The sequence below is a fragment of the Ruegeria lacuscaerulensis genome, assembly GCF_013033355.1.
GTDB classification, from domain to species: domain Bacteria; phylum Pseudomonadota; class Alphaproteobacteria; order Rhodobacterales; family Rhodobacteraceae; genus Ruegeria; species Ruegeria lacuscaerulensis_A.
Genome location: NZ_WQDY01000002.1, coordinates 336,114 through 392,485 on the forward strand (window position 1 = coordinate 336,114; position 56,372 = coordinate 392,485).

A 56,372-nucleotide genomic window follows, 5' to 3' on the forward strand; every position below is an offset into this window, starting at 1 on the left:
GCTCTGAACCATAGGTTGCTTTAGCCCCCACAGGTTTCTATAAGCGGCTCGATTGTCAGACAGGAGCCCGCCCATGCGTTTCGCCCATCGTCACCTTCTTGGCATCGAGCATCTGTCGCAGTCCGATATCACCGCCATTCTGGATCTGGCCGAAAAGTATGTCGACCTGAACCGCCAATCGACCAAGCATTCCGACGTGCTGTCGGGGCTGACGCAGATCAACATGTTCTTTGAGAACTCGACCCGCACACAGGCCAGCTTTGAGCTGGCAGGCAAACGGCTTGGCGCGGATGTGATGAACATGGCGATGCAGGCCAGCTCGATCAAAAAGGGAGAAACCCTGATCGACACGGCGATGACGCTGAATGCGATGCACCCCGATCTGCTGGTGGTGCGGCACCCGCATTCCGGCGCGGTGGACCTGCTGGCGCAAAAGGTGAATTGCGCCGTGCTGAATGCGGGCGACGGCAAGCACGAACACCCCACGCAGGCGCTGCTGGACGCGTTGACCATCCGCCGCGCCAAGGGTCGTTTGCACCGTCTGAACATCGCGATTTGCGGGGACGTAGCGCATTCGCGTGTGGCACGGTCGAACCTGATCCTGCTGGGTAAGATGGAAAACCGTATCCGCCTGATCGGCCCGCCGACGTTGGTGCCCTCGACCTTTGCCGAGTTCGGGGCCGAGATCTACGACGACATGAACGAGGGCCTTCAAGACGTCGACGTCGTCATGATGCTGCGCCTTCAGAAAGAGCGGATGGATGGCGGGTTCATCCCCTCGGAGCGCGAATATTACCACCGCTACGGGTTGGATGCGGCGAAACTGGCGCTGGCCAAGCCCGACGCGATCGTCATGCATCCCGGCCCGATGAACCGCGGCGTGGAAATCGACGGCACGCTGGCCGATGACATCAACCGATCCGTCATTCAGGAACAGGTGGAGATGGGCGTCGCCGTCCGCATGGCCGCGATGGAACTACTAGCCCGCAACCTGCGCGAGGCCGCATGAGCGACCTGACCGTTGCCCCCCATGAACGCGGTGTGATCCGCCTGTTCACGCTGGACATGCGCCCCGAAGAGGCCAAGTTCCAGCGCGAACCCGGTGCCGCCGATCAGGTTCTTGGGGTCGATGGTCTGGATATCGGGCAGATCGATATCTTTCCGGTCTCGGACCTCGAAGACCTCGGGCTCTATGGATATTTGCATGAAGGCGGCGGTGTGTCCGAGGATCAGCTAAACCGCACAATGCTGGATGCTATCGAAGGCTGGGTTATGGCCGTCCGCAGCGCAGCTTTTCGCGGCCAAGCCGCGACACTGAACCCCGACCCACGGGTACGCCTGTTGGGCCTTTTCACCGAGGAAGCAACAAACTGGACCGGCGGCGTGATCGAGACCGAAAGCGCCAAGCCCTTCTCGGCCCCCCAGAACCCCGTAGAAAACAACGCACCGCGCCGCATCGGGTCCGCGATCCTAGCGGTGATCGCATTGCTTATTGTCGGAGGTGCCCTATGGCTGATCTTGTAGTCTTCACGCCACATCGAAATGCCTATATCCAGACCAACCTGACCCTTGCAGCTATTGCGATGGCCGGGGCGATGATCGTGTTGTGGCTGATCGGCAATCCCTATGTCTGGACCGGCGCACCTGCAGGGTTAGCCGCCATCGGGTTTCGCGCGTGGTATCTGGCCTCGGAAGAGCTGACAAACACATGGGAGATGTCGGACACCACCCTCACCGGCCCCGGCCCGCGCACCGTGGCGCTGAACCAGATCGAAGCCGTCAACACGATGGGCAGCTTCGTGCAGGTCGTCACCAAAAGCGGCGACAAGCACCTGATCAAGTACCAAGCCGACCCCGCCGCCACCAAAGCAGCCATCGAAAGGGCCATGGGATGAGCGACGACTGGTGGCGCAAGAAAATACCCGACACTGAACAGGTGCTGTGGCATGGGCGGCCTTACCAGGGGTACTTTCCTCCGCGCCTGAGATGGGCATATGGCATTCTAATTGCCTGCCTTGCGCTCGGTTGGATTGCCAGCCCTTGGCTCGCGGAGACTTTGCGCGACTATTGGAAGCTTATCGGATGCACGCTGCTGCTGGCGTTTTTCATGTGGTGGGAACGGTTAATCCGCATGCGGCGCGTCTATGTTGTGACCAATCGCAACGCCTGGTGGATCAGCGAGATATTTAAAGCAAAATCCTTGTCCATTAATCCCGACCTGAAATTCTATCGCAACGGACACAACATCGTGTTTTCGCAACTGCGTTTCCTGGTATTCGAATACCTCCCCGCCCCTGACACCGCCATGGAAGCCCTGACCAAAGCCCGAGAGGCCCAGACATGACCGCCCAGATTTTCACCAATGCCCGACTGATCGACCCCGAGGCGGGAACGGACGCCCTCGGTTGGCTTCTGATTGCAGACGGTAAGATAAAAGACCACGGCAAAGGCGCAGCCCCTACAACGGACGCGCAGATGATCGATTGCGGCGGGCAGTGCCTCGCCCCCGGCATCGTGGATATCGGCGTCAAGGTCTGCGAGCCAGGCGAACGGCATAAAGAAAGCTATAAATCTGCAGGTCTGGCCGCCGCTGCCGGAGGTGTGACCACCATCGTCACCCGACCTGACACCAGCCCAGCGATCGACACGCCGGAAACACTTGAATTCGTTACCCGCCGCGCACAAGCAGATGCGCCGGTGAATGTTCTGCCAATGGCAGCGCTGACCAAAGGGCGCGAGGGTCGCGAGATGACCGAGATCGGCTTTCTGCAAGACGCAGGCGCCGTGGCCTTCACCGATTGCGACCACATGATCGCCAACACCAAGGTATTTTCCCGTGCTCTGACCTATGCGAAATCCTGCGGGGCACTGGTGATTGCGCATCCGCAGGAGCCCGGCCTCAGCGCCGGAGCGGCCGCTACCAGCGGCAAGTTCGCCTCGCTGCGTGGTTTACCTGCCGTTTCGCCCATGGCTGAGCGCATGGGTTTGGACCGTGATATCGCCCTGCTGGAAATGACCCGGGCCAAATACCATGCCGATCAGATCACTACCGCCCGCGCCCTGCCCGCGCTGGAACGCGCCAAACGCAACGGGTTGGACATCACCGCAGGCACATCGATCCACCACCTGACGCTGAACGAGTTGGACGTGGCCGACTATCGCACCTTCTTCAAGGTGAAACCGCCTCTGCGGTCCGAGGATGACCGGCAGGCGGTAATCGAGGCGGTGCGGACCGGACTGATTGATACAATCAGTTCCATGCACACGCCGCAGGACGAAGAAAGTAAACGTCTGCCTTTTGAAGAAGCGGCCTCGGGGGCGGTTGCACTGGAAACGCTGTTGCCTGCCGCATTGCGCCTTTACCATGCCGAACAGCTTGATCTTCCGACCCTGTTCCGGGCGATGGCTTTGAACCCGGCAAAACGGCTGGGGTTGGACAGTGGGCGTCTGGCCCCAGGCGCACCCGCCGATTTGGTCCTGTTCGACCCGGATGTGCCTTTTGTGCTGGATCGTTTCAGCCTGAAATCGAAATCGCAGAACACACCGTTTGACGGCCGGCGCATGCAGGGTAAGGTCACCGCAACCTACGTCGCAGGTCAAGAAATCTACCGGAGACCCTAATGCCCCCGTTCGACAGTTCCATGGCCCAACTTATCCTCTGGGCTGCAGTGGGTTACCTGATGGGGTCTATCCCTTTTGGTATGATTGTCGCCAAAGTCATGGGGCTCGGCAACCTGCGCAATATCGGATCGGGCAATATTGGCGCCACAAACGTGCTGCGCACCGGGAACAAGCGCGCCGCCGCGCTGACGCTGATATTTGACGCCGCAAAAGGCGCAATGGCCGTCCTGCTGGCCCGGATCGTGGCTGGCGAAGACGCTGCACAAATCGCTGCGCTGGCCGCCTTTTTGGGTCACTGCTTTCCAGTGTGGCTTGGCTTCAAGGGCGGCAAAGGTGTTGCAACCTTCCTTGGGCTATGGCTGATGCTGGACTGGAGGGTTGGTGTTGCCTGTTGCCTGACATGGCTGTTTGCCGCAGCAGTCTGGCGAATCTCGTCTTTGGCAGCGCTGAGCGCTGCCGCGATGTCGACGATATGGGTGATGTTTCTGACCAATGGCACGGCGTTTGGATTGGGTGTGGCCCTGACCTTGCTGGTCTACTGGCGCCACGGGGCAAATATCGCCCGCATCCGGGCCGGAACGGAACCCAAAATCGGAAAATCTTGACCGCGCTGGCGCCGTTCCTGACGGCGGTTTTCCGCATCCCGCTTGGAACGTCAACTGGGCGCAGCCACGGGCGTCGCTATGTCGTGAGCCGAACCGCGCTGGCAGGCGGCAAGTCCATAAAGCTGGTAGCACACGAGCTTGGCGGGACCGATTACATCAGCCTGAACCTGTACATGACGGCAAATAGTGGTGCATTGCTGCGCCCGTGTGAGATGCCGGCTGATAAAGTGATTGAATTCGTTGTTGGTTTTGCGCCCGATTCCTAACCTCTACTCTGCATATTTGCACAAAACCTATTCTACTACGCACAATCACAATTGATTGTTTTGAACGTGATCACAGCATTACCCACTTCGGTGTCGTGACGGCCAATTACCGACCGCACGGAACAAAATCGAAAGGGCCACTCAGGCACAATTCAGAGTGTCGTCCGGTGGCTCAATTCACGAAAGGTGAAAACCATGAACAAGATCAAATCCCTCATCGGCGGCGTTGCGCTGTCTGTTGCAGTTGCAAGCACGGCGATGGCCGCAGGCGTTGACCTGAACGCAAGCTCGACCGGTCTGGCGCTGCAGGGTTATGACCCGGTTGCCTATTTCACCGTTGGCGAAGCCACCAAGGGCGACTACCGCATCACCGCGCTGCACAATGACGCTCTGTACCGCTTTGCAAACGAAGAAAACAAAGTCGCGTTCGAAGAAAACCCCGAAGCGTACCTGCCCGCATATGGCGGCTACTGCGCATTCGGCACCGCGATGGGCTTCAAGTTTGACGGCGACCCGAACTACTGGAAAATCGTTGACAACAAGCTGTACCTGAACCTGTCGGCCGACATTCAGGAACGCTGGGAAGGCGACATCCCGGGCTTTAACGAGCGTGCGGACGCCAACTGGAAAGACATTGCCGACAAAACTCCGGCAGAACTGCAAGCGCAATAATCCGCCTACGCACTCCAACACAACGGCGGCAGAGCATTCTGCCGCCGTTTTTCTTTTGTTTTCAATTCACTCGCATACTTTCCCTTAGCGCCTCTGCTTCGGATTGTCCGGAATGCCCGTGCTGCAGATGCCCGCGTCGACCTCGCGCTTTAACCCGTGAATGATCCAGCCTCTCGCTCAAACGTAATCAAGTATGTGAGCGCACGATCATCCATGGGTCGGCACAAAAAACCAATTTGAGGGAAAGGAACACAATATGAATAAACGTCTTTTAGCAGCAACAGGCATTGCATTTCTGGCCGCAGGATCCGCTGCTGCGCAGTCTTCTGGCAACTGGACGGGCTTCTACGGCGGTCTGCAGGTTGGTTATGCCGATATCGACACCAACGTCTCTGGCATCGACGGAGACGGCGCGATCGGCGGCATCATTCTGGGTTATGATTACGATCTGGGGGATTGGGTCGTAGGTGGCGGCTTCGACTATGACTGGACCGATGTTGATCTGGGTGGCGCGGCCACGGTCGAGGATGTCTGGCGCATCAAGGCCCGTGCGGGCTACAAGGTCACGTCAGTGGGTTTGCTTTATGGCATCGGCGGATATGCCGAGGCTGGTACCGACAATCTGAGCAGCGATAATGGTTGGTTTATCGGTGCTGGTTACGAACAAATCGTGGCACCCAACGTCAGCATTGGCGGTGAAATCCTGTATCACGAGTTCAACGATTTCAATTCATCCGGCGTTGATGTTGACGCCACGACCTTTCAGGCCCGTGCGGCCTATCGGTTTTGATTTAACGCCTCCAAAAACGGTCCCGGCACAGGTCGGGACCTTGCCAGACTACAGCTCCAAGACCGTACTTCCTGTCGTCTGACGGGCTTCAAGCGCGCGGTGGGCGTCGGCGACCTGTTCAAGCGGAAAGCGCTGGTCGATGTGGATTTTCACCTCATTCCCCTGCACCTTGTTGAACAGGCGCCGCGCCATGGCCTGACAGACGGCGTGATCAGCGGTGTGAGTAAACAAAGTCGGTCGCGTGATCTTGAGCGAGCCTTTCTTGGCCAGAATGGCTATATCCATCAACGGCACCGGCCCCGAAGCATTGCCAAAGGAAATCATCATACCCAGAGGTTTCAGGCATTCCAGAGACCCGGCGAATGTCTGCGCACCAATCGAATCCATCACCGCATCGACGCCCTTGCCACCCGTGATCTCGGCGACCCGCTCGGCAAAATTCTCGGTCCGGTAATTGATGCAATGTGTCGCCCCGTTGAACTGAGCCAGACTGCATTTTTCATCCGTTCCAGCCGTACCGATCAGCTTGATCCCCTCGGATTTGGCCCATTGGCACGCAATCAGTCCGACACCACCGGCGGCGGCGTGGAACAGAACGGTGTCACCCCGTTTCAGCGGGGTCGTGCGGTGAAACAGATACTCGACAGTCATCCCCTTAAGCATCATGGCCGCAGCCGCATCAAACGAAATATCATCAGGTAAAGGGCAAACCTGTGCGGCCGGCATCACGCGCGCCTCGCAATAGGCACCAGAGGGGTTAGCCGCATAGGCTGCGCGTTGGCCCGGTTGCAGATGGGTGACGCCTTCGCCCACCGCTTCGATCACCCCAGACGCCTCCATTCCCAATGCGTGCGGCAGGTCCATCGGATAGAGGCCCGTCCGCTGATAGACATCAATGAAGTTCAACCCACAGGCTTGATGACGAATGCGAACTTCGCCCGGTCCAGGATCGCCTATCGGACGGTCTTCGATCTTCAGAACCTCGGGGCCGCCGTGTTCGTGAATGACGACGGTACGTGCCGTTTGCTGCATACTCACCTCCTGTAACCTGGGGCCAAGCTAACACGCCTGCGATCCAGAGCAATCGGCACAAGTAGGTCCAAGGCGACCCAAACGCAAAAAATTATGCTATACTGGTGTTTGAGCGTTGCCGGCTGGTCCGGCCAAAGGCAACTCGTACCGGATCATCTCTGCGGCGCTGATAGGCAAACGCGAGGGGATGACGATGGTCAGGACGATAGGAAATCCGATCAGCTGGGCGGCCCAAACGCTGGGAGCCACCAGTGATCATGTTGCAGAGAGCGTCACCGGAATTGGCGGCGCTGGGACACCCAAAATGCCCAAGGTTCAGACGCTAAGTTTCAGCGACCTCTGGGCGTGTCTGCGAGCCGGATCCGAAGATTTCATGGAAACCCGCGCAGATGCGGTCTTCGTGGTATTGATCTACCCTCTGGCGGGCTTGCTGATGTTCCGGTTCGGCCTGAACCGAAATATGATACCTTTACTGGCCCCCTTGATCGCAGGTTTCGCATTGATCGGGCCTGTGGCGGCCGTGGGTCTTTATGAAATCAGCCGAAAACGCGAGCAAGGGGCCGAAGCCCATTGGCTGGATGCACTTGGTGTATTCCGGTCACCCTCGTTCGGGGCCATTTTGACACTGGGCTTCTATCTGGTGGCGCTTTTGCTGATCTGGTTGATGGTCGCGCAAAGCATTTATGTTCAGACATTGGGTCCTGATCTGCCGACCTCGTTCAGCACCTTCTTAACCCAAGTCTTCACAACAAAGGCAGGCTGGGTCATGATCCTGTCTGGTATCTTGGTCGGGTTCTTCTTCGCCCTTGTCGCACTGGCCACAAGCGTTATCAGCTTCCCCCTGCTTCTTGACCGCAAAGTCGGGGTGCCGCTCGCCGTAGTGACATCGGTTCGCGTTCTGCGGCACAACCCATCGGTCATCCTGACCTGGGGTCTGGTTGTGTCCAGTGCGTTGATACTGGGCGCGATCCCAATGTTACTGGGGTTGATTGTTGTCATTCCGGTTCTGGGCCACGCCACATGGCACCTGTATCGCTGCGCCGTGACCTGAACCGGAAGACGGTGCCTAGCCGCCGATCTTAAGAACGATCTTGCCGATATGACCCGAGCTTTCCATCCGCGCGTGGGCCGCTGAGGCCTCGGCCATGTCAAACTCGCTGTCCATCACCGGGGCAATCTTGCCCGAATCCAGTAGCGGCCAGACCGCCTCGCGCAGGTCTTGGGCGATTTTGGCCTTGGCCAGATCGGATTGCGGACGCAAGGTGCTACCGGTCAGGGTCAAGCGTTTCACCATCATCATGGCAAAGTTCAGCTCGACCTTGGGGCCCTGCAGGAAGGCGATTTGAACCAGCCGCCCATCCTCGGCCAGAGCTTTGACGTTGCGCGGGATATAGTCACCGCCCACCATATCGAGGATCAGGTTCGCCCCGCCCTCGGCCCGCATGGTGGATACGAAATCCTCATCCCGGTAATTAATCGCCTTCTCGGCACCCAGTTTCTCGCAAGCGGCGCATTTCTCGGCCGATCCGGCAGTGGCAAAGACCCGTGCGCCGAACGCATTTGCAAGCTGGATCGCCGTTGTTCCGATCCCGCTGGAGCCGCCGTGAACCAAAAATCGCTCGCCCGCTTTCAGACCGCCGCGTGTGAAGACATTGGACCAGACGGTAAAGAAGGTCTCGGGCAGACACGCGGCCTCTTTCAGGCCCATCCCCTCTGGCACCGGCAAGCAATGGGCAGCGGGCGTGGCAACGTATTCGGCATAGCCGCCGCCGGGCAACAAGGCGCAAACCTGGTCACCAACTGAAAGCCCTCGAACGCCGGAACCTAGGGCCACGACCTCACCCGATGCCTCAAGCCCCGGCAGATCGCTGGCACCCGGAGGAGGATCATACGCACCCGCCCGCTGCAGCGCATCCGGACGGTTTACCCCGGCATAGGCCACCTTTAGCACCACCTGACCCGCAGCAGGTTCAGGCACGGATCGGTCCGTTATCTGCAGAACCTCGGGCCCGCCGGGTTTGGTGATTTCTACAGCGCGCATTGTCTGGGTCATGGGCAATTCTCCTTTGCCCAATGCCTAACAGGCGAAAACGGAAAGGCCCAGACGCTTACTTGCGCGGGTTCAGCATTCCCGGCAGATCAGCCCGCATCTTCATCGGAGCTTTAACCTGACCTGCCAACCAATTCGGCACCGCAAGAAAGGGCTTGAACAGTGGGTTGCCATTGACCTGCGCCTTGAGCTTTTCGAACTGCATGACGTTGTCGATGCGGCGGTCCAGAAACTCCCACGTTCTCTGTTGGTCAGGCGAATCATCCCCCAGCCAGAACAGCACTGTCGAGGAATAGACCCCCGACAACGTCGCCCGCTTGGTGTACCAGTTCACATCGTCCGATGTATCGCCAAGCGTGTCCCAGATCAGATCGCAGGTCTGCCACATCGCCTTGGCCCCATCAGCCGCGTGCATCGGCAAAGAAAACAACGTCATCCCACGACGCACAAGTTCCTTGTCCTCTACCGCCTGAAGACGGAACCGGACAGCAGCAGCGATCCGGTCACGGAATTTCAGATCGCTCAGATCTTCGGTTTTCAGACGCTCTGCCATCGCCGCGTCCCCGCGGGCATGAAAAGCCAGGGCCATATCAACCGCACCACGAGGACAGATCGACCGTGCCAACGTTTCATCAATACCGCAGTCACTGATGGCCATGCGAAAGCTGGTTTCCGACCAGCCATCAAACGGCACATGGGCCAGCATAGCGTCCAAAAGCTGGGTTTTGGCGTCTTCGTAGGATATGGTCATGGCGGTTCTCCGGGTTCTGGCACCAGTACTAGACAAGTTAGAGCGGCTTTGCTATACGGCCACCTCCTGCAATTTCCTTGCAACTCTATCTAGAAAGGTGGTGACAACCACATGCAGGTTAGTGTTCGCGACAATAACGTCGATCAGGCGCTTCGTGCCCTGAAGAAAAAGCTGCAGCGCGAAGGCGTGTTCCGTGAAATGAAGCTCAAGCAACATTTCGAGAAACCGTCCGAGAAAAAAGCGCGCGAGAAAGCTGAAGCGATCCGCCGTGCCCGTAAACTGGCACGCAAGAAAGCACAGCGCGAAGGTTTGCTCTAAGCACCTGATGCTCGTCCAGCTTTGGATGACACTATTTGACGACCCCCGAGGCCCCGCCCGGGGGTTTGTCGTTTTCTAAGAGGGATTTCGCCAGTCCCGCCTCTTAGCGATCGCAACAACTCGCCGAGACATTGATTTGCCATTTTCTCGGCGTTATCCAGCGCGGCGAATCTCTGTTTCGGTGCGCCCTCCCGCCGAAATGCGCCGATCTTTCCGACCTCACTGTTCATGTCTTTTGCCGGCTCTCTAAGTGGGTCCGTCCATTCGGACACAACAACTTAAGGAGGCAAAAATGTCTGCAGCAAGTCAAGTAGAACGGGAAATGCTGGCGTTGATCAACCAAGAGCGTACGTCCCGTGGCTTGGACCCATTACAGCTTGAAACGCAGCTCAACGATTCGTCGGAAGATCACAGCAGCTGGATGCTGGATACGGACACGTTCAGCCACACCGGGTCAGGCGGATCAAGCGCCACCCAGCGGATGCAGGCGGCCGGGTTCGATCTTGAAGGCAGTTGGCGAACTGGCGAGAATATAGCCTGGCAATCGGAACGCGGCGCGCCAGGGATCAGCGACGACGTGGCGCAACTGCACCAAGGCCTGATGAACAGCCCCGGTCATCGCGCGAATATTCTGAACCCCGATTTCAAATACATCGGCATCGGTATCGAGACCGGCGATATGCAGGGATCTGACGCCGTGATCGTCACGCAGAACTTTGCCACAACTGATGCGGCAGTCATGCTGGACAGCGGCGGCACTGCTATGACGCCTACCCCACCTGCAGAGCCAGACCCCGCACAGCCCGATACTGATGTGACCGAGACCGAAGACCCGGTCACCGAACAGCCGGACACTGACGTCACAGAAACTGACAATCCTTCTCCGGAGCAGCCGGATACTGACCTTACCGAAACCGACGACTCAGCCTCGGAGCAGCCGGGTACTGACGTCACCGACAACGGCGATCCGGCCCCTGAACAGCCGGACACCGAAGACGCTGATGCAGATTGCTTCGATGTTGCGGCTTTTCTTGCTGAACTAGACGCATTCATTCAGCAGCTAAAAGAAGATTTCGATCAATTCGCGTGGAATGATGACGACATGACCCCGCCTGAGACCCAGGGCGACATGGATTTCGTCATAGTAGATGAATCAGCCCCGGTTGCAGACGAACCAATCTGTCCCGAGATGACGTCTGGCGGAGCCGAAGACTTCTTTTCGCTCACCTTCGTCAACGTCGATTGCATGATGGACGCGGCCTGACGCGCCAACCTGATGCGAAGCAGATCGCTGCTTCGCATCCTTTCGGACCGATCAGTATATTTTTGGCACGTGCAATTCGTCTGGCAGAACACGGCGTTCGTATTCCGGGTTGTACTTGCGATCCGGCAGGTTGACCTTTTCCTGCGGTACATCCGTGTAGGGGATCTTGGTCAACAGGTGTTCGATACAGTTCAGACGCTCGCGCTTTTTGTCATTGCCTTCGACGATATACCATGGCGCTTCCGGAATGTTGGTGCGGAACAGCATGTCTTCTTTGGCCTTAGTGTAGGCCTCCCACCGGATACGAGATTCCAGATCCATCGGCGACAGCTTCCACTGCTTCATCGGATCGTGGATGCGCATGAGGAACCGCAACTGCTGCTCTTCATCGGTGATCGAGAACCAGTATTTCAGCAAAATGATGCCCGAACGTACCAGCATCCGTTCAAATTCGGGAACGTCCTGAAAGAACTGTTCAACCTGATCTTCGGTCGCAAAGCCCATGACCCGTTCGACACCCGCGCGATTGTACCATGACCGGTCGAACAGCACGATTTCGCCCGCTGCAGGCAGGTGCGGAACGTATCGCTGGAAATACCACTGGCTTTGTTCCCGACGGCTTGGCGCGGGCAGAGCAACGACACGCGCAACCCGTGGGTTCAGGCGCTGCGTGATCCGCTTGATCACGCCCCCCTTACCCGCGCTGTCGCGACCTTCGAACAGTATACAAACCTTGGCCCCGGTATGCTGCACCCAATCCTGCACTTTGATCAACTCGGCCTGAAGACGCAGCAGGTTCCGGAAATAGACCTTGCGGTCCAGCATCTCGGGGTGCTGATCCTTGTAGATCTTGCGGATTTCCATCGACAACATGGGCTCGCTGAACTCGATCTCGAAATCTTCGTCCAGCGTGTCTTCCAGCTCGGCCTCAAGCCAGTCTTTCGAGGCGTCGTTATATTCGTCAGCCAAGGTCTGCTCCTTACAAATTCCCGGGTTCGGACCGTATCGGGCGCATGTAACCGCCTGATGTCATCGGATGAATTGATGAAGGTCTTTTCCTAAGCCTAACAGCTTACGGCGACAAGATCACTGTGACGCAAATCCGCAGCCCGTTCGCTGGTGAACTGTCTTGCCAGAACGCGCCCAACCACGGCATCAAGGCGCAAACCGAACTGCAAAGGCGCGACTTTGACCCATTTTTTCGCATTGCTGCCCACGATCTGGCCGTGGCTTTTGCTGATCACCGCCATGGTCAGCACCGTATCAGGCAAACAGGTTTTGGGTATGGGATTATTGGCGGTTTTCGGAGCGGTCTCGCTGACATTGGGGCTGGTTACGCCGATCGCCGCAGGGGTGGTCACTGTCGGTTTTGCAGGCGCGTTGATACTGCGCAACCTGTCCGGGATGTGGGCCGCGCTTGGCCATGTTACACTCGTCATATGGTGCATCGCGCTCGGGGCGCATCTGGTCCCGGGATTTCACAACCCTCTGGTCCTTGATCAGGTTCAATCTGGCCCTTTAAGTCGCGATTTCACGATGTACTTGAACCTGGACAAGCCCATGGTGCTGTTCACCGTGGCTTTGGCGTGGCCCAGCATGATTGGTGGGGCGGTGGCACTGCGCAAAATCCCGTTGGCAGTTGGTTTCGCCTTGCTGCCTGCGCTGTTGGCAGTGGGTTCTGCCGTCAATGCCATCCGCCCCGAGATCAGCCTGCCCCATTGGTGGGTGATCTTCGCGCTGTCCAATCTCTTCCTGACCTGCCTGACGGAAGAGGTGTTTTTTCGCGGCTATTTGCAATCGTTGATCTCTTCCCGTTTTGGCGCGGGTCTGGGGATAGCTGCTGCAAGCCTTCTGTTTGGTTTGGTTCACGTCGGCGGAGGACCGGCATTGGCAGGTTTCGCAACCATTCTGGGCGCGGCTTGCGGGCTGGGTTATTATGCAACCGGGCGTCTGTGGGTTCCTGTCCTCATGCATTTCGGCTTCAACGCCGCGCATTTGGTGCTGTTCACCTATCCCGGACCGGCCTGATCAAACCGGTAAGGCCGTGGTTTTGAACACAGTTCGGAGCGCAAACGAACTTTGCATCTGCGCCACACCAGGTAGTCGCGACAAGTATTGCCGATGGATGCGGGCAAAGTCCTCGGTGTTTTCGGCGACGACTTTCAAGATGTAGTCCGCCGTTCCCGCCATAAGGTGACACTCCAAAACATCCGGAATACGGGCAACGGCCTTTTCGAAGGCATCCAGAACCTCTTCGGCCTGTCCTTGCAGAGTGATCTCGACAAAGACGGTCGTCGGCACGTTCATCTTGCGTGCATCCAACAGGGCAACGTAGTTGCGAATAAAGCCCTCAGATTCCAGCCGTTGCACCCGTCTGTGGCAGGCCGAAGGCGACAAATTGGCCTGTTCGGACAGTTCTGCATTCGACATACGACCGTTACGCTGCAATGCCGCCAGAATCTTTCGATCCGTCGTATCAATGGCCATCTGCGCAATCCTTTTGCAAGTTTAGGCCAAAATACCGAAAATTTTTCGGAATTAAAGCGTTCACACGGGCAGAGTTTCACAGAAATTGCGCGCAAAGTTGCCCATTATTTAAGCAGTTTACAAACGGAGAGACCAAATGAAGATCGGTTGCCCCAAAGAAATCAAACCGCAGGAGTTCCGCGTCGGAATGACCCCGAACGCTGCGCAAGAAGCGGTCGCGCGCGGCCACGAGGTGATCATTGAAACCGGAGCCGGTCAGGGCTCGGGTTTTGACAATGCCGACTACGTCGCAGCCGGAGCGCGCATTGTCGACACCGCAGCCGAAGTTTTCGCCACTGCCGACATGATCGTCAAAGTCAAAGAACCGCAGGCAGGCGAACGCAAGATGCTGCGCGAGGGACAGCTGCTGTTTACCTATCTGCACCTTGCCCCGGACCCAGACCAGACCCATGACCTGCTTGCTTCGGGCTGTACGGCTATCGCGTACGAGACTGTAACGGACGCCAATGGGGGGCTGCCTTTGCTTGCACCCATGTCCGAGGTTGCAGGTCGCCTCGCCCCGCAGGTCGGGTCGTGGACCCTGCAGAAGGCCAATGGCGGGCGCGGTGTTCTGATGGGCGGCGTTCCCGGAGTTGGTCCAGCGAAAGTTGTTGTCATTGGCGGTGGTGTCGTGGGAACACATGCCGCCAAGATCGCCGCGGGGATGGGGGCAGACGTGACGGTTCTTGACCGGTCGCTGCCGCGCCTGCGCTATCTGGATGACGTGTTTGGCGGGACGTTCAAGAACCAATACTCGACAGCTGGCGCAACGGCCGAGCTGATCCAATCCGCCGATATGGTGATCGGCGCGGTGCTGATCCCCGGTGCGGCTGCGCCAAAGCTGGTGACCCGCGCGCAACTTTCTACCATGAAACCCGGAGCAGTCCTTGTCGACGTTGCGATTGATCAGGGTGGGTGTTTTGAGACATCGAAAGCGACGACCCATGCCGAACCGATCTATGATGTGGATGGCATCATGCACTATTGCGTCGCCAACATGCCCGGAGCTGTCGCCCGCACATCGACCATCGCGCTTGGCAACGCCACCATGCCCTTCATGCTGGCGTTGGCCGACAAAGGCTGGAAACAGGCCTGTCAGGACGACCCTCATCTGATGGCCGGACTGAACGTACATGCGGGTCAGCTGACCTACTACGCCGTCGGCAAAGCTCTTGGGATCGACGTGGTGTCCCCCAACGTCGTCATCAAGGCCTAAGATACTCCCGCCCCTGAAAGCGCCCTCTGACGAGTGCATTTACAGCGTTGGGCGCACTGCCGCGCTGATCGCGCGGCGCGGTCGAATCTCTGACCAACGTTGCAACAAACGAAAATGCGCCGCGCGATCAGCGCGGCGCTGGGCCCAACCGGAAAAGGGCATTTCAATGCCCGTATGACGGGCGTGAGCGTTATGCCTGTTTTTGGATCTCGACCGAATGCGGATAGGGAATCGATACACCCTTGGCATCGAACGCTTCTTTAACGGCTTTCGTGATTTCAAACCTCACGTCCCAATAATCTGCAGTGGCGCACCACAGCCGCGCCGTCAGATCAACCGAGCTGTCGCCCAGATTGGTCACGCGCACCCAAGGCTCGGGATCGTTGTGAATACGCTCATCGGCCTTGGCCACATCCAGAATGATCTGCATCGCCTGATCTGCGCTGTCGCCGTAATCAATCCCGAAAACCAGGTCCACGCGTCGCGTGTCATGGGCCGAGTAGTTGGTGATAACCGTTCCCCATGCCTGACCGTTTGGCACGATAATCTGCACATTATCCGGCGTTACCAATTCGGTCGTGAACAGGTTCAGGTCTTGCACTGTCCCTGCAGTACCGCCGATATCCACATACTGACCCAGCTTGTACGGCCGAAACACCACCAGCATCACGCCCGCCGCCAAATCGCTGAGCGTCCCTTGCAACGCCAGACCGATGGCCAGTGATGCCGCACCCAAAATGGCAACAATACTTGTGGCCTCAATCCCGAAAATCCCTAGAACGGCAACCAGAACCATCGCTAGGATAGCCCATTTCACTAGGCTGGCCATAAAGTTGCCTAGGGTCGGGTCAATCTGCGGGGTCGCGTTGATGCGCCGGCGCACCATACCGCCTATCGCACCGGCCACGATCCAGCCCAAAATCAGAACAATCAGTGCCTTGACTGCATTCATGATAAGCGGAGCAAACGCCCCTACCTGAGTTACGACCTCGTCCACGCGCTTCTCCTTCTGCTAGCTATGCAAAACCCGCGACACGCGCGCGGGATGCACAAGATTGTGAGCGAGAATACCCCTCTGGTCTAGGTGCGGAATGAACCGGTTTTCCCCTCTGTTGCGAAATGCACAAGAACTGACCGGGAATGCACAGCTGCTCTACTGGTAACACATTTAGCCAGTGCTTACCTCAACTCGGAACCGCATTCAGGAGCGCACCATGCTTGACACCTCAACTCATCCAATTACCGGCCGCTGGCCTGCCCAGACACCCGACAGGTTGCAGCTTTATTCCTATCCAACGCCAAACGGTGTCAAAGTTTCGATCATGCTGGAAGAGATCGGCCTTCCCTATGAAGCGCATCTGGTCACGCTGGCGGATTCAGATGTCAAAAGCCCCGAGTTCCTGTCGCTGAATCCAAACAACAAAATTCCTGCGATTATTGACCCCAACGGCCCGGATGGCGAGGCTGTATCCCTGTTCGAGAGCGGCGCAATCCTGCTATATCTGGCAGAGAAAAGCGATCAGTTGATGGGCGCGACCGCAGCGGACAAAGCCCGCGTGACGCAATGGCTGATGTTCCAGATGGGTGGTCTTGGCCCGATGTTCGGTCAGCTTGGCTATTTCCACAAATTCGCCGGTAGCGAGATCGAAGACCCTCGCCCCCGCGAACGCTACATCAACGAAGCCAAGCGCTTGCTTAATGTGCTAAACACCCAGCTTGAAGGGCAGGAATGGATCGCGGGCAGTTATTCAATTGCCGATATCGCCATTGTACCGTGGCTGCGAGGCTTGGACTATTACGGTGTGAAAGAGCTGCTTGGATGGTCTGATTTCGCCAACCTTCAGCCATATGTGGACCGCTTTCTGGACCGCCCAGCGGTCCAGCGCGGATTGGTTATCCCTGCGGCTAGCTAAGGCAGATCGGGGGCGAGGCATTGCCCCGCCCCATCGACCGCTATCCGGGCAGTTGCCCGGTCAGAACATAGCGCAGAACCTCGACTACCTGCGCCGGGTGCTCGGCCACGGCCAGAGCTGCGGCGTCGACCTCTTTCAGCGCGTGCTGATGGTCGGGGCCGTGCAGCACGATCAGGGATTTGCCCAGAGCGGCAGCGTACCCTGCGTCGAAGGCCGCATTCCACTGCTTGTATTTCTCGCCAAAGCGGACCACGACCAAATCCGCATCCGCGATCCCCTTACGGGTGCGGATCGCGTTGACCATCGCGCCCTTGTGATCGTGCCAGTATTTGTTCGGCTCAGCCCCCAGAATGGCCACGCCGCAATCGTCACTGGCCGCGTGGTCGGTCACCGGGCTGTTAAAGGTGATTTCCAGCCCCTGCGCGCCTTCGATGATCTGGTCGCGCCAATCGGTGTGAATCTCGCCCGAGAGGTAAACGTTCAGCATGTCTTGTTCCTCCTGAAATGAAAAAGGGGCGCGTCCGGCCCCTTTGTCTTGTTAGCTTGTCGCGCCAATCAGCCGCGCAGAAGGCCGCCCGTGGCCTTGGACACTTTGGCGATGATCTTCTGACCAACCGCCTCGATATCCTCTTCCTTGAGGGTCTTGTCCGTCGGTTGCAGACGCACGGTGATGGCCAGCGATTTCTTGCCCTCACCCAGGCTGCCACCGATGAATTCATCGAACACGCGTACATCGTCGATCAGCGCCTTATCCGCGCCTGCTGCTGCGTTCACCAAGGTCAGAGCTTCGACATCCGCATCAACCACAAAGGCAAAGTCACGTTCCACCGCCTGCAGATCGCGCAGTTCAAGCGCCGCGCGGGTGGCCCCGGATTTGCGCGGCAGAGGCACTTCGTCCGGCCAGATGGTAAAGGCCATCGCCGGACCCTTGATATCCAGCGCTTGCAGGATGCGCGGGTGCAGTTCACCAAACACGCCCAGCACCTTTTTCGGACCGAGACAGATTTTGCCATGACGGCCCGGATGCCACCACGCATTACCATCGCGCAGGACCTGCACCTTCGCGGGCGCTCCGATCGCGGCCAGTACGGCCTCGGCATCGGCTTTGACGTCAAACACATCTACCGCGCGCGCGGCCCCGTGCACATCTTTGGGACCATCGCGGCCCACCAGCAGACCAGTGATCTGGGTTTTCTGGTTGCCGGGCTCGCCGCCGTGGAAAACAGGGCCAACCTCGAACAGGGCAACATCGGCAAAGCCGCGCGCCTGATTGCGGGCGGCCGCCTGTAGCAGGCCGGGCAGCAGATCGGGGCGCATATGGCTCATTTCCGAGGAAATCGGGTTTTCCAGTTGCGTCGCGGCATCGCCGCCCCTGAACAGGGCCGCCGAGGCCTTATCAATGAAGGTATAGGACACACATTCATTGTAGCCCAGCGCCGCACAAGTCCGGCGGGCCATCGACTGACGGCGCTGCGTCGGTGTCATCACCGCCTTGGGGATGCCATCGGTCACTCGCGGCAGCGGTTTGCCCTGCAGCTTGGTCAGCGAGGCAATCCGCGCGACCTCTTCCACCAGATCGGCCTCGCCCATGACATCGGGGCGCCAGCTGGGCACATGGGCCATCTCGCCTTCGAGGCGGAAACCCAGACGGGTCAGGGTCTGGCGCTGTTCGCTTTCGGGTATGTCCATCCCGACCAGCGACTGCACCCGCGCCGCATCCAGCTTGTAGGCGCGCGCGTGGTTCGGGGCCTTACCGGCCTCGACAACCGAGGATACCTCGCCGCCGCAGATATCCAGAATCATCTGCGTCGCCTGCTCCAACCCTTCGCGGGTGAATTGCGGGTCAACGCCGCGTTCAAAGCGGTAACGCGCGTCCGAGTTAATCTTCAGAGCGCGGCCCGTCAGGGCGATCTGCACGTGATCCCAAAAGGCGCTTTCGAGGAAGACATTGACCGTTTCATAGGTACAGCCGGTTTCCTCGCCGCCCATGATACCCGCGATAGATTCCGCGCCCTTGTCGTCCGAGATCACCATCATACCGCGCTGCAGGGTGTATTCCTTCTCATCCAGCGCCACCAGCGTTTCACCGCCCTTGGCGCGGTGAACCCGCAGGTTGCCCTGCACCTTATCCGCATCAAACACGTGCAGCGGGCGGTTCTGGTCAAAGGTCATGTAGTTGGTGATATCCACCAACGCCGAAATGGGACGCAGACCGATGGCCTTCAACTGATCCTGCAGCCATTGCGGGCTGGGGCCGTTCTTGACGCCCCGGATTACACGACCGGTGAAATGCGGCGCGCCGTCCAGGGTGTCGTCGTCAATCGTCACCTTGATCGGGCATTCGAAATCCCCCGGCACTGGCGCGTGGATATGCTCTTTCAGCGTACCCACACCGCGCGCTGCCAGATCACGTGCGATGCCAGCCACACCCAACGCATCGGGGCGGTTCGGCGTGATCGCAATCTCGATCACCGGATCGACCTTGGACGGGTCATTCTCGGCCAACCAGTCGACGAAGCGATCACCGACCTCGCCCGAGGGCAGTTCGATAATGCCATCATGCTCGTCCGACAGCTCCAGCTCACGCTCGGAGGCCATCATGCCAAAGCTTTCGACGCCCCGGATCTTGCCGACGCTGATGGTGATATCCAGACCGGGGATATACATGCCCGGTTTGCAAACCACGACAGTGATGCCTTCGCGCGCGTTGGGCGCGCCGCAAATGATTTGCAGATCGCCCTCGTCGGTTTCCACTGTGCAGACCCGCAGTTTGTCGGCGTCGGGATGCTTTTCCGCGTGTTTCACATGGCCCAGCGTAAAGCCTGCCAGCCGGTCCGCCGGGTTCACAATCTCTTCGACCTCTAGCCCGAGGTCGGTCAGCGCCTCGGCGATCTCATCAACCGACGCGTCCGTGTCGAGGTGGTCTTTCAGCCAGGACAGAGTGAATTTCATTGCTCGGGGCCTTTTTTGGCAAACATCCAGTCAGCACAGGCAATGACAAAGAATGCGCCAAGGTGCAAGCGCTGTGCGTCACGGATAGGTGGGGGTGCGGCCCAAAAGCTCGTCCAATTGCCGCCCGATCCAGCCATGGGGGATAAAATGCCCGCCCGGATGCGTGTCCAGCGTCACCTGCCCGCGTGCGCAATCGGTCCACTCCACTCGGCTGAGGGTCAGGATCGGCACCACGCTCCAATCGCCGCGCGGGGTGGCATCGTGGCACTCATACGCCGCCCGCCACAGCGCCACCGGGTAGGTCGTGTCCCCATTGAAGCCATAAGGGAAATCCATCACCGTATCGCTGAGGCCGTGTACATGGCGCGCCTCACGCGGGGCTTCGGGGCAGTCTTCGGTCTGGCGGATGCTGCCTGCAACAGCGAGCAGCGCGGCAATGTCATTGCCCGACTGGCACACATAGCGCCACGCCATCGCGCCGCCAAAGGAATACCCCGAGACGTAGATACGTTCAGGATCAACCGGATAGCGATTGGCCACATCCTCCAGCACCGCATCGGCAAAGGGAACGTCACGCGTGTCCGATGTCCAGAAGTCCCAGCTTTTGCCCAAGCCGTTGGGGGCCACCAGCAACACGCCGCGCAGTTTTGTGGCCCCGGCGATGCGCTGATGGTTCACCACCACAGTACCCTGCCGCGCCCAGCCGTGGAAATGCAGCAACACGGGCAGAGGCGTTTCGCCGTCCCACCCCTCAGGCTCAAGCACATGATACGAGCGGTCGCCGAGCTCGCAGGCGGTGTCGCCATGGCAATCGGATTTCCACGGACCCAAGGCGAATGCAGGGGTGGCGGTCATCAGCAGGAAAAGCAGTCGGTAAATCATAGGCCGGAGCCTAGCCGCCTGACGCGGACTGTCACGTCACAACCGTGTGGGAAACTGTAACACGCGCAGATTTCAGCCCTCCGGACAGAGCGCAAGTAGCACTATCGCCAGACCGCGGGATAGCGATCTGCCAGCTGTGCTGCCCACTTTATGCTGGCCAAATCCGCGCACTGTTCGAGCGGTGCGAAGGCGGAGACAAATCGCCAGCCCGTCCGGGCGGTTTCGTCCATTGGGCTCGAACCAATGGCGCCATAATGAACGACCGATAGCGCGGTGGCCTATCGGCCTTTGCTCCGCGCTAATTTCTTGAAACGGCCAAGCAGTTTCTTGGTTTTCCAAAGTTGATTGCGTCGACCACTTTTAACTTGGTCCCGTTTCTCCCAGACCCGATGAAATGCCAGCATAAAAAGCCCCTGAAATGGCGACATTGCAAGCAAAATCAGAACACTCATCCATCCCAGCAAAAAGCTGTCCAACACACAGAAAACAAGAAACCAGGAAAACAGAAGACCCGCGCCAACCCACCTGCGGTTACGCCCAGAGAACGCATAACACCGGTCGTAGTATTTCGAGAAATACACGCCGAGCAGATACACTTACCGGCTCAAACCACCATGCAGGTTCGGCATATCCAGCGCCGCGAACCCATAGTGGCGCAGCCAGCGCAGATCACTGTCAAAGAACGCTCGCAAATCCGGAATGCCGTATTTCAGCATCGCCAGACGGTCGATGCCGATCCCGAACGCGAAACCCTGATACACCTCGGGGTCGATGCCACCGGCGGCGATCACCTTCGGGTGGACCATGCCGGAACCCAGAATCTCCATCCAGTCGTCGCCCTCGCCGATCTTCAGCTGGCCGTTATCCCAAGAACAGCGGATATCGACCTCGGCCGAGGGCTCGGTGAAGGGGAAGTGCGAGGCGCGGAAGCGCAGCTCGACGTCGTCGACCTCGAAGAAGGCTTTCACGAACTCTTCCAGAACCCATTTCAGGTTCGCCATCGAGATGTCCTTGTCGATGGCCAGCCCTTCGACCTGATGGAACATCGGCGTGTGGGTCTGGTCATAGTCGGCGCGATACACACCGCCCGGACAGATCACGCGGATCGGCGCGCCCTGTTTCTCCATCGAGCGGATCTGTACCGGAGACGTATGGGTACGCAGCACATGCGGCGGACGGTCGTCACCTTCGGCGCGGTGCATGTAGAACGTGTCCATCTCGGCCCGCGCGGGGTGGTGGCCGGGGATGTTCAGGGCGTCGAAATTATACCAGTCGTCCTCGATCCGGGGCCCTTCAGCCACCGAGAAGCCCAGTTCGGCGAAGATCGCGGTCAGTTCCTCGGTCGCCTGGCTGATCGGGTGGATCGAGCCCTGACGGCGCGAACGGGTCGGCAAGGTAACGTCCAGCCATTCGGTGCGCAGACGTTCATCCAGCGCGGCATCGGCTAGCGCGGATTTTTTGGCGGCCAGCGCCGAGTTAATCTCATCCTTCAGAGCGTTCAGCGCGGGGCCTGTAACCTGGCGTTCCTCGGGGGTCATTTTGCCCAGCTCGCGCATCTTCAGCGCGACCTCGCCTTTTTTGCCCACGGCGGCGACGCGGATCGCCTCAAGCGCGCTCTCGTCGCCCGCTTCGGCGATTTGGCCCAGATATTTTGCCTTAAGATCGTCCATGACGCCCTCTGAATTTGGTCGCCAACCTGCTATCGGCCCCGCCCCGCGAATGCAAGCGGGACGGTGCTGATCAATAGCTGTATTCGGGATAAATCCGGGTCAGATCGCCATTCCAGTCGCCATTGTAGTGATCCAGCAACTCATCGGCGGGGACTTTCCCTGTGTCGATGCTTTCCTTCAGCGCGTTCAGGAAATGCGTCTCGTCCGGCACCAGACCACCTGCGCCGGGGAAGGCGCGGGATTTCAGACCAGCCTCGGAGATCGCCACGACCTCGCGTGCCAAATCGTGCATTTTGATGCCGCCAACCTGTGCCTGAAGACCCTGAACGGCAGCCTGAACGCGCAGTTCTTCGCGGGTGTCCGCGTCCCAGCCTTTGACCAGATCCCACGCCGCATCCAGCGCACCCTGATCGTAGGTCAGACCGACCCAGAAGGCAGGCAGCGCGCACAGGCGTCGCCACGGGCCGCCATCGGCGCCGCGCATCTCCATGTATTTCTTGATGCGAGCCTCGGGGAAAGCGGTGGTCAGGTGGTCGGCCCAATCGCTGAGCGTCGGCGTCTCACCGGGCAGCGCGGGCAGTTTGCCCTGCAGGAAGTCGCGGAAGGACATGCCCAGCGCGTTGATATACTGCCCGTCGCGATAGGCGAAATACATCGGCACATCGAGCGCGTATTGCACGTAACGCTCGAACCCAAAGCCCTCTTCGAACACAAACGGCAACATGCCCGTCCGCGCATCATCTAGATGCCGCCAGATATGGCTGCGCCAGCTTTTCTGGCCGTTGGGCTTGCCCTCGAAGAAAGGCGAATTGGCAAACAGCGCCGTCGCCACCGGCTGCAGGGCCAGCGCGACACGTAGTTTCTGGACCATGTCGGCCTCGGACCCAAAGTCGATATTTACCTGAACAGTACAGGTACGCCGCATCATGGCGCGGCCCATGGTGCCGACCTTTTCCATGTAGTCGTTCATCAGCCGATAGCGGCCCTTGGGCATCAACGGCATCTCGTCATGGGTCCAGATCGGAGCCGCACCCAGACCGATGAAGCCCACGCCGATCTCATCGGCGATATCCTTCACCTCGCGCAGGTGGGTGTTCACCTCATCGCAGGTCTCGTGGATCGTCTCCAGCGGAGCGCCCGATAGTTCCAGCGCACCGCCGGGTTCCAGGCTGACATTCGCGCCGTCCTTTTCCAGACCGATCAGGTTGTCGCCCTCGCGCACCTCGGCCCAGCCATGGCGGTCGCGCAGACCCTCAAGCACCGCAACAATGGAACGCTTGCCCTCGAACGGCAGCGGTTTCAGCGTGTCCTTGCAATAGCCGAACTTTTCATGCTCGGTCCCGATGCGCCAATCGGCTTTGGGCTTGCAGCCCGATTCCAGATATTCCGCTAGCTGTTCGTGGCGTTCGATCGGCCCGCCGCCGGACTGGGGGATGGACATGAACCGCTCTCCGATCCTGATGTGTCTGTCTTTGGGTCAGTCGTGGGGGGAAATGCCGCCAGTGTCAATGCAGCCGCAGATGCGCCGGGCGCATCGGGCGCTTTTCCCAGATCACTACAGGATGCACCGCACCGCCGTTCAGTTCGGCCAGCATTTGCTCGGTTTTCAGCCCCGGCAGGTTCGAGAACACATCAAACAGCGCCTCTGCACCTTCGGCATTCACGGGAATGTGAAGCGTTGGCTGGCCCGGCTGAGACAGCACCCAATGCGCCGGGTTCGAGGTCGGGTCCAGTGCCAGCCGTTCGATCTCGCGTGCGGCGACCATGCCGCCGTCCAGCGGGCCCAGATAGGTGATCTGACCTTCGTCGATGGTGACAACGCCGGGGCCGCCTGCCCCAGTACGGAATCGCGCGCGCTGAAAACCTATGACGGCCAGCGCCACGGCCACGGCAACCAGAACCCAGCCCATCCAGCCCAGCAATCCGCCGGGGCCGCTGATCCAGCTAAGGCCAACGAGCAGGACGGCCACGGCAACCAACACTTCGCGCCAGCGCCACAGGGCCAGTTTGGCTTCGGGTCGGATAAAGCTCATGCCGGGTCCTTTGGGTCTTTGAACAGGATCAGTGAAAACTGCCCTGCCGGTTTGAATCCAATAGCCATATAGGCACGCGCTGCGGAATCAGAAGCCGCAAACAGAACGGCACGGGACACACCACTGGCGTTTGCCTCAAGCAGATGCAACCCAACCGCCAAGCGGGCATACCCCCGCCCACGCAGTTCGGGCGGGGTATAAACCCCTCCGATCTGGACAACGTCAGGCAAGCGTGCGTTGAACCCGGTCATGGCCACGGGCTGCCCGTCGATCAGCAATATTCGATGTGAGTTGCGCTGAGTATAAGCGACAAAGTCCTTACGCGCCTGTTTGCGTGCGCGGGCGGGATCGAAATCCATCGCCTCGATCAAATAGTCGGTCCGCCAGCCTTCGGCAATGTCCCCGTAAAACCCGCTTAAGGGTTCCAGCATAGCGCCCGTCGTGTCCGGCACGACAAGCTGTGTCAGGTCCAGCGTAAAGCCCGGTTCATCACTGTTGAGCGTCGCGGGTCTGCCGGCCCATCCCGCCATCTGCATGATACGCCGCGCCTGAGCCGCCTCGGCGGCGATGCCGAACAAGGGACGCCCCCGGATCAGGTCAATCGCGGCCATAAGCTCGTCATCGGAACAGTCCGGGCACTGGGTCAGGACCATGCCCTCATTAGTGATCGCGAAGACCGCGCGAGGGCCGTCACCCAAAGTCCAGACGTTCAAAGCACGAGGGTCCGTGCCCCTCAAACCAAAATCCCGCAGATTGGCCAGAGGAAACATCGAGGTCTGAATGTGGTCGGACAAAAACCGGGTGATGCGTGGCACGTCCTCTTGTTGGGCCTGTTGCCAGCTCATGACCAATCCCCCAGTGCCTGCTGCCACATGGTCAGCGCCGCCACCGCTGCTGTATCCGCGCGCAGAATACGTGGCCCAAGGCTGACCACATGTGCGTAGGAAAGACCAGACAAGCGGGCCCGTTCGCGATCCGAAAACCCACCCTCGGGCCCGATGAGAATGGCCCAGGGCTGGCCCGTTTCATTGGCTGCCAATCGCAGGACCGACCCAACCTCTGCCTCGTCGCAGAACATCAGTTGTCGGTCTTCCCACGCATCCAGCACGCGATCAAGCCGCTGCAGATCGGAAACCTCGGGCACGTAAGTTCCGCCGCATTGCTCTGCCGCCTCAACGGCATGCGCCTGAAGGCGGTCTTGGCGGATACGCTCGGAATTGGTGAATTCAGTCTGCACGGGCAGGATACGCGCAGCCCCCATCTCGGCTGCTTTTTCGACAATGAAATCGGTGCGCGCCTTTTTGATCGGCGCAAACAGGAACCACAGATCGGGCGGCATTTGCAGTGGTTTGGTCTGGCGGGCGCAGGACAGCACGCCGCCACGCTTGCCCGCCTCGGCCACGTCGGCAAGCCACTCGCCATCTTGGCCGTTAAACAGAGCCACCTGCCCGCCCACGGCCAGCCGCATGACGCCAAACAGGTAGTGGGCCTGATCACGCGTCAAAGGAACCGATTGCCCCGGACCCAAAGGGTGCTCTACATACAGTCTGATCTTTGCACTCATGAGACCTTAATATGCAAGGCAATGCCCCAACACCAGACGGTCAGGTCGCTGATGCCGTAAGCGGCAACTGGGTCGACACCCATGCGCCCGCCTTCACCCGCCCCTATCTGCGCCTAAGCCGCGCAGACCGGCCCATCGGCACATGGCTTTTGCTGATTCCCTGCTGGTGGGGTCTTGCGCTGGCCATCCTCAGCGATGGCACCCCGCGATGGGAAGACCTTTGGATCGCCGTTGGCTGCGCAATCGGCGCTTTTCTGATGCGCGGCGCGGGCTGCACGTGGAACGACATCACTGATCGCGAGTTCGACGCTCAGGTCGAGCGTACTCGGTCGCGTCCGATCCCATCAGGTCAGGTCACGGTACGACAAGCGGTTGTCTGGATGGGGCTGCAATGCCTGTTGGCGTTGGGTATTCTGCTGACCTTCAATCAAGCTGCGATCGCGATGGGCGTCTTGTCGCTGTTGCCGGTGACAATATATCCGTTCGCAAAACGCTTTACATGGTGGCCCCAAGTGTTTTTGGGACTGGCGTTCAACTGGGGCATTCTGCTGGCCTGGGCAGCGCATACCGGAACGGTCGGGGTGCCCGCGATCACGCTCTATCTGGCCGGAATCGCCTGGACGCTGTTCTACGACACGATCTATGCCCATCAGGACGCCGAAGATGACGAGTTGATCGGCATCAAATCCACTGCACGCCTGTTTGGTTCGGATACAGCCAGATGGCTGAAATACTTCCTCGTTGCAACCGTGTCGTTGATGGGGCTGGCGATAATCGACGCGGCAACGACTCAGGCCTCGATCATGGCGCTTTTTGTTGCGCTGGCCGGGCCTTGGGCGATGGGGTGGCACATGGCGTGGCAATTGCGCGGACTGGACACCGAGGACAACGCCAAACTGCTGCAGTTGTTCCGCGCAAATCGCGACACCGGCCTTATTCCGCTGATCTTCCTTTGCGTGGCCTTGCTGGTCTGATTGCACCTCGGGCCGGGCCTCTGTAAGAGTCCGGCTCAATCACCCGAGGAGTCTTCTGTCTGCACATGCGCCTGCCTTATCTCCTAGCTGTTGCCTTTATCTTCCTGGTTTCTGCCGGGCTGTCTCTGCTGGCCGCCAGTTACTCGGTCACCAAGGTCGAAGAGGCATCGGAATTCGCGGTGCGCCGCGCGCTTGATCTGAAAGGCCATGACTGGGCCGAGGTCGAATCTGACGGCTTGCGCGTCATACTGACTGGCACCGCTGCTGACGAAGCCGCGCGTTTCAGCGCCCTGACCGCTGCCGGCACCGAAGTCGACACCTCGCGCGTTATTGACGAGATGGAAGTCGCTCCAACAACCCAACTGGCACCACCCAAGTTTTCAGCCGAAATTCTGCGCAATGACAGCGGTATTTCGGTGATAGGTCTGGTCCCGCTCAGCCAGGACCGCGAGGCATTGATGGAGCGTTTGCATCGGCTGGACGGGGACAATGTATCGGACCTTCTTGAGACCGCCGACTATCCCAAGCCCAAAGGCTGGGATGAGGCACTAACCTACGCGATCGAAGCCCTTGTTCGGCTTCCACGCGCCAAGATTTCGGCCAGTCCGGGGTTGGTGAGGATTACCGCTATCGCCGACAGCCAGCAGGAAAAGGAACGGCTTGAACAGGATTTGACGCGTGCTGCGCCACCCAGCCTTAGGATCGGATTGTCGATCACGGCCCCGCGGCCGGTGATCACGCCGTTTACGCTGCGCTACATTGTCGATGCCGAAGGCGGTCATTTCGACGCGTGTTCGGCGCCTGATCAGGATTCCCGAAACGCTATCATTGCCACGGCTGAAGCGGCAGGGCTGACCGGACCCTACACCTGTACGATCGGGTTGGGCGTTCCATCACCCCGCTGGTCCGAGGCCGCAACGCTCAGCATCAAGGCGTTGGCTCAGATCGGTTTGGGATCTGTGACCATGTCTGACGCCGACATCACGCTGGTCGCCGAGATGGGTACGAACGCCGCCACTTTCGACCGCGTGGTAGGCGAGCTTGAGAATGCGCTGCCCGAGGTCTTCGCCCTTCACGCCGTCCTGCCCGAGCCTGAAACCGACGAACCCACAGGCCCGCCCGAGTTTTCTGCCACGCGCAGCCCCGAAGGGCTGGTCCAAATGCGCGGACGCTTGGGTGATGAAACCCTTAGGGACATGGTCGACAGCTATGCCCGCGCGGCGTTTGGCTCGGAACAGGTTTATACCGCAACTCGCGTTGTGCCTGACCTGCCCACCGACTGGGCCGTGCGCGTCCTGGCCGGGCTTGAGGCGCTGTCATTACTGCACAATGGTGCTTTGACTGTGACGCCGGACGATGTCATGCTGATCGGCGTCAGCCATGAACCCGACACCAGAGCGCGCATCGCTGGCCTTTTGTCCGACAAGCTAGGCGAAGCGCAGGAATACACACTTTCGATCACCTACCAGAAACCTCCGGAACCCGAAGACGCACTGCCAGACCCCGAGCAATGCGAAGACCGCATTGCCGAAGTTCAGACGTCCAGCAAGATCGCCTTCGAACCTGGCTCGGCCACGGTGGCGGCGGATTCGCGTGATACTGTGAACCAGATCGCCGACATTCTGCGCGAATGCGGCCCAATCCGGATGGAGATCCAGGGCCACACCGACAGTCAGGGCCGGGAAGAGATGAATCAGCAACTCAGCCAGGCTCGGGCACAGTCCATCCTAAACGAGCTGCGCGGACGGCGCGTTCCCACCGCAAGCTACACTGCAGTGGGATACGGCGAAACGCAACCTATCGCCGACAATGGCTCCGAGGAAGGTCGCGAGGAAAACCGTCGGATTGAATTTCGCCTGATCCGCCCTGAACCCGTCGCCAATTCCGAGACGGGTCTGGAAGCGCTGGAACAGGACACACAGCCGTCAGAAGACGCACAAACAGACGCCGAAGAAACCGGCGCAGGGGACCAGTAAGTTGAACAGACTAGAATTCATCATCGCCACCGCCGTCATTTTGTTTGCAGCGTTTTGTATGGGGTGGTTCGCCAACTGGCTGGCCCATCGCCTGTCCCGCGTGCGCCAAAGCGACGTAGCCGATCTGGACCGCATGAGCCAGGAGTTGCATGAGGCCGAGGAAACCCGCGATCAGGCCATCACCTATCTGCAGCAGCGCGAGGCCGAACTGACCAACCAGCTGACGCAAACCGAGGCCGAGCTGTCCGCGGCCATGGATGGGCTGCGCGCAGCGAGGCAAGAGGCCGAAGAGCTGCGCGGGCGGATCAACAACGCGGATTAAATCACCAGCGCGTCAGCGCGTCCTCGTCCTCGTCCTTGGCAGCGACCCAGTCAGCACCGGAATTGGTGATCTCTTTCTTCCAGAACGGCGCGCGGGATTTCAGGTAATCCATCAGGTATTCTGCCGCCTCGAACGCGTCCTTGCGATGAGGCGAGGCTGTGGCCACCATCATGATCCGATCCCCCGGAGCCAGCCTTCCGTGGCGATGAATCACCAGCACATCGCCCAGCGACCAGCGCGACTGTGCTTCTTCGGCGATCTTGGTCAGGGCGCGCTCGGTCATGCCGGGATAATGCTCGATCTCCATCACGTCCAAATCGCCCGTAGCTAGATCGCGCACAACGCCGGTGAAGGTTACGATGGCCCCATTTGCGGCCTCATCTCCGGCAGCAAAGGCGTTGGCCTCGGCCCCCATGTCGAAAGGGGCTTCTTGTACGACGATCCGCATCTTAGCCACCTGTCATCGGCGGAAAGAACGCAACTTCGCGCACGCCCGACAAAGGGGCGTCAAAGTCCGACAGTTCCTGATCCAGCGCCACGCGCAGCGCCGACAGGTCGGCGAAAGCGGCGGCGTAGCGATCTTCGCGCGCGGTCAGTTCCGCGACCAGCTCGGATACGGTTGCGGCCTGTGTTTCGACCTTTTCCTTGGGCAGACCGATGCGTTCGCGCACCCATGCGAAATACAGCACATCCATCGCTTAGCTCTCCTTCAGATGGGGCATGGCTTTACGTAGGTAGTCATAGCCGGTGATCAACGTCAGCGTCGCCGCGATCCACAACAGCCACAAACCGATCCGGCCCGACCAGAACATACCTTCCAGATGCCAACGGATGTGGTTTACGTCCTCAAGCTGTCCAATGAGAACCTGATCAATGGTCGCAGGGTCCATGCCAAACGTGGCCATGACAAAGTAGTGTTCAAAAATTCCCTGTGAAAACAAAACCGCAATGGCAAACATCTGCGCTGTGGTCTTCCATTTGGCCAGCTTGGTCACTTTCAAAGTTCCCGCCACATCGCCCAGATATTCCCGCAACCCCGAAACAAAGACCTCGCGGAATAGAATCACGGTGGCGGGCAGCACCAGCCAAGGCGTCCAATGCTCGGTCGAATAGCCCACAAGTATCATCAGCGCGATCACCACCATCGCCTTGTCAGCAATCGGGTCCAGCATCGCTCCGATCTTGGTTTCCTGTTTCCAAGCACGGGCCAGATACCCGTCGAACCAGTCGGTGATCGCCGCTGACATGAACAGGATCAGGGCAAACCAGTCGGCATAGGGCCGGGTGAAATACAAAAACATCACGGCCAGACCGGGGGCGGCCAGAAGGCGCAGTACGGTCAGGATATTGGGCAAGTTCCACTTCATGAAGAAAACTCTACATCGCCGGTTCAGGACATAAAAGATGGGCCATTGAAAATCTGCCCCGATCACAGGCAGTTGTGGCCTTCGGGGTCAAAGGGTCGCAACCCCAATCACACGGCTTGGCGCGCGCGGGCTTTGCGGTCAGATTGGCGACTGGCCAAGACAGAGCGATACATGACCCGTCACATTCAAACCGACCCCCGATCGAACCTGATCGGCAGCGCATGGATGATCGCCGCAATGGCACTGTTCGCGCTTGAGGATGCGCTGATCAAAGCGGCCTCGGCGGCGATTCCGATCTGGCAGGTGCTGGTTCTGTTCGGCGCAGGCGGCGCGGTGATCTATGCCGTGGTGGCCCTGCTGCGCGGCACACGGCTGTTTCAAGCCGATGTACTGTCGCGCCCGATGAAGGTGCGTGCGGTATTCGAAATCCTGGGGCGGTTGTTCTATGTGCTGGCCATCGCGCTTACTCCGCTGTCATCGGCCACGGTGATCCTGCAGGCTACGCCCTTGGTCGTCGTCGCCGGGGCCGCACTGGTTTTTGGCGAAACCGTCGGCTGGCGCCGGTGGAGCGCCATTCTGATCGGCCTTGTCGGCGTCGTGATCATCATCCAACCGACCGGGGACAGCTTCTCGGCCCTGTCCATCCTTGCGGTGCTGGGGATGCTGGGCTTTGCCGGGCGCGATCTGGCCAGCCGCGCCGCGCCCGCGTCACTGGGGACCGAGGTGCTGGGGTTCTACGGGTTCCTTTGCATCATAATCGCCGGTCTGGCCTATCGGTTCTGGGAGGGCACACCGATGCAGCCCTTAAGCCCGCAAGTCAGCCTGCATATGACCGGCGCAGTCATCATGGGCGTCATGGCCTATGCCGCGCTGATGAAGGCGATGCGCACGGGTGAGGTCTCATCCGTCACGCCTTTCCGCTATTCCCGGCTGCTGTTCGGGATCGGGTTGGGCGTGGTCATGTTTGGTGAGCGGCTGGACCAGACCATGTGGATCGGGTCGGCGCTGATCGTGGCCTCGGGGCTGTATATCCTGTGGCGCGGGCGGCGAGCCTAGCCCTTGTCGTGGAAGAAATCATAGACCTTCTGCGCCAACCCGGCTGAAATCCCGTCCACCGCCCTGAGATCCGCCAGATTGGCCCGGCTAACCGCTTTGGCGCTGCCGAAATGGGTCAACAGGGCGCGTTTGCGCGCCGACCCTACGCCGGGGATTTCGTCCAGAGGTGTCGCCCCCACCGCCTTGGCCCGTTTGGCGCGATGGGTGCCGATGGCGAAGCGGTGCGCCTCATCCCGCAGGCGTTGAATGAAATACAGCACCGGATCGTTACGTTTCAGCGCAAAGGCGCGTTGGCCGATGCGGTGGAATTCCTCTTTGCCGTGGTCGCGATCCACACCTTTGGCGACGCCGACCATCGGGATGTCTTCGACACCGTGTTCGACCATGATCTCATGCACCGCGCTGACCTGCCCAGCGCCGCCGTCGATCAAAAGCAGGTCGGGCCAATGGCCCTTGTCCCGGTCTGGGTCTTCTTTCAACAGACGAGTGAAACGGCGGGTCAGGACCTCTTTCATCATGCCAAAGTCGTCGCCCGGCGTCAGGTCATCGCCCCGGATGTTGAACTTGCGATAGGCGTTTTTCATGAACCCCTCGGGGCCCGCTACGATCATCCCACCCACCGCGTTGGTGCCTTGGATATGGCTGTTATCGTAAACCTCAATCCGCTCGGGTGGCGTGTCCAGATCAAACGCCTCGGCCACGCCACGCAAAAGCTTGGCTTGCGTGGCGCTTTCCGACATGCGACGGGCCAGCGACTCACGCGCGTTGCGCAGGGCCCCGGCGACCAGTTCTTGTTTCTCACCGCGCTGCGGCACAAAGATTTCGACCTTGCGACCGGCCTTTTCCGACAGCGCGTCCTGCATCAGATCAGCGTTCTCGACCCCGTCCGACAGGATCAACTGACGCGGCGGCTCCTTGTTGTCGTAGAACTGACCAAGGAAAGCCTCCATCACCTCGGCCGGCGACACATCCGCCCCGACCCGAGGGTAAAAGTCCTTGTTGCCCCAGTTCTGGTTGGCCCGGATAAAGAACACCTGCACACAGGCTTGCCCACTATCCATATAGAGGCCGATCACATCCGCCTCTGCCACGCCGCGCGGGTTGATGCCTTGGCTTGTCTGCACCTGCGTCAGCGCCCGGATTCGGTCGCGCAGGCTGGCGGCGCGTTCGAACTCCATCGCCTCGGACGCGGCCATCATCTGTTCGGCCAGTTCTTCTTGCACCTTGGTCGACCGGCCCGACAGGAAACGTTCTGCATCCTTGACGCTTTCGCCGTAGTCGCTTTCCGAGATCAACCCAACACACGGCCCAGAACAGCGCTTAATCTGATACAGCAGACAGGGCCGCGTCCGGCTGTCGAACATGGAATCCGAGCAGTTGCGCAGCAGGAACGCTTTTTGCAGCTGGTTCAGCGTCCGGTTAACGGCACCCGCACTGGCGAAGGGGCCAAAATAGGCGCCCTTTTCTTTCTTCGCCCCGCGATGTTTCTTGATCTGCGGAAACCCATGATCCTTGGCGACCAGAATGTTCGGAAAACTCTTATCGTCGCGCAGCAGCACATTGTACTTAGGCTTGAGCTGCTTGATCAGGTTCTGCTCCAGCAGCAGCGCCTCGGTCTCGGTCCGCGTGGTCAGAAACATCATCGAAGCCGTCGCGGCGATCATCTTCTCGATCCGCCCCGAATGTCCAGGCCGCGTATAGTTCGACACCCGCGCCTTCAGGTTTCGCGCCTTGCCGACATAAAGAACCCGACTGTCCGCATCCAACATCCGGTAAACGCCCGGAGAGCTGTCCAGCGTTTTCACATATCGCTGTATACATTCGTATCCAACGCTTTGGGTTTCGGAGTTCGATTCGTTCTGGACGGTCATGTGTCTGAAATATGATTCCCTGACCATGGCTGCAATCTTGAGCGCCTCAGATCAAGAGAAAACAAATCCACGGTTTCTGTGGATAAGTATGAAGATAAGTTTCCGGGTATCGCGATTTTCCCTTAATTCATTAAGGATTCCTTGGTTTGCACAAAAATTAGGCAATAACCTAACCAACTGTTTTTCAACGTTATTTTTTATAAATCAAGACAAGTGCATGAAAAACAATACATTTTTGTAACGTGTTGGTAACGGAAATGAGAGCGGTGCAAAACTTATCTGAGAATTACCTATTCAACGCCCAAAACATCCGGAGTTTGCCAGCCAAGATGCTGCCCCCCATCCACACACAAAAGCTGCCCTGTGACCGCCTGTGCATCCAGAAAATACCCCAGCGCGGCAGTGATGTCCGAAGGGTTCGCGCCGCGCTCCAATACCGTGCTCCGCCGTTGCGCATTAAAGTGATCGACGCTTTGGCGGTGCCCCTGCATCGTGGGACCGGGACCGATTGCGTTGACGCGGATCGCCGGGGTCAACGCTTGCGCAGCAGTGCGGGTCAGCGCCCACAGGCCCATCTTGGCGATGGTGTAGGACATGAACTCGGGGGTCAGCTTGCGTACCCGCATGTCGACCATATTGACGATAAGACCGGTTGCGACCGGTTCGCCTGCCGCATCGGTGTCGGGCTGCAACCCTTGTTCAGCCATCGCCTGGGTCAGCACAAAAGGCGCGCGCAGGTTACTTTCGAGGTGCCGGTCCCAGCTTTGCCGCGTGGCCGTTTGGATATTGTCGTATTCAAAGATCGAGGCGTTGTTGACCAGACAGGTGATCGACCCGCCCAATGCCTCGGCCGCGCGGGGCAAAAGGGCGTTCACCTGCGCCTCGTCCAGCAGGTCGGCTTGTAGGGCAACAGCATTGCGACCCGTTGATCGTATTTCGGCCACGACATCCGACGCCGGTTGTTCGGACGAAGCATAGTGGACAGCTACATCATATCCACGCTGCGCCAGATACAGGGCCATGGCCCGGCCAAGGCGAATACCTGCTCCGGTTACAAGGGCTCGGGTCATCGGGGACTCTCCGTCACATTACGCCAGCAATGTGACGATGTAGACCGCATAGAGCAGGGTCAACAGCAAGCCCCACACTCGCGTGATATCTTTCTTGAAAAACACGAACGGGATCAGCAGCAATGATGCGCCCAGCATGACCCACAGATCGAATTGCAGGAACTCGGGATCAACCGGAATTCGTCCGACCAATGTCGCGATACCGACAATGGCCAACAGGTTGAACATGTTTGACCCGATCACGTTACCTAGCGCAACGTCTGCCTGACGCCGCAACGCCGCCATAACAGTCGTGGCCAATTCGGGCAGAGACGTACCGACCGCCACCAAAGTCAGACCGATAATCGTTTCACTGATCCCATAGGTGCGCGCGATCACGGTTGCGTTTTCGACCAGCAGATGCGCGCCCATCGGCAATCCGATCAGACCCAGCAGCAGATAGATCGCGACCTTCCAGTACGGCATATCCGGGTCGGCCTCTTCGAGACCATCCAGTTCTTCGTCATCGTTGCAAGCCTCACCACAGGCTTTCCGATGGGCATGGGCCTCGCGGAAGGCATTCCAAAGGACCAGAGCCAGTGCAGCCAGCAGGATACCTCCGCTGACCAGATTGAATTCGCCCAAGAAAGCCAACCCAATAAACAACACTGTGGCCATGATCATGAAGACATAGTTCTTGCGGCTGTCGCATTCGCTTGTGTGCAAAGTGGCAAGCAACGCTGGAAGGCCCAGTACCAGCAGGATGTTGGCCGTGTTCGACCCGACCACGTTGCCGAGCGCAATACCCGGCGCGTTTTCCTTGATCGCACTGATAGCGATCAACAATTCAGGCGCCGAAGTGCCAAAGGCCACAATCGTCAGACTGACGATCAACGCAGGTACGCCCAGACGCAGGCTCAGGTTTACCGCACCACGCACAAGCGCATCCCCTGCCAGCAACAGGATCAGCAATCCGAGGCCGGATAACAGCCATGCCGTCATGTACGGCCTCCTTTTTTGCAGGCGCAGGGGCCTTTACCGATCCTGAACCGCCCGCAGCGCGGACACCGTGCCGATTGCAACCTTTTCTGTCCGGGAAAACGCAGCTTACCAAACATGGCCAACACGCCCATGGCGATCAGGAAGAGGGTGACAATCTTGATAATCACGTCACAACCCAAAACGCGCATACGCCGCGCGTTCCTCAAGCCCTGCAATCGCATCTTGTGCCAAAGAAGCACCGAACCGGGACCACAAAGGTTTCCGCAAACCATAGCGCCGGAATTTTACCTTGTCGCCGAACCGCTCTTGCATCTTGGGTTTCAGATGAGCAATCCCGTCGATCAATCCCAATTCCTGCGCGCGACGCGCCAGCCAAATCTCGCCGGTGAACAGGTCCTGACTCTCATCCAGTTTTCCATCACGCCGGGTTTTGACATGGGCGATGAAATTTTCGTGAATATCACCCAAAAGGCGCTCTAGCCGGGCAACGTCCTCTTTCTTTTCGGGCGAGAACGGGTCGAGCATGGATTTCGACTCTCCGGCCGTATGCACGCGCCGCTCGATCCCCTGACGTTTCAAAAGTACATGCGCGCCAAAGCCGGATGAGATCACTCCGATGGACCCCAGAACCGAACTGTCGTCTGCATAAATCTCGTCAGCGGCAGCTGCCAGCCAATACCCGCCCGAGGCGGCGACGTCTTCGACAAATGCTATGACAGGAACGTTTAATTCCTCAGATAACCGCCGAATACGCGCACCGATCAAAGAACTTTGAACCGGTGAGCCACCAGGCGAGTTGACCTCGAGCGCGACGGCGGCGGGTTTGCCTTTGCGAAAGGCTTTCTCAAGAACCGGGGCCAGCGACGTGTCGGACATCGACCCTCGGCCGGCCATTCCGATGGCTCCGGACAGACGCACAATGGCCACGCATGGCTGCTTTTTGACAAAGGGCAGGCTGAGTTTCATGGGAGCCGATGTAGAGTGCGCCATTGTGCTAAACAAGGGACCGTTTGAACGTTAGATGCAGCCGGATCACATTTCCCGGAGTTGATGGGCAAAAATGCAACGCCAAACGTACCCTAGCTGCGAATGCGCCAGCCGGTTTTGAAAATCCACCAGATGATGCCAAGGCAAATGCCTGTAAAGACCACGATTGCCAGTAAGCTGAAGCCTATCGGCACATCCGCCAGCCCATAAAACGACCATCTGAAACCTGAAATCAGATAGACTACCGGATTGAACAATGTGATCGTTTGCCAAACCGGCGGCAGCATCGAGATCGAATAGAATGTGCCCCCCAAAAAGATCAACGGCGTTACCACCAGTTGCGGCACCAGTGACATCTGCTCGAAGTTGCCTGCCCAGATGCCAATTATGAATCCAAGCAATGAGAAACTGAGGCAAGTCAGCACCAGAAAAGCCACCATCGCCAGCGGATGTTCGATCCGTAAATCCACAAAAAACGTCGCCGTGATCAGGATCACCACCCCTACAAAAAGCGCCTTGGTCGCCGCCGCCCCCACATAGCCGACCACGATCTCGATAAAGTTCACAGGGGCCGAGAGCAGCTCGTAGATCGTGCCAAGGAATTTGGGGAAATAAATCCCGAAAGACGCGTTCGATATCGACAACGTCACCACCGACAGCATGATCAAACCCGGCACGATGAACGCGCCATAGGATACGCCCTCAACTTCTTGGATACGACTGCCGATCGCAGTACCGAAGACGACGAAATACAAAGAGGTCGACAGAACCGGAGACAAAAAGCTCTGTGCCAGCGTCCGGAAGAACCGGGCCATTTCGAACCGGTAAATAGAAGCGATTGCGGACCAGTTCATGCGGGCTCTCCCGACACCAGATTGACAAATATTTCTTCCAGGCTCGACTGGCGGGTCTGCACGTCGCGCAGAATGAGCCCGGCTTGCGCCACATCGTTCAGCAACGTGGTGATGCCGGTGCGGTCGGCATGGGTATCGTAGGTATAAATCAGGGCATCGCCATTGCCATTCAGCGTCAGGTTATGCGCTGCAAGACTGTCGGGGATCGACGCGATGGGATCGGTCAACATGACTTCGATCTGCTTCTTGCCCATTTGCGCCATCAGAGTGTTCTTGTCCTGAACCAGCAGCAATTCGCCTTTGTCGATGACACCAACGCGGTCGGCAATTGCTTCGGCCTCTTCGATGTAATGAGTGGTCAGAATGATCGTGACGCCGGCCTGTTTCAGTTCGGCCACGATCTCCCACATATCCTTGCGCAATTCGACATCAACACCGGCAGTGGGTTCATCCAGAAACAGCACGCGCGGCTCATGCGCCAACGCTTTTGCGATCAGCACCCTGCGCTTCATCCCGCCCGACAGCTCTTTGATGGCGTTGCGGCGCTTGTCCCACAGGGACAGCTTGCGCAGGATCTCTTCGATCCGCGCGTCATCTCGGCCCAAGCCAAACAGCCCACGCGACAAACGTACCGTGTTCCAGACTTTTTCGAATGGCTCCAGCGCGATCTCCTGCGGGACAAGGCCGATCATCCGGCGCGCAGCGCGAAAGTCGGACTGGATGTCATGCCCTCCGACCGTAACTGTACCCGAGCTCGGCGTGGTAATTCCGCAGATGGTTGAAATCAGAGTTGTTTTGCCCGCGCCATTCGGACCCAGCAAGGCCAGAATCTCACCCTGCCGAATGTCCAAAGTCACGCCCTTAAGCGCTTCAAACCCGTCAGCATAGGATTTTCGCAAATCCCTGATCGAAAGAATGGTGGTCATGCTGTTTCCCTGTCCTGACGGCGACCCTACCCCGGTGGGCGAGCGCAGAACAGACCCATTCCGCACCGGCCGTTACGCGGATTTTGCCGAACCCTGCTCGGGCTTGCAATTCGCCGGCATTCCCGAAACCCTGCGGCGATACTTATAGGAGCGGCAAAATGCTGAACGGTTTTCGGATCATCGAATTCGAAGGGCTGGGCCCCGCGCCCTTCGCCGCCATGTTGCTGGCAGATATGGGCGCAGATGTGATCACCATCCACCGCAAGGGAGGGGCAGGAACACCCGGAATGCCCGAGCAATCGGTGCTGGATCGCGGCAAACGGTCGATTGCGTTGGATCTGAAAGACTCGGACGATCTGGACATCACCCAACGCCTGATCGCTTCTGGAGACGCACTTATCGAAGGATTCCGCCCAGGTGTCATGGAAAAGCTGGGCCTCGGCCCGGCTCCTTGCCACGCCCTGAACCCCAAACTGGTCTATGGCCGCATGACTGGTTGGGGCCAGAACAGCCCGCTGGCCAACACCGCGGGGCATGACCTGAACTATATCGCGCTGTCCGGCGCGCTCTGGTACGCGTCGCAAGCAGGTCAGCCACCACAAACTCCCGCGACTCTGGTGGGCGACATCGGCGGTGGTGCCATGTATCTGGTGGCGGGCCTCCTGGCCGGCCTGCTACATGCTAAAAAGACAGGGGAAGGCACCGTCGTCGATGCCGCCATCTACGACGGCTCGGCCCATATGATGAACCTGCTGATGAGCCTGCGGCAAACCGAAAATCTTGATGAAATCAGAGGTCAAAGCCTTCTCGACGGCCCCCATTGGAGCCGCACCTACAGCTGCGCCGACGGCGGCTTCATCACGGTGCAATGCCTGGAACCCAAATTCTACGCCACATTCCTGCAGCTACTCGGCCTGTCAGAAGACCCGGACTTTGAACAGCAGTATGACATCACGCGCTGGCCCACGCTCACCAAACGCCTTATAGCGATTTTCGCCAAACAACCGCGCGACCACTGGGCACACCTGTTCCACGGCTCAGACGCCTGCGTCGCGCCGGTCCTCAGCCCCGAACAGGCACTTGACCACCCAATGAACCAAAGCCGCCAAACTTGGACAACTCAGAACGGCACCCTGCAAGCCCACGCCGCCCCACGATTCTCTACCCATGACTGGCAACCAAAACCCAGCCCAAATCGCGATGAACACCGGGCCGAGATTCTCGTCGACCTCGACACCAAAGACTGATCCGCCCTTCATCTGGCCAAAAATATCTCGGGGGATGAATTGGCCGCAGGCCAAGAAGGGGGCTGGCCCCCTTCCACCCAGCTTAACGCGCGCGCACCGTGTCAATCATCAGCTGCACATTCTCAGGATCCGCATCCGGCGTGATCCCATGCCCCAGATTGAAAATATGCGGCCCCTTGGAAAACGCCTCAACAATCTTCCGCGTCTCATCCACCAAAGCCTGACCACCCGTCACCATATGGGACGAGGCCAAATTGCCCTGCACACAACCATCCACCTGCACATGGGCCGCCGCCCAATCCGGCGCGACCGAATTGTCCAGCGCCACACAATCCACACCAGTCGCCTTGGCAAACCCAACATAGCCCTCTCCGGCCTCGCGCGGGAAACCGATGACCGGAATTCCGGGATGACGTTCTTTGATGGCCTGAGTGATCACACGGCACGGCTCGACCGCATATTTCTGGAATGCCTCGCCCTTCAGGGACCCGGCCCAGCTGTCAAAGATCTTGACCACCTCGGCTCCGGCCTCGATCTGGGCCGACAGATATTCGATCGTCGCCAGCGTAATCCGATCCAGCAGGGCCTCGAACAACGCCACATTGCCCTCGCGCAGCGCATGGGCCGGGCCCTGATCCGGCGTGCCGCGCCCGGCGATCATATAGGTGGCCACCGTCCAGGGCGCGCCCGCGAAACCGATCAGAGTCGTCTCGGACGGCAATTCCCGCGATAGGATTCGCACGGTTTCATAGACCGGCGATAAAGTCTCGTGAATCGCATCCACGGGCTTCAGCGCGTCAAACTCGGCCTGTTGGGTTATGGTCGACAGGCGCGGGCCTTCACCGGTGACAAACCACAAATCCGCACCCAGCGCCTGCGGCACCAACAAGATATCGGCAAACAGGATCGCCGCGTCGAACCCATAGCGACGGATCGGCTGCAATGTGACTTCGGCCGCCAGCTCGGGGTTATAGCACAGCGACAGGAAATCCCCCGCCTGCGCCCGCGTCGCGCGATATTCGGGCAGATACCGCCCAGCCTGACGCATCATCCAGATCGGCGGCACATCCTGCGCTTCACCTGCCAATGCGCGCAGTATCTTCTTTGTCTCGACCATCTTTGCCCCCAATCATCTGGTTTGCGCCACGGGTCGGCCCTCAGTGGCAATTTGTCAAGCTCTGCCCCCATTGTCAGGGCAATGTGACGCGATTAAAGCTGAGGCCATGACATTGACCCTGCCCTCCCCCGCCCAACCTCTAAAGATCGGCACCCGAGGATCGCCTCTGGCGCTGGCGCAAGCCTATGAAACCCGGCAGCGGCTGGCAGCGGCGTTCGATCTGCCCGAAGAGGCGTTCGAGATCGTGGTCATCAAGACCACCGGCGACAACCGCGCCATGATCGACGCAGACCGCCCTCTGAAAGAAATCGGCAACAAGGGTCTGTTCACCAAAGAGATCGAAGAGGCGATGCTGCGCGGCGATATCGACATCGCGGTGCATTCCACCAAGGATATGCCGGTAGAGCAGCCCGCGGGTCTGGTGCTGGACACCTTCCTGCCGCGTGAAGATGTGCGCGACGCGTTCATCTCGCCCAGCCTGAAATCAATTCACGACCTGCCGCGGGGTGCCACCGTCGGCACCTCATCCCTGCGCCGCCGTGCGCAGCTGTTGAATCGTCGGCCTGACCTGAACGTAGTGGAATTCCGAGGCAACGTGCAGACGCGGCTGAAGAAACTGGCGGACGGCGTGGCCGATTGTACCTTTCTGGCCATGGCCGGCATCCGCCGCCTGAACATGGAAGACGTCCCCGCCACCGCCATTGCACCAGAGGACATGCTGCCCGCCATCGCACAGGGTACCATTGGCATCGAACGCCGCAGCGACGATTCCCGTGCTGCGGGTATGCTGGAAGCGATTCACCACATTAAAACGGGGCAGCGTTTGGCCGCCGAACGCGCATTGCTGGCTGCGCTGGACGGCTCCTGCGAAACGCCAATAGCGGGTCTAGCTGAGATCAATGCAGGTCAACTTCACCTGAGGGGCGAGGTTTTGCGCCCGGATGGGTCTGAGGCGATCACCGAAGATGTTGAAGGATCGATTGAAGACGGCGTCGAAATGGGCCGCACTGTTGCTAAAACCCTGCTTGCACAGGCGGGTGCCGGATTCTTTGATTGGCGAAACTAAAAAAAATCCACGCAATGTGAACTACTTCACTGCCGTCGCCTGATGAGTCAGGCATAACGCTTGCATACCGGTTGTGAAGTCGGCTCGGTCTCAAATAAGTCGAAAGTTTTGTAAGTCTGTACCGTTTTAAGTGGTGTTCGAGGGGGTGAGACCCGATCCTGAGATCCGATCAGTTAGGGCCGTTGTCATTGATTTGACAGCGGCCCGTCCCTTTTTTTCGCAGCGTGCGGTCATCTATTGGCAATCAACTCGACCGCCGTATTGACCGCTTCCCTTGTCATTTCAATATCCGTGTCAGTTACCGCAAGGGAAGGGTAGAGCTTTCCGGGCGATTTAAAGATGCCACTCGCCCGTAAGCTGTTGTTGTAATCCACGTTGCGTCGGGGGTCATCGTGCCGAGAGCTGCGATAATCGCGACACGGGGCATTGGTGAAATAGATATCAAACAGAGTTTCATCGCCACAAACCTGATGCGGGATACCGGCCGCTGTCAGCGCATCAACCTGCATCTGTTGCAACGCGGCCCCTATGGTCCTCAGACGCTCATAGGTACCTTCACGGCGTAGTATTTCCATCGTTTTCAACCCTGCGGCAGAGGCAACCGGATTGCCCGACAATGTGCCCAGTTGCATCAGCCAGCCGTCTTCGCCGACCTGCGCCTTGTCGAAATGCTTCATGATCTCGGTGCTTGCGCCCAGCGCGGCCAGAGGGAAGCCACCACCGGTAATCTTGCCCAGCGTGCAGATATCGGGCGTCACGCCGTATTTCTCTTGCGCGCCGCCATAAGTGAGGCGGAAACCGGTCACGATCTCGTCAAAGATCAGCAGGACATTGTGTTTGTCGCACAGGTCGCGCAGCCCTTGCAGATATCCGGGCATTGGCGGAATGATCCGTTGCAGCGGCTCGACCATGATCGCGGCGATATCGTCATGTTCGTCCAACAACGCCGCAACGGCCTCAAGGTCATTGAACGGTGCGATCAGCATCTGCTCGGCCACGCCCGCCGGGATGCCGGCGCTGTCGGGCACCGCCTGTGGGAAGTTCACATGGCGGCTGGGGGCGAGGCTCATCTGCGCCTCGGCGCTCATGCCGTGATAGCCGCCTTCGAACTTCAGGATCTTGTCGCGCCCGGTATAGGCGCGGGCCAAGCGGATGGCGTACATGTCGGCCTCGCCACCCGAGGCGACAAAGCGCACCTGTTCGCAACACGGCACGGCGTCGATGATTGCCTCGGCCAGCTCGATGCCCTTGGCGTTGTTGGCGAAAAAAGTCATGCCCTTGGGCAGTTGTTCCAACACCGCCTCCATCACCTCGGGGTGGCCGTGGCCCAGCAGCATCGGTCCAGAGCCGATCAGATAGTCTATATATTCGGTCCCGTCCTCATCCCAGACGCGACTGCCTTCGCCACGGGCAATGATGATGCCGGGGTCGAAATTGCCAAATCCCCCGGCGGGCAATGCGGCGTTGGCGCGGGCGATCCATTCGGATTGAGTGTTGATCTTGAGCATCTCAGGCAATCTCCAATATCGGGGAACCAAGGGTTTCCAGGTCGGGCGTCACGCCCAGACCCGGGCCTTCGGGCGGGGCGATGCGACCGTCTTTGCGGCTGGGTGCATCCGGGCAGAGGCGCGGGCCCACGTATGAGGACAGATCGCAGGTGTTCATCAACGAGCCATGCGGAGTCGAAGCCGCGAAATGCAACGCGGCGGCGGTGACGATATCGGATCCCCATGTGCATTCGGCGCAGATTTCGGCCCCCAGATGCACTGTCAGATCGCGCGCGCGGCGCATGGTCGACAGACCGCCGAACTTGGACAATTTCAACGCCACCGCATCCATGCAGCCCAATTCATGTGCACGCAGCAACGAGGCCAAATCATGGGCGTTTTCGTCGATCTTCATCGGCAGGCCGGTGGCTTGCCGCACGGCGGCACAATCCTCCAGAGTTTTGCAGGGTTGTTCCAGCATCACATCCAGATGTGTGACGGCGCGGCCCGTGCGTGTGGCCTGCAGGCGCGATGCGCCGCAGTTCCAGTCTCCGTAGACGATTGGCCCCGGCCCCACAGCTTCGCGCACTTTGGTCAGGCGTTCGGCATCGGCCTGCCAGTCGGCTTCGACCCCCAGCTTGACCTGAAACTGACGTATGCCGGTCTGATAGGCGGTCTGCGCGATGCGGGCCATCTCATCGGGGTCTATGCAGGTGATCGAGTGATAGAGCGGCATGTCCTTGCGCGTGCGCCCGCCCAGCAACGCATAGACCGGCTGGCCCGTGGCTTGGCCGAATAAATCCCACAGGGCAAGATCGACGGCGGATTTTGCGTAGCGGTGGCCTTGTAGAAACCCGTCGAGTTTCCGCATGGGGGCATCGGCCCCGAAGGGCGACATACCCAGGATTTCCGGGGCCATTTCGGTGATCGCCGCCGGGACGCCATCGGCATAGGCGGGCAGATAGTTCGGTATCGGGCAAACCTCGCCCCAGCCTTTCAGCCCAGTATCAGTTTCAAAGCACAGGACATGGGTTTTGACAGTGGCGCAGGTTTTGCCCTCGGCCATGCGGTAGGTTTCATGGCTGGTGAGGTCGACGGACCAGAGAGTGATGGCGGTGATTTTCATTCAGGCCGTCCTTGGGGTGTTGATGTTGTGCAGTCAGAGGGGCCAGCCCCCATCTTGGCCTTCGGCCAATTCACACCCCGAGATATTTCTAGCCAGATGAAGGGGCGGATCATCACGGGGCCTCGTAGGTTGCGATTGGGAGGCCGAGGGTGTCTTCGTCGGGGTGGACGCCAAGGCCCGGGGTTTCGGGCAGGTGGAGGTGTCCGTTATTGTTGCGGGGACCGCGACCGTTGGCGATGTCGATGGTGATCATATCCTGGCAGGCCCAGACGGCATGGCAGTTCTGATCGGGGATGGTGGCGGCCAGATGCAAGGCCTCGGTATCGGCAAGAACGGTGCCTCCGGTGGCCATGACAAACATGTCGATCCCGTGGGCCAGCGCAATATCGCGCATTCGGGCTGCCTTGGTCAGGCCGCCGACGCGGTTTAGCTTGATGCCAAAGACCTCGGCAAGACCGTCGCGCGCGATGCGGGTGGCGTCTTGCAGGGTGACGAGGCTTTCGTCCACTGAGACGGGTGAGGCGTGGCGACCCGAGATGGCGGCGATGTCGTCTAGGGATTCGCAGGGTTGTTCGAAGATCACCTGCAAAGGCTCGCAGGCCTTCATCACGCGCAGCGCCTGTTGGCGAGTCCAGCCCCGGTTCACGTCATAAAGAACAATCTCGCCGGGGCGGCGGAAGCTTTTAACATCTTGAACGCGGGCTATGTCGCGTTCGACGTCTCCGCCGATTTTGACCGAATGGGCGATGTAACCACGGTCGCGATAGCGGGTCATCACCTCGCGCGTTTCTTCAGCGGTTTTGGCACCGACGGACGAGGCAATCGGGCGTGGGGTGCGGGAACCGCCGCCCATCAGATCAGCAATTGGCAGGCCCGCTGCTTGCCCGGCGATGTCCCAACAGGCCATGTCGATCGGACTTTTGGCATAGAGGTGGCCGGGCAGCGCCGTATCCATGGCGCGTTCCACATCAAGCACGCGGCGCGGATCCAGGCCCAGAATAAACGGGGCCATGGTCTCGATTCCCGAACGGATACCCGGACCGTGGGCCGGCACATAGGTATGGCCCCAGGGCGTGCCCTCGCCCCAGCCGATCAAGCCAGTATCGGTTTCAATCTTCACCAGCGTTGCGTCCAACGTTTCGAATTTCAAACGCCCGCCAGACAGCCAATAGGGATGCTCGAGCGGCAGGTCGATTTGGTAGACGGTGATGGTTTTGATCTTCATAGCGCGTACTCTGCCACGGGCGCACCGAGGCTTTTGAAATCCGGGGTGACACCTAAACCTGGCGCATCTGGCGTGTAGAGCTTGCCGTTTCGCGACACAGCCCCGCCGCATCCGGTCGAGCGGGTGTTGTAGTTCATCAGGTCTGTGGTGTTTTGCAGGTATTCCTCGGGCGTGGAGGCGGCAAAATGGGCGACGGTGGCAGTGGAGATTTCGCCGCCCCATGTATCCTCGGCCACCACGGGAATACGGTTTTCAATCAGATAGTCACGCACCCGTCGCGCCTTGCTAAGCCCGCCAAGATTGGAAAGCTTCAGGCAGCAGATCTCGGCCCCCCGATCCGCGACGATACGCTGCGCCATGTGCATTCCGGTCAGGCATTCGTCCAGCTTCATCGGCTGTTCGGCCACGCGGCGAACCTGCTGGCATTCCTCGTACGTTCTGCAGGGTTGTTCGAGGATAAAGTCCAGGTCGCGCGTCGCCCGAGCCACCCGGATCGCGTTGTCCACGCGCCAGCCCTGATTGGCGTCGGCCATGGCGGTCTCACCCGGTTGTAGCAAAGGGACCGTGGCCCTGATGCGGTCGATGTCCGTGGCCCAATCTGCGCCCACCTTGATCTGGAACTGGCGGTAACCCTGATCGCGATAGGTTTTCATCTCGGCCACGGTCTCATCCACTGCCTTTTGCGGCGCCACCCGATACATCGGGGCACCATCCGTAAGCTTGCCGCCCAGCAACATCCAGATGGGCTGCGCGCAGGCTTGCCCCAGAATATCCCAACAGGCTGCATCAAACGGTGCTTTGGCATAGCCGTGCCCCTGCACCAGATGGTCCATCAGCTGTTCGATCCGCCCAACCTGCCGGGGGTCCTCACCCAGCAGAAATGGGGCCACCAGACGCGCCAGCGCTGGCACGCCTTGGGAATGCGCGACCATGTAGTTTTCGCCGCAGGGTGTGAACTCACCACAGCCCTGCAACCCAGCATCGGTGTCGATCACCACAACCGAGGCGATGGCCGACTCAATCGCATTGCCCGCACCCCAAACGTAGGCCCCGCCGACATAGGGCAGCCCGGTCTGATAGATGCGGATGCGGGTGATTTTCATGCGGCGTCCATTCGGGGCAAGGCATCCAACCCTTCGCCGCGCCACAGCACGTAGGTCAGGATGGGGCTGTCGGTGGTTGTCATTGCGTGGCTTTGCCAACTGGTGTGCAGCCGGGTTTGGTTGGGTGTTAGTTCGGCGTCATTACCTTCGACCCTAAACCTCGCCCGACCCGCGGCGATGAGGTAAAGTTCCTCGGCCTGATGGCTGTGCCAATCATAGACCAACCCCTCGCCCCAAAAAGCCACGTAGCCCCGCAGCTTTGTCGAGTGGAAATGGCCCGTGGGACCGAGCAGTTCATAATAGCCAAAACGGTTCAGGAAGTCGGCACCGACTTCGTCTTCGGTGTAAGTCAGCTTCCAATCGGCGAGATGCGCGGTTGCGCAGATCGCCTTCGTAAGGGCTTGAGTCGGCCCCGCACCGGACTGGATCGCCTGCACGAGAGGAACCGCCGGGATCGCGTTTGGCGACACGTCAACGGCGCACAGATCATCTGGCCAATCGCCGAACGCAGCCAGATCAGGATGCGTTTGGTGCAGCTGTCGCGCGGCGTTCAGCACATCATCCAATGTCATGGGATCACCACGATATTGCCAGTGTGCTGCTTGGCGATGAAAGCCGCCTGCGCCTCGCGCAGCTCCTCCAGAGGATAAGTCGCGGCAAGAGCCGGTTTGATCTCACCCGCCTCGATATATTTCACGAGGTTCTGCATTACCTGCGGGTCGATGACAGTCGAGCCGGTGAAGGTCAGGTCGCGCAAATAGAAGGTGCGCAAGTCGAACTCAACCATCGGGCCCGCGATGGCTCCGGAGCAGGTGTACCTTCCGCCGCGCTCGAGGATGTCGATCAGGGACGGCCAGTAGGAGCCGCCGACCACATCTGCGACCACCGTGATCTTTTCACCGTCCAGCACTTTGCGCAGGTTTTCCGGTGCGCGCGGCAAGATCATGTCAGGACCAAGCTCGGCGACGTCGGCATGTTTCGCCTCGGACGCCATTGCGATAACGCGCGCGCCACGCCGTTTGGCCAGTTGCACCAAGGCGCCGCCGACACCGCCCGAGGCTCCGGGCACCAGAACCGTGTCTTTCTCGGTGACATTGGCGCGGGTCAGCATCCCTTCGGCGGTTGAGTAGGAGCAAGAAAACGTCGCCAATTCCGCATCCGACAGATCGGAGGTGATCGGCACCGCATTCACGGCCAGAGTGGTGGCATATTCGGCAAACCCTCCGTCCCGCTCCGAGCCGTAATAGCCGGTTTTGTCCATATTTCCGGGGTCATCCGGGTCGCGCAGCCAGCCATCTGTGATCACACGCTGACCGATGCGGGCGGGATCGACGCCCGCGCCGACGGCAACGATATGGCCGCAGATATCCGCCCCCTGGATGCGCGGAAAGGTGATCGGGTTGCCGCCCCAGGTGGGGTCTTCCTCACCCACCTCATCAAACGCGCCGCCGGTTGTCGCGTCGGTGACTGTCTTGGAATACCAACCCGACCGCGTGTTCACATCTGTGTTGTTCAGACCGCAGGCGGCGACCTTGATCAGCACTTCATGGGCCGCAGGTTCGGGGCGAGGCCAGTCCGGGTGAAGCACCATCTGCTCCAACCCGCCATGGCCCATCGTGACCATGGCTTTCATTGTATCAGGCAGAGTCATTGCGCGGCCTCCAGTACGGCGTCAGCGCGAGGCAGCAGGCTTTGCGGATCATAGGCCGGTTCGCCCAGCACCCGCGCTGCACGGGATTGACCGTGGATCACGACCTGCAATGCGGTGCCGGGCGTGGCGGCCTCGGGCTTGATATAGGCAAAGGCGAGGATCTTGCCGACGGTATGCCCGTAGACCACCGAGGCGGTCGAGCCGACCACGCGACCATTCAGCATCACTGCCTCGCCACCATGGCCGTCAATCTCGCCATCCTGTTCGATTTCCAGATAAGCGCAAATCCACGGAAGGTCGGTGTTCAGGGTTTTGTCCTTGCCCAGATACTCCTTGTCGGCGCGCGCAAAGCGCAGCACATCCGCCTCGGCCAATGTCACTTCATTGGTTAACTCGCCCGCACCTTTGAAGCCTTTCTCCATCCGCATCACGTTCATGGCAAAGCTGCCGTAGTCGGCGATGCCATGCGGCTCACCCGCAGCCCAAAGTGCGGTGTAAACGTCGAGGCAAGCAGCATTGGGCATATGCAATTCCCAGCCCAGTTCCCCGGCATAGGACATGCGGAACGCCCAGACCTTGTGGCCTGCGATTGTGATTTCCTGCGCGGACAACCAGCGGAACCCGGCATTGGTCAAATCGGCATCGGTGCAGCGCGCCAGCACGTCCCGCGACCGTGGACCGTTCAACGACAAGGCCGACCAATCGGACGAGAGGGCGGCAATCTGAACATCCTCCTCTGCCCGCTGTTGCGTCAGGTGATCCAGCAAGCGCTGTTCGAAGAACGCGGCGCAAACCAGATAGAAGCGGTTTTCGGCCATGCGGACGATGGTTGTCTCCAACTCGATCCGGCCCCGGCGGTTCAGCATATGGGTCAGCGTGATCGAGCCCACTTTTTGCGGCATCCGGTTGGCCGTCAGCCGATCCAGCAGGGCGTAGGCATCCGGCCCCGAAACCTCGACCTTGGTAAAGGCGGTGACGTCCATGATGCCGACGCGTTCGCGGACCGCTTTGACCTCGGCCGCGACCATGTCATCGGCAGGGGTACGGCGGAAGGAATAGTGGTCGCGCTGTTCCACCCCATCGCGGGCGAACCAGCGGGGGCGCTCGAACCCATAGACTTCCTCATGCACCGCGCCTTTGGAGTTTAGCAGTTCGTACAGCGGCGATGGCTTGATCGGACGCCCCTCCAACCGATTGAAATGCGGAAAGGGGATTTCGTGGCGCAGGCAATAGTCTTCCTCGGCCTTGATCACCTGCCAGTCCTTCGTGGCATAGCTGCCGAACCGGCGCGGATCGAATTCGCGCATCGAGATATCGGCAGCACCATGCACCATCCAGCGCGCCAGCTCACGCGTCAGGCCCGGCCCCCAGCCAATGCCGATCTGCGTGCCGCAGCAGCACCAATAATTCCGCACGCCCGGCGCAGGCCCGATCAGAGGGTTCCCGTCCGGCGGATGCGAAATCGCACCGTGCACGTCACGCTGAATGCCCAGTTCGGCAAAGATCGGCATGCGGTTCAGGCTTTCCTCCAGCCACGGCATCACCCGGTCGTAGTCCGCATCGAACAGCCAGTTTTCGTATTCCCAGGGGCAGTGATCATGCCAGACCGAGTTCGGGTTCTCTTTCTCATAAATCCCGATCAACCCGCGATTTTGCTCCATCCGGATATAGCCCGAGACCTTGCGGTCATCGCGGATCACCGGCAGTTCGGTGTCCAGATTCTGAAACTCGGGCACCGGTTCGGTCACGAAATAATGGTGCGTCATCGAGGTCATCGGCAGTTGCAGCCCCGACCATTCACCCATCTGACGGGCATAGGTGCCGCCCGCATTCACCACATGCTCGCAGGTGATGGTGCCCATCTCGGTCTCAACCACCCACTCACCGTTGCCGGCCTGCGTGATGTTGGTGGCGCGGCAGTTGCGGAAGATTTGCACCCCCTTCTGGCGCGCGCCGGCAGCCATCGCCATGGTCACATTGGTCGGGTCCACATGCCCGTCATCCGGCGTGTGCAGCGCGCCCAGAACACCGTCCAAGTTATAGAACGGATGCAGTTCGGCCACCTTCTCAGGCCCAACCAGTTCGATATTGAAACCCAGCGACCGCCCCACCGACAGGGTATGGCGCAGCCAGTCCATCTCATCCTCGGTATAGGCCAGGCGAAACGAGCCGCAGCCGTGCCATGTCACCGGTTGACCAGTCTCTGCCTCCAGCGCCCCGGAATAGAGACCGATATTGTAGTCCACGCATTTGCCCAGCCCAAAGCTTGAGGTCGAATGCGTGATCTGGCCCGCCGCGTGCCACGTGCTGCCGCTGGTCAGTTCCGCCTTTTCCAGCAGGACGGTATCCTCGCCCCACCCTTCATGCGCCAGATGATAGGCCAGACCGACCCCCATGACGCCGCCTCCGACAATGACCACGAGGGCGTGGGTGGGCAATTTCTTCTCGGACATGACATTTCCTCTTCCCGAGTCGCTTTTCTGCTCGACAGGCTAATTCCACATTTGTACCATCGTCAATCATGAATGACACAAATGTATCATCAATCGTTCTCGACCGCCTTACGGAGGAATGGGAGGCGCTGACGCCCGAGGCGCAAAAGGCTGCACGCTATGTGCTGGAAAACCCCACGGATGTTGGGGTTTCGACCGTGCGCGAAATCGCCGAAGCCGCCAAGGTCAAGCCCAACACTTTTGTCCGCATGGCACGGCAGGTGGGGTTCGAAGGGTACGAGGATTTCCGCGCCCCGTTCCGCGACGCGATTCGGCGCGGGAATGTCTCGTTTCCTGATCGGGCCAAGTGGCTGCAAGAAATCGGCAAGTCCGGAGAGCTGGGCGGCCTGTACGCGGATATGATCGGTGCAACAATACGCAATATCGAAGAGACCTTTGCCGGAATCGACGCGACACGCCTGAAAGCAGCGGCCGATGATATCTGGAATTGCCGTCAGATTTTCACGCTTGGCGTCGGCGTAAATAACGCCAATGCAAGGAATTTCACCTATCTCGCCTCGACGGGGATGAAGCAATTCCACGCCATACCGCGCCCGGGATCGACGCCAGTGGATGATCTGGCCTGGGCTGACGACCAAGACGTCCTGATCGCGATGACCTGCCACCCCTATCGCACTGAAGTCATCGAGGCCGTCAAACTAGCCCGCGAACAAGGGGTGACCGTGGTCAGTATATCCGACAGCCCCGCCAGCCCGGTGATCCTTAATGCGCATCATGGCTTTGTCATTGCTGCCGACACACCGCAATTTTTCCCGTCCTCTGTCTCGACCATCGCGCTGCTGGAGACGTTGCTGTCCTTCGTGATCGCCGTCGCCAGCGACGAAATCGTCGAACGTGTGGAACGGTTTCATCAACGCAGACACCAGCTTGGCATCTACGCGGAGGAGCCCGAATGAATGCCCCCCTGACCCATTCACTGGACGCGCGATACTATACCGACCCCACGATTTTCGCGCAGGAAATGCAGGGGCTGCTCGCCAGAACCTGGCAATTCGCGGGCCATGTGGCGCAGGTGCGCGAACCGGGAGATTACTTCGCGTTCGAAATTGCAGGCCAGAACCTCTTCTGTATTCGCGGGCGTGACGGAGAAATCCGCACATTCTATAACGTCTGCCAACACCGCGCGCACGAGATGGTCAGTGGCGCGGGCAACACGCGCGTTGTCGTCTGCCCCTATCATTCCTGGACCTATGAACTGACGGGCCATTTGCGCGCCGGCCCGAATATCAAGTCGGTTCCCGGTTTCGACCGCAGCGCGATCTGCCTGACCTCGGTGCGGACCGAAGTCTTCAACGGTTTCATCTTCGTCAACCTCGACGATGACGCCGCGCCCATGGACGAATGGTACCCTGGCGTGCGGGAAGAAATCCGCGCCTTTGTTCCGCATATCGACGATCTGGAACCGCTGGAATGGGTCGAGATTCCGGAACACTGCAACTGGAAGGTCAGTATCGAGAACTACTCGGAATGCTATCACTGCCCGACCAACCACCCGACCTTTGCCGAAGGCGTCGTCAAGCCCGAGACCTATGACATTCAGCCCGACGCCAGCGGCGGCTATGTCCTGCGCCATACGACGGAATGCCAGAGCCTCGACAAGATGACCTATCCGATCGACATGTCCGTGCCTCACGCGGGCGACTACCAGTCGTGGTTCCTGTGGCCGATGTTCTCGTTCCAGTGCTATCCGGGTAACGTACTGAACACCTATCACTGGCGCGCGAATGACGCCGATCACTGCACCGTCTGGCGCGGCTGGTACACCGAGGGCGGATCGGAAAGCGCCGTCATCCGCCAACTGGCCGTGCAAGACCGCGAGACAACGGTCGAAGAGGATATCCGTCTGGTCGAATCCGTCCACCGCGGCCTGAAATCCCGCGGCTATCGCCCCGGACCGCTGGTGCTGGATCCCGGCTGTGGGGTTATGTCCGAACATTCAATCGCACGGTTGCAACAATGGATGCGCGACGCCATTGATGGCTGACCTGCCTAAAGGCTAGGAAAATACGTCGAATTTTCTTAGCCCGGCGCTTAGCGTACAAACAAAACTTCAGAGGTGAAAATGTCAGACCTGTTCAACGAAGATCTGTTTCTGAAAGGCCTGGAACAACGCAAAAACACTCTTGGCGCAGAATATGTCGAAAAGAACCTCGCGGCGGCTGACGACTTCACCCGCCCATTCCAAGAAGCAATGACAGCATGGTGCTGGGGCTTTGGGTGGGGTGATGATGTCATCGACGCCAAAACACGGTCGATGATGAACCTGTCGATGATCGGCGCCCTGGGCAAAATGCATGAGTGGGAAATTCACTGCAAAGGCGCGATCAACAACGGTGTTTCACCAGAAGAGATCCGCGCCATCATCCATGTCATCGGTATCTATTGCGGCGTTCCACAGGCTCTGGAATGTTTCCGCGTCGCCCGTAAAGTCTTGGGCTATTCCTGAACGACCCTATTCCGCGCCTCACGCTTCGAAATTCAGCACCGTGCGCACGTACTGGATGTGCCGAATTTTGGTTTGCCTTGCGCCAGCTTTAAGCGCGCAGTGATTTGGGACTGCGACAAAGCCCCAACCGCCATACTGCTGGGCTAAAGCAAAAAAATCGCCCGGCCCTTTCGGAACCGAGCGGTAGAGGGAAAACGAAAAGGAGCACATCACGTGTGCTCCTTTTGCATGGTTACTGAATCAGCCGCAGCTTCTGGATGGAACCGGCAATCGACACGAACGAGTCGATGATCTCTTCGCCGGTAACCTCGTAGTAGTGCGAAGGAGACGAGGCGCATGACTTGACCTCGGCCGCCGCCTGATCTGAAGTTTCAAACGCAACCGCGTAGATGATCACGTTGTTCGCCTTGGCCAGCTCACACTGCTGTTTGAACAGCTGCAAGTTGGTAACCTGTGACGATGTAATGGTCGTGTCTTCGGACGGGCGCGAGACCAGCTCGGTCAGACCGTTTTCTTCTTCCATTTCGTCAGCAGGGCGAACCTGCGGGCTGGTCCGGCCGTCGGTCATGAGGACGATGTATTTCGACGTGTCCTCATGATCCCAGTTTAGGGGACGGTTCGCGAATTCAGCCGGAACCTCACCCATGGTGCTGAGATAGGCAAAGGCATCGCGCGAGGACGGGTCCAGCAGAGCCAGCGCATATTTCAGGCTGTAATTGGTGCCGGTGCCGTCGAACAGACGCAGGTTGTCAATAAAGCTGTGCAGAGTGACCTCGTCGTTCTGAGCGTATTTGATGCTCATCTCGTCATCCGGGCACCAACCCCAGTTCTGCGTGGTCTCGTCATAGTCCCAATTCACGAAGTACGGCACCTGCTCGGTCGAACCGGATGGCAGTTGCGACGTCATGAAATCGGAATATGAAAGTTCCAGACAGGACGATTCATTGTTCGGGATGGTCTGGTAGTATGAGTGGAAATCATTGAACTGCAATTCAGCATCGACATTGTTGAATTTAGTTTCGCTGGCTTCCACGTCACCCGTGATGCTGTAGTATTCGGTTGCTTGCTTACCACCCTTGATCGAAGCACCAACCAGTTCTGCGTCTTCGGTCAGGACAGAGTTCTCGATGGCGAAATCCTTGACGTAGTAATAGTAGGTGTCGACGTCGTCTTTGTCGAAACCATCCACGTCGTTGTCCGGAAAGCTGTCAATCTTTACAGAGTAATCCGGTGAACCGTCGCCGCTGGTGTCAAACCAGAAGACAACGTTGGAAATATCCTGCTTCCAGGTCGGGAAATACCCCTCTTCTGTGGTCGTGCCGAACCGTTCACCACCCAGGTATTCGAACATCGTCGACCCCGGGTTTGTTTGACCCGCGAAAGGAATGACATTGATCGAAGTCTGCTTGTCCGCCTTGGTACCCGTAGTGGGGTCTTCATTTCGGCTAAGGCTTTTGGTGATGAACGCCTTGGCGGCAGCTTGCATCAAGTCGACACGGTTGTTGCTGCCCATACTGCCCGAAATATCCAGCACCAATGAGATCTCGGTATGGGGCGCAGCTTCATTGGCCGCGGCTCCGATACCCAAAGGAATAGAGTCGATACCACTCAGGCGCATGAATTTTGTATCGTATTCTGCCCCGATCGCTGCGGCGACCGTCCGGTCCTGAAACGCCTCTTGAACAGCTACTGAGCTTTGGTACTCCGACAGCCCCTGCGCCGCCAGATGCGCATTAACCACTTCCTCTGGTGGCAGTGTCTGCTCGAGGTTGGCGGCGGCAAGCACCGCATTGTCAAGAACCCACTGTAGCTTAACGCGGTCGCGCTCATAGTTGGCGACATCAACTGCGATTCCCGTCGCGGCCAACAACATGAGAAAGACGAAAAGCGCAAAAATCGTCAAAGCGCCTTCTTCGCCAGTGGCGAAACGTCCCTTTTTAGAAGGACCACTTAAAATTGAGTTCAGTTGTCTTCGAGTCCGAATTCTGGGCATTTGAATCTCCGGGGCAACGTAATTTTTTTTCACCATTGCCTGAGATTTTGTCCCCAATTTGCCACAAATCGGGTGTTTAGATTACAATAAATGAATGTGAAATGAACTGAAAATTAACGAATATTTTCTACAGAAAAAGGCTCTAAATAGTCGTTCAATAACAATTAGTTAAATAAATTCATACTGCGTTGAGAATCCCCCTGATCGGTTCATTTTCAATTAATACTCTGAAAAAATAGCTTGAAAATTGCGGTATTTGGGGCGGACTGGAACAATTGGAAAACTCCCGAAAACCAAAGCCTATTTGCCCACGCTGGGAACGGCTACGTCGATTCGGCGAACTAAAGTGGCGTTGTTCTCATTTTCGCAACAACTTTAACGGAAGTTGAATAATGTATTCGCACTTCATTCAATCAAGATTTGGCACAATTCGTATTAATTGAATCTGAACACCTTAGTCGCCCCGAGATTCTGCAAAGGGAATAAAATGACAAAGTCTGCCATATTGATTGCAACACCGTGGTCTTCGGTTGAGCGATACACATTTAAGTCGGTCAGGTGCAGCAGCAGCCCTGCGGTGGGAATGCGAGGTCGTGAACGTTTTCCTCCGATCAACATTACGCTTGCGGGCATCGTCAGAGAAATGCGGTTTCAGGAAGAAAATAAACCCGCCGCGCCCAAGTGATTTCGGACCAACATTCTGGCGCTGCTCGCCCCAAAAAAGGGAAAAGCCCGCTCATAATAAGAGCGGGCTTTAATTCGCGCCTAGAGTGAGTACGGGTGCGCGATCCTTTTCGTCTTCAGTTCACATCCATTAGTCGATTACCGGGCCAGCCAATGTTTTGTAGGTGGATGATAAAGGCTGGCCCGGCTCTCGTTGCCTCCGTGA

Annotated in this window: 57 protein-coding genes (1 of these 57 only partly in view); 25 read left to right on the forward strand and 32 right to left on the reverse strand. The window is 58.9% G+C overall.

From position 1 onward, the window contains the following. From GOW48_RS05095 to GOW48_RS05140, 10 genes are all read left to right on the forward strand, one after another. Positions 1 to 14 carry the end of a scavenger receptor class F, member 2 gene (locus GOW48_RS05095; protein ID WP_170751901.1) on the forward strand. The gene continues 667 nt to the left of window position 1, outside the view, so only the last 14 of its 681 coding nucleotides appear in the window; the start codon falls outside the window, past its left edge; the stop codon is at positions 12 to 14. Between the two features lie 59 nt (positions 15 to 73). After that, the gene (locus tag GOW48_RS05100; RefSeq protein WP_170751903.1) at positions 74 to 1,009 is read left to right on the forward strand and encodes an aspartate carbamoyltransferase catalytic subunit; all 936 of its coding nucleotides are present in this window, start codon (positions 74 to 76) and stop codon (positions 1,007 to 1,009) included. Beyond that, positions 1,006 to 1,524: a hypothetical protein gene (locus tag GOW48_RS05105; RefSeq protein WP_170751906.1), complete on the forward strand. Its 519-nt coding sequence runs from the start codon at positions 1,006 to 1,008 to the stop codon at positions 1,522 to 1,524. The genes GOW48_RS05100 and GOW48_RS05105 overlap by 4 nt, the downstream gene beginning before the upstream one ends. Further along, positions 1,509 to 1,895, forward strand: coding sequence for a hypothetical protein (locus GOW48_RS05110; RefSeq protein WP_170751908.1), 387 nt, complete (start codon positions 1,509 to 1,511; stop codon positions 1,893 to 1,895). Before GOW48_RS05105 ends, GOW48_RS05110 begins: the two co-directional genes overlap by 16 nt. Continuing rightward, entirely contained in the window at positions 1,892 to 2,344 is a 453-nt protein-coding gene (locus tag GOW48_RS05115) for a hypothetical protein (protein ID WP_170751910.1), read from the forward strand. The genes GOW48_RS05110 and GOW48_RS05115 overlap by 4 nt, the downstream gene beginning before the upstream one ends. Continuing rightward, complete coding sequence (pyrC, locus tag GOW48_RS05120; protein ID WP_170751912.1) at positions 2,341 to 3,621, forward strand: dihydroorotase; 1,281 nt, start codon at positions 2,341 to 2,343, stop codon at positions 3,619 to 3,621. Before GOW48_RS05115 ends, pyrC begins: the two co-directional genes overlap by 4 nt. Further along, on the forward strand, positions 3,621 to 4,226 hold the full coding sequence (plsY, locus tag GOW48_RS05125; protein ID WP_170353591.1) for a glycerol-3-phosphate 1-O-acyltransferase PlsY: 606 nt from the start codon (positions 3,621 to 3,623) through the stop codon (positions 4,224 to 4,226). Before pyrC ends, plsY begins: the two co-directional genes overlap by 1 nt. Continuing rightward, positions 4,223 to 4,492, forward strand: a complete 270-nt coding sequence (locus GOW48_RS05130; protein ID WP_170353592.1) for a hypothetical protein — start codon at positions 4,223 to 4,225, stop codon at positions 4,490 to 4,492. Before plsY ends, GOW48_RS05130 begins: the two co-directional genes overlap by 4 nt. Positions 4,493 to 4,687: 195 nt before the next feature. Further along, positions 4,688 to 5,164 carry a YHS domain-containing (seleno)protein gene (locus GOW48_RS05135; protein ID WP_170353593.1) on the forward strand — a complete coding sequence of 159 codons (477 nt, stop codon included), beginning with the start codon at positions 4,688 to 4,690 and terminating at the stop codon, positions 5,162 to 5,164. Between the two features lie 256 nt (positions 5,165 to 5,420). Further along, complete coding sequence (locus GOW48_RS05140; protein ID WP_170751914.1) at positions 5,421 to 5,954, forward strand: outer membrane protein; 534 nt, start codon at positions 5,421 to 5,423, stop codon at positions 5,952 to 5,954. 48 nt (positions 5,955 to 6,002) lie between these two features. Here GOW48_RS05140 and GOW48_RS05145 read toward each other — a convergent pair whose 3' ends face one another. Further along, complete coding sequence (locus GOW48_RS05145) at positions 6,003 to 6,986, reverse strand: quinone oxidoreductase family protein (RefSeq protein WP_170353595.1); 984 nt, start codon at positions 6,984 to 6,986, stop codon at positions 6,003 to 6,005. A gap of 193 nt (positions 6,987 to 7,179) precedes the next feature. Between GOW48_RS05145 and GOW48_RS05150 the strand changes: the two genes are divergently transcribed. Continuing rightward, a complete protein-coding gene (locus GOW48_RS05150) occupies positions 7,180 to 8,037 on the forward strand; it encodes a DUF2189 domain-containing protein (protein ID WP_170751916.1) in 858 nt (285 codons plus the stop codon). 15 nt (positions 8,038 to 8,052) lie between these two features. On the opposite strand, the gene GOW48_RS05155 is transcribed toward GOW48_RS05150, so the two are convergent. Together GOW48_RS05155 and GOW48_RS05160 are read right to left on the reverse strand one after the other, a co-directional pair. Beyond that, on the reverse strand, positions 8,053 to 9,039 hold the full coding sequence (locus tag GOW48_RS05155) for an NAD(P)H-quinone oxidoreductase (RefSeq protein ID WP_170751918.1): 987 nt from the start codon (positions 9,037 to 9,039) through the stop codon (positions 8,053 to 8,055). 55 nt (positions 9,040 to 9,094) lie between these two features. After that, positions 9,095 to 9,787: a COQ9 family protein gene (locus tag GOW48_RS05160; RefSeq protein WP_170751920.1), complete on the reverse strand. Its 693-nt coding sequence runs from the start codon at positions 9,785 to 9,787 to the stop codon at positions 9,095 to 9,097. Between the two features lie 111 nt (positions 9,788 to 9,898). Between GOW48_RS05160 and rpsU the strand changes: the two genes are divergently transcribed. Both rpsU and GOW48_RS05170 read left to right on the forward strand, forming a co-directional pair. Beyond that, on the forward strand, positions 9,899 to 10,105 hold the full coding sequence (rpsU, locus tag GOW48_RS05165) for a 30S ribosomal protein S21 (RefSeq protein ID WP_005614280.1): 207 nt from the start codon (positions 9,899 to 9,901) through the stop codon (positions 10,103 to 10,105). 292 nt (positions 10,106 to 10,397) lie between these two features. Further along, a complete protein-coding gene (locus GOW48_RS05170; protein WP_170751922.1) occupies positions 10,398 to 11,369 on the forward strand; it encodes a CAP domain-containing protein in 972 nt (323 codons plus the stop codon). A 51-nt stretch (positions 11,370 to 11,420) separates the two neighbouring features. Here the strand turns inward: GOW48_RS05170 and ppk2 are convergent, their stop codons facing one another. Next, positions 11,421 to 12,338, reverse strand: coding sequence for a polyphosphate kinase 2 (gene ppk2, locus GOW48_RS05175; RefSeq protein WP_170353600.1), 918 nt, complete (start codon positions 12,336 to 12,338; stop codon positions 11,421 to 11,423). 219 nt (positions 12,339 to 12,557) lie between these two features. Between ppk2 and GOW48_RS05180 the strand changes: the two genes are divergently transcribed. Next, the gene (locus GOW48_RS05180) at positions 12,558 to 13,397 is read left to right on the forward strand and encodes a CPBP family intramembrane glutamic endopeptidase (RefSeq protein WP_170751924.1); all 840 of its coding nucleotides are present in this window, start codon (positions 12,558 to 12,560) and stop codon (positions 13,395 to 13,397) included. On the opposite strand, the gene GOW48_RS05185 is transcribed toward GOW48_RS05180, so the two are convergent. Further along, the gene (locus GOW48_RS05185; protein ID WP_170353602.1) at positions 13,398 to 13,856 is read right to left on the reverse strand and encodes an Lrp/AsnC family transcriptional regulator; all 459 of its coding nucleotides are present in this window, start codon (positions 13,854 to 13,856) and stop codon (positions 13,398 to 13,400) included. It abuts the gene before it with no gap. A gap of 136 nt (positions 13,857 to 13,992) precedes the next feature. Between GOW48_RS05185 and ald the strand changes: the two genes are divergently transcribed. After that, entirely contained in the window at positions 13,993 to 15,111 is a 1,119-nt protein-coding gene (gene ald, locus GOW48_RS05190) for an alanine dehydrogenase (RefSeq protein WP_170353603.1), read from the forward strand. A gap of 190 nt (positions 15,112 to 15,301) precedes the next feature. On the opposite strand, the gene GOW48_RS05195 is transcribed toward ald, so the two are convergent. Further along, positions 15,302 to 16,063, reverse strand: a complete 762-nt coding sequence (locus tag GOW48_RS05195) for a mechanosensitive ion channel family protein (protein ID WP_174821823.1) — start codon at positions 16,061 to 16,063, stop codon at positions 15,302 to 15,304. Between the two features lie 262 nt (positions 16,064 to 16,325). Here GOW48_RS05195 and GOW48_RS05200 point away from each other — a divergent pair, with 262 nt between their 5' ends. After that, the gene (locus tag GOW48_RS05200) at positions 16,326 to 17,024 is read left to right on the forward strand and encodes a glutathione S-transferase family protein (RefSeq protein ID WP_170751926.1); all 699 of its coding nucleotides are present in this window, start codon (positions 16,326 to 16,328) and stop codon (positions 17,022 to 17,024) included. Positions 17,025 to 17,064: 40 nt separating this feature from the next. Here the strand turns inward: GOW48_RS05200 and GOW48_RS05205 are convergent, their stop codons facing one another. The 8 genes from GOW48_RS05205 to GOW48_RS05240 all read right to left on the reverse strand — a co-directional run bounded on the left by GOW48_RS05205 (position 17,065) and on the right by GOW48_RS05240 (position 26,125). Further along, complete coding sequence (locus tag GOW48_RS05205) at positions 17,065 to 17,511, reverse strand: YtoQ family protein (protein ID WP_170751928.1); 447 nt, start codon at positions 17,509 to 17,511, stop codon at positions 17,065 to 17,067. A gap of 68 nt (positions 17,512 to 17,579) precedes the next feature. Continuing rightward, positions 17,580 to 19,976, reverse strand: a complete 2,397-nt coding sequence (gene pheT / locus GOW48_RS05210; RefSeq protein WP_170751930.1) for a phenylalanine--tRNA ligase subunit beta — start codon at positions 19,974 to 19,976, stop codon at positions 17,580 to 17,582. Positions 19,977 to 20,054: 78 nt separating this feature from the next. Next, positions 20,055 to 20,858, reverse strand: coding sequence for a CE1 family esterase (locus tag GOW48_RS05215; protein WP_170751932.1), 804 nt, complete (start codon positions 20,856 to 20,858; stop codon positions 20,055 to 20,057). Between the two features lie 596 nt (positions 20,859 to 21,454). After that, positions 21,455 to 22,528, reverse strand: coding sequence for a phenylalanine--tRNA ligase subunit alpha (pheS, locus tag GOW48_RS05220; RefSeq protein ID WP_170751934.1), 1,074 nt, complete (start codon positions 22,526 to 22,528; stop codon positions 21,455 to 21,457). A gap of 70 nt (positions 22,529 to 22,598) precedes the next feature. Next, positions 22,599 to 23,969 carry a glutamate--cysteine ligase gene (locus GOW48_RS05225; protein WP_170751936.1) on the reverse strand — a complete coding sequence of 457 codons (1,371 nt, stop codon included), beginning with the start codon at positions 23,967 to 23,969 and terminating at the stop codon, positions 22,599 to 22,601. Positions 23,970 to 24,033: 64 nt separating this feature from the next. Beyond that, entirely contained in the window at positions 24,034 to 24,561 is a 528-nt protein-coding gene (locus GOW48_RS05230) for a hypothetical protein (RefSeq protein ID WP_170751938.1), read from the reverse strand. After that, on the reverse strand, positions 24,558 to 25,406 hold the full coding sequence (locus GOW48_RS05235) for a GNAT family N-acetyltransferase (protein ID WP_170751940.1): 849 nt from the start codon (positions 25,404 to 25,406) through the stop codon (positions 24,558 to 24,560). Before GOW48_RS05235 ends, GOW48_RS05230 begins: the two co-directional genes overlap by 4 nt. Further along, on the reverse strand, positions 25,403 to 26,125 hold the full coding sequence (locus tag GOW48_RS05240) for a 16S rRNA (uracil(1498)-N(3))-methyltransferase (protein ID WP_170751942.1): 723 nt from the start codon (positions 26,123 to 26,125) through the stop codon (positions 25,403 to 25,405). Before GOW48_RS05240 ends, GOW48_RS05235 begins: the two co-directional genes overlap by 4 nt. Positions 26,126 to 26,136: 11 nt before the next feature. On the opposite strand from GOW48_RS05240, the gene ubiA reads away from it, so the two are divergent. The 3 genes from ubiA to GOW48_RS05255 all read left to right on the forward strand — a co-directional run bounded on the left by ubiA (position 26,137) and on the right by GOW48_RS05255 (position 29,397). Next, complete coding sequence (gene ubiA / locus GOW48_RS05245) at positions 26,137 to 27,099, forward strand: 4-hydroxybenzoate octaprenyltransferase (protein WP_170353616.1); 963 nt, start codon at positions 26,137 to 26,139, stop codon at positions 27,097 to 27,099. A 65-nt stretch (positions 27,100 to 27,164) separates the two neighbouring features. Continuing rightward, a complete protein-coding gene (locus tag GOW48_RS05250; RefSeq protein WP_170751944.1) occupies positions 27,165 to 29,075 on the forward strand; it encodes an OmpA family protein in 1,911 nt (636 codons plus the stop codon). Between the two features lies 1 nt (position 29,076). Beyond that, complete coding sequence (locus tag GOW48_RS05255; RefSeq protein ID WP_170353618.1) at positions 29,077 to 29,397, forward strand: hypothetical protein; 321 nt, start codon at positions 29,077 to 29,079, stop codon at positions 29,395 to 29,397. A gap of 1 nt (position 29,398) precedes the next feature. Here GOW48_RS05255 and GOW48_RS05260 read toward each other — a convergent pair whose 3' ends face one another. Genes GOW48_RS05260 through pgsA form a run of 3 tightly spaced genes read right to left on the reverse strand, consistent with a single transcriptional unit; the run spans position 29,399 to position 30,764 of the window. Continuing rightward, entirely contained in the window at positions 29,399 to 29,845 is a 447-nt protein-coding gene (locus GOW48_RS05260) for a molybdenum cofactor biosynthesis protein MoaE (RefSeq protein ID WP_170751946.1), read from the reverse strand. A gap of 1 nt (position 29,846) precedes the next feature. Beyond that, positions 29,847 to 30,092, reverse strand: a complete 246-nt coding sequence (gene moaD, locus GOW48_RS05265) for a molybdopterin converting factor subunit 1 (protein ID WP_170353620.1) — start codon at positions 30,090 to 30,092, stop codon at positions 29,847 to 29,849. 3 nt (positions 30,093 to 30,095) lie between these two features. Next, positions 30,096 to 30,764 (reverse strand): CDP-diacylglycerol--glycerol-3-phosphate 3-phosphatidyltransferase, encoded by a 669-nt coding sequence (gene pgsA, locus GOW48_RS05270; RefSeq protein ID WP_170353621.1) that lies wholly within the window; start codon positions 30,762 to 30,764, stop codon positions 30,096 to 30,098. Positions 30,765 to 30,935: 171 nt separating this feature from the next. Between pgsA and GOW48_RS05275 the strand changes: the two genes are divergently transcribed. Continuing rightward, positions 30,936 to 31,820, forward strand: a complete 885-nt coding sequence (locus GOW48_RS05275; RefSeq protein ID WP_170751948.1) for a DMT family transporter — start codon at positions 30,936 to 30,938, stop codon at positions 31,818 to 31,820. Here the strand turns inward: GOW48_RS05275 and uvrC are convergent. From uvrC to GOW48_RS05305, 6 genes are all read right to left on the reverse strand, one after another. Then, positions 31,817 to 33,691 (reverse strand): excinuclease ABC subunit UvrC, encoded by a 1,875-nt coding sequence (gene uvrC, locus GOW48_RS05280; RefSeq protein ID WP_170751950.1) that lies wholly within the window; start codon positions 33,689 to 33,691, stop codon positions 31,817 to 31,819. The genes GOW48_RS05275 and uvrC overlap by 4 nt on opposite strands. Positions 33,692 to 33,981: 290 nt before the next feature. Further along, a complete protein-coding gene (locus tag GOW48_RS05285; RefSeq protein ID WP_170751952.1) occupies positions 33,982 to 34,761 on the reverse strand; it encodes an SDR family oxidoreductase in 780 nt (259 codons plus the stop codon). A gap of 18 nt (positions 34,762 to 34,779) precedes the next feature. After that, positions 34,780 to 35,742, reverse strand: a complete 963-nt coding sequence (locus tag GOW48_RS05290) for a calcium/sodium antiporter (protein WP_170751955.1) — start codon at positions 35,740 to 35,742, stop codon at positions 34,780 to 34,782. A gap of 168 nt (positions 35,743 to 35,910) precedes the next feature. Next, the gene (locus GOW48_RS05295; RefSeq protein WP_170751957.1) at positions 35,911 to 36,708 is read right to left on the reverse strand and encodes a S49 family peptidase; all 798 of its coding nucleotides are present in this window, start codon (positions 36,706 to 36,708) and stop codon (positions 35,911 to 35,913) included. A gap of 113 nt (positions 36,709 to 36,821) precedes the next feature. Further along, entirely contained in the window at positions 36,822 to 37,583 is a 762-nt protein-coding gene (locus tag GOW48_RS05300; RefSeq protein ID WP_170751958.1) for an ABC transporter permease, read from the reverse strand. Next, positions 37,580 to 38,509, reverse strand: coding sequence for an ABC transporter ATP-binding protein (locus tag GOW48_RS05305; RefSeq protein WP_170353628.1), 930 nt, complete (start codon positions 38,507 to 38,509; stop codon positions 37,580 to 37,582). Before GOW48_RS05305 ends, GOW48_RS05300 begins: the two co-directional genes overlap by 4 nt. Positions 38,510 to 38,667: 158 nt before the next feature. On the opposite strand from GOW48_RS05305, the gene GOW48_RS05310 reads away from it, so the two are divergent. After that, positions 38,668 to 39,756, forward strand: a complete 1,089-nt coding sequence (locus GOW48_RS05310) for a CaiB/BaiF CoA transferase family protein (RefSeq protein ID WP_170751960.1) — start codon at positions 38,668 to 38,670, stop codon at positions 39,754 to 39,756. 82 nt (positions 39,757 to 39,838) lie between these two features. Here GOW48_RS05310 and hemE read toward each other — a convergent pair whose 3' ends face one another. Continuing rightward, positions 39,839 to 40,873 (reverse strand): uroporphyrinogen decarboxylase, encoded by a 1,035-nt coding sequence (hemE, locus tag GOW48_RS05315; protein ID WP_170751962.1) that lies wholly within the window; start codon positions 40,871 to 40,873, stop codon positions 39,839 to 39,841. A 106-nt stretch (positions 40,874 to 40,979) separates the two neighbouring features. On the opposite strand from hemE, the gene hemC reads away from it, so the two are divergent. Further along, positions 40,980 to 41,939, forward strand: a complete 960-nt coding sequence (gene hemC / locus GOW48_RS05320) for a hydroxymethylbilane synthase (protein ID WP_170751964.1) — start codon at positions 40,980 to 40,982, stop codon at positions 41,937 to 41,939. Positions 41,940 to 42,169: 230 nt separating this feature from the next. On the opposite strand, the gene GOW48_RS05325 is transcribed toward hemC, so the two are convergent. From GOW48_RS05325 to GOW48_RS05355, 7 genes are all read right to left on the reverse strand, one after another. Continuing rightward, on the reverse strand, positions 42,170 to 43,447 hold the full coding sequence (locus GOW48_RS05325) for an aspartate aminotransferase family protein (RefSeq protein ID WP_170751966.1): 1,278 nt from the start codon (positions 43,445 to 43,447) through the stop codon (positions 42,170 to 42,172). A gap of 1 nt (position 43,448) precedes the next feature. Continuing rightward, the gene (locus GOW48_RS05330; protein ID WP_170751968.1) at positions 43,449 to 44,552 is read right to left on the reverse strand and encodes a mandelate racemase/muconate lactonizing enzyme family protein; all 1,104 of its coding nucleotides are present in this window, start codon (positions 44,550 to 44,552) and stop codon (positions 43,449 to 43,451) included. Between the two features lie 112 nt (positions 44,553 to 44,664). Next, positions 44,665 to 45,777, reverse strand: a complete 1,113-nt coding sequence (locus GOW48_RS05335; RefSeq protein WP_170751970.1) for a mandelate racemase/muconate lactonizing enzyme family protein — start codon at positions 45,775 to 45,777, stop codon at positions 44,665 to 44,667. Beyond that, positions 45,774 to 46,880, reverse strand: coding sequence for a mandelate racemase/muconate lactonizing enzyme family protein (locus GOW48_RS05340; protein ID WP_170751973.1), 1,107 nt, complete (start codon positions 46,878 to 46,880; stop codon positions 45,774 to 45,776). The genes GOW48_RS05335 and GOW48_RS05340 overlap by 4 nt, the downstream gene beginning before the upstream one ends. After that, positions 46,877 to 47,452, reverse strand: a complete 576-nt coding sequence (locus GOW48_RS05345) for a dimethylsulfonioproprionate lyase family protein (RefSeq protein WP_170751975.1) — start codon at positions 47,450 to 47,452, stop codon at positions 46,877 to 46,879. Before GOW48_RS05345 ends, GOW48_RS05340 begins: the two co-directional genes overlap by 4 nt. After that, a complete protein-coding gene (locus GOW48_RS05350) occupies positions 47,449 to 48,531 on the reverse strand; it encodes an alcohol dehydrogenase family protein (RefSeq protein WP_234899369.1) in 1,083 nt (360 codons plus the stop codon). Before GOW48_RS05350 ends, GOW48_RS05345 begins: the two co-directional genes overlap by 4 nt. Next, complete coding sequence (locus GOW48_RS05355) at positions 48,528 to 50,984, reverse strand: FAD-dependent oxidoreductase (protein ID WP_170751977.1); 2,457 nt, start codon at positions 50,982 to 50,984, stop codon at positions 48,528 to 48,530. The genes GOW48_RS05350 and GOW48_RS05355 overlap by 4 nt, the downstream gene beginning before the upstream one ends. Before the next feature lie 68 nt (positions 50,985 to 51,052). Between GOW48_RS05355 and GOW48_RS05360 the strand changes: the two genes are divergently transcribed. From GOW48_RS05360 to GOW48_RS05370, 3 genes are all read left to right on the forward strand, one after another. Continuing rightward, complete coding sequence (locus GOW48_RS05360) at positions 51,053 to 51,940, forward strand: MurR/RpiR family transcriptional regulator (protein WP_170751979.1); 888 nt, start codon at positions 51,053 to 51,055, stop codon at positions 51,938 to 51,940. After that, positions 51,937 to 53,028 (forward strand): aromatic ring-hydroxylating oxygenase subunit alpha, encoded by a 1,092-nt coding sequence (locus tag GOW48_RS05365; RefSeq protein ID WP_170751981.1) that lies wholly within the window; start codon positions 51,937 to 51,939, stop codon positions 53,026 to 53,028. The genes GOW48_RS05360 and GOW48_RS05365 overlap by 4 nt, the downstream gene beginning before the upstream one ends. Before the next feature lie 78 nt (positions 53,029 to 53,106). Continuing rightward, positions 53,107 to 53,490 (forward strand): carboxymuconolactone decarboxylase family protein, encoded by a 384-nt coding sequence (locus tag GOW48_RS05370; RefSeq protein WP_170353640.1) that lies wholly within the window; start codon positions 53,107 to 53,109, stop codon positions 53,488 to 53,490. Positions 53,491 to 53,722: 232 nt separating this feature from the next. Here GOW48_RS05370 and GOW48_RS05375 read toward each other — a convergent pair whose 3' ends face one another. Next, on the reverse strand, positions 53,723 to 55,393 hold the full coding sequence (locus GOW48_RS05375) for a pilus assembly protein TadG-related protein (protein ID WP_170756382.1): 1,671 nt from the start codon (positions 55,391 to 55,393) through the stop codon (positions 53,723 to 53,725). Positions 55,394 to 56,372 lie beyond the last annotated feature (979 nt).

Coding starts and splice junctions, on each gene's coding strand:
- hemE (WP_170751962.1), bottom strand. CDS start 40,873: ATGGTCGAGACAAAGAAGATACTGCGCGCATTGGCAGGTGAAGCGCAG.
- pgsA (WP_170353621.1), bottom strand. CDS start 30,764: ATGAAGTGGAACTTGCCCAATATCCTGACCGTACTGCGCCTTCTGGCC.
- GOW48_RS05350 (WP_234899369.1), bottom strand. CDS start 48,531: ATGACTCTGCCTGATACAATGAAAGCCATGGTCACGATGGGCCATGGC.
- GOW48_RS05150 (WP_170751916.1), top strand. CDS start 7,180: ATGGTCAGGACGATAGGAAATCCGATCAGCTGGGCGGCCCAAACGCTG.
- GOW48_RS05160 (WP_170751920.1), bottom strand. CDS start 9,787: ATGACCATATCCTACGAAGACGCCAAAACCCAGCTTTTGGACGCTATG.
- GOW48_RS05365 (WP_170751981.1), top strand. CDS start 51,937: ATGAATGCCCCCCTGACCCATTCACTGGACGCGCGATACTATACCGAC.
- moaD (WP_170353620.1), bottom strand. CDS start 30,092: ATGGATGTGCTGTATTTCGCATGGGTGCGCGAACGCATCGGTCTGCCC.
- GOW48_RS05250 (WP_170751944.1), top strand. CDS start 27,165: ATGCGCCTGCCTTATCTCCTAGCTGTTGCCTTTATCTTCCTGGTTTCT.
- GOW48_RS05355 (WP_170751977.1), bottom strand. CDS start 50,984: ATGTCCGAGAAGAAATTGCCCACCCACGCCCTCGTGGTCATTGTCGGA.
- GOW48_RS05235 (WP_170751940.1), bottom strand. CDS start 25,406: ATGAGCTGGCAACAGGCCCAACAAGAGGACGTGCCACGCATCACCCGG.
- GOW48_RS05135 (WP_170353593.1), top strand. CDS start 4,688: ATGAACAAGATCAAATCCCTCATCGGCGGCGTTGCGCTGTCTGTTGCA.
- GOW48_RS05370 (WP_170353640.1), top strand. CDS start 53,107: ATGTCAGACCTGTTCAACGAAGATCTGTTTCTGAAAGGCCTGGAACAA.
- GOW48_RS05310 (WP_170751960.1), top strand. CDS start 38,668: ATGCTGAACGGTTTTCGGATCATCGAATTCGAAGGGCTGGGCCCCGCG.
- GOW48_RS05335 (WP_170751970.1), bottom strand. CDS start 45,777: ATGAAGATCAAAACCATCACCGTCTACCAAATCGACCTGCCGCTCGAG.
- GOW48_RS05305 (WP_170353628.1), bottom strand. CDS start 38,509: ATGACCACCATTCTTTCGATCAGGGATTTGCGAAAATCCTATGCTGAC.
- GOW48_RS05275 (WP_170751948.1), top strand. CDS start 30,936: ATGACCCGTCACATTCAAACCGACCCCCGATCGAACCTGATCGGCAGC.
- GOW48_RS05230 (WP_170751938.1), bottom strand. CDS start 24,561: ATGAGCTTTATCCGACCCGAAGCCAAACTGGCCCTGTGGCGCTGGCGC.
- GOW48_RS05100 (WP_170751903.1), top strand. CDS start 74: ATGCGTTTCGCCCATCGTCACCTTCTTGGCATCGAGCATCTGTCGCAG.
- rpsU (WP_005614280.1), top strand. CDS start 9,899: ATGCAGGTTAGTGTTCGCGACAATAACGTCGATCAGGCGCTTCGTGCC.
- GOW48_RS05185 (WP_170353602.1), bottom strand. CDS start 13,856: ATGGCCATTGATACGACGGATCGAAAGATTCTGGCGGCATTGCAGCGT.
- GOW48_RS05330 (WP_170751968.1), bottom strand. CDS start 44,552: ATGAAAATCACCGCCATCACTCTCTGGTCCGTCGACCTCACCAGCCAT.
- ald (WP_170353603.1), top strand. CDS start 13,993: ATGAAGATCGGTTGCCCCAAAGAAATCAAACCGCAGGAGTTCCGCGTC.
- GOW48_RS05290 (WP_170751955.1), bottom strand. CDS start 35,742: ATGACGGCATGGCTGTTATCCGGCCTCGGATTGCTGATCCTGTTGCTG.
- GOW48_RS05170 (WP_170751922.1), top strand. CDS start 10,398: ATGTCTGCAGCAAGTCAAGTAGAACGGGAAATGCTGGCGTTGATCAAC.
- uvrC (WP_170751950.1), bottom strand. CDS start 33,691: ATGACCGTCCAGAACGAATCGAACTCCGAAACCCAAAGCGTTGGATAC.
- GOW48_RS05145 (WP_170353595.1), bottom strand. CDS start 6,986: ATGCAGCAAACGGCACGTACCGTCGTCATTCACGAACACGGCGGCCCC.
- GOW48_RS05260 (WP_170751946.1), bottom strand. CDS start 29,845: ATGCGGATCGTCGTACAAGAAGCCCCTTTCGACATGGGGGCCGAGGCC.
- GOW48_RS05215 (WP_170751932.1), bottom strand. CDS start 20,858: ATGATTTACCGACTGCTTTTCCTGCTGATGACCGCCACCCCTGCATTC.
- GOW48_RS05115 (WP_170751910.1), top strand. CDS start 1,892: ATGAGCGACGACTGGTGGCGCAAGAAAATACCCGACACTGAACAGGTG.
- pyrC (WP_170751912.1), top strand. CDS start 2,341: ATGACCGCCCAGATTTTCACCAATGCCCGACTGATCGACCCCGAGGCG.
- GOW48_RS05360 (WP_170751979.1), top strand. CDS start 51,053: ATGAATGACACAAATGTATCATCAATCGTTCTCGACCGCCTTACGGAG.
- plsY (WP_170353591.1), top strand. CDS start 3,621: ATGCCCCCGTTCGACAGTTCCATGGCCCAACTTATCCTCTGGGCTGCA.
- ubiA (WP_170353616.1), top strand. CDS start 26,137: ATGCAAGGCAATGCCCCAACACCAGACGGTCAGGTCGCTGATGCCGTA.
- GOW48_RS05140 (WP_170751914.1), top strand. CDS start 5,421: ATGAATAAACGTCTTTTAGCAGCAACAGGCATTGCATTTCTGGCCGCA.
- GOW48_RS05300 (WP_170751958.1), bottom strand. CDS start 37,583: ATGAACTGGTCCGCAATCGCTTCTATTTACCGGTTCGAAATGGCCCGG.
- GOW48_RS05285 (WP_170751952.1), bottom strand. CDS start 34,761: ATGACCCGAGCCCTTGTAACCGGAGCAGGTATTCGCCTTGGCCGGGCC.
- GOW48_RS05345 (WP_170751975.1), bottom strand. CDS start 47,452: ATGACATTGGATGATGTGCTGAACGCCGCGCGACAGCTGCACCAAACG.
- GOW48_RS05200 (WP_170751926.1), top strand. CDS start 16,326: ATGCTTGACACCTCAACTCATCCAATTACCGGCCGCTGGCCTGCCCAG.
- GOW48_RS05225 (WP_170751936.1), bottom strand. CDS start 23,969: ATGTCCATCCCCCAGTCCGGCGGCGGGCCGATCGAACGCCACGAACAG.
- GOW48_RS05325 (WP_170751966.1), bottom strand. CDS start 43,447: ATGCTCAAGATCAACACTCAATCCGAATGGATCGCCCGCGCCAACGCC.
- GOW48_RS05110 (WP_170751908.1), top strand. CDS start 1,509: ATGGCTGATCTTGTAGTCTTCACGCCACATCGAAATGCCTATATCCAG.
- GOW48_RS05340 (WP_170751973.1), bottom strand. CDS start 46,880: ATGAAAATCACCCGCATCCGCATCTATCAGACCGGGCTGCCCTATGTC.
- GOW48_RS05205 (WP_170751928.1), bottom strand. CDS start 17,511: ATGCTGAACGTTTACCTCTCGGGCGAGATTCACACCGATTGGCGCGAC.
- GOW48_RS05295 (WP_170751957.1), bottom strand. CDS start 36,708: ATGAAACTCAGCCTGCCCTTTGTCAAAAAGCAGCCATGCGTGGCCATT.
- pheT (WP_170751930.1), bottom strand. CDS start 19,976: ATGAAATTCACTCTGTCCTGGCTGAAAGACCACCTCGACACGGACGCG.
- GOW48_RS05195 (WP_174821823.1), bottom strand. CDS start 16,063: ATGAATGCAGTCAAGGCACTGATTGTTCTGATTTTGGGCTGGATCGTG.
- GOW48_RS05105 (WP_170751906.1), top strand. CDS start 1,006: ATGAGCGACCTGACCGTTGCCCCCCATGAACGCGGTGTGATCCGCCTG.
- hemC (WP_170751964.1), top strand. CDS start 40,980: ATGACATTGACCCTGCCCTCCCCCGCCCAACCTCTAAAGATCGGCACC.
- GOW48_RS05155 (WP_170751918.1), bottom strand. CDS start 9,039: ATGACCCAGACAATGCGCGCTGTAGAAATCACCAAACCCGGCGGGCCC.
- pheS (WP_170751934.1), bottom strand. CDS start 22,528: ATGGACGATCTTAAGGCAAAATATCTGGGCCAAATCGCCGAAGCGGGC.
- GOW48_RS05240 (WP_170751942.1), bottom strand. CDS start 26,125: ATGAGTGCAAAGATCAGACTGTATGTAGAGCACCCTTTGGGTCCGGGG.